Origin of the sequence: Photobacterium aquae, from assembly GCF_001029445.1 — a bacterium.
Taxonomy (GTDB): domain Bacteria; phylum Pseudomonadota; class Gammaproteobacteria; order Enterobacterales; family Vibrionaceae; genus Photobacterium; species Photobacterium aquae.
Map to the genome: position 1 here is coordinate 57672 of NZ_LDOT01000021.1, position 46566 is coordinate 104237.

Genomic DNA, 46566 nt, shown 5'->3' on the forward strand with positions numbered 1-46566 from the left:
ACCATATCGGTGAAGATGATGTGATTATCAATCCCAATCCACTAGGTGTCAGCCATGAGCAGATGCGCTGGTGGCCCATAGCTTGGGCAACACTGTGCGATCGCCTGTGTTGTGTGATAAGCAATGACCGCGTGGTGGAAGGGGCCAAGCCTTTGGTGCACTGGTCGGTAGCCGAACGAATTTACCGTGATTCTGATTATCGTCCCGAGTCACTAAAAGGAGTCACCCATGCCTTGTTGCATCAAGATGGTGAGCTGATACCCTGCACGGGTATTCGAGCTCATGTCGAGCTTCCCCAGCAAAACCTGTCGACCCTTGAGGTGAATGAAAGCAAGGTGGTTGCGGTATTTGCAGCGGAAAAATATAACCGTACAGGACTTTGGCTCCAAGCCGGGGCTATCTATACCTTTGCGGTTGAAGGGAAAGAAGTATGGTGGGATGCCGGTATTGAATGCAGTGCAGTTGGCTGGGACCGGGCTGGTGTGACATTAGGGCTCAAAGAGCTGGCTATTGCCACGGTGGAGCCCTTCCGTCGCGTTGCGGAGGCAAATTGGTTTGAGCTCTGTGCTTCTATCGGTAGTGAGGACAAAGAGGTGTTTCGAATTGGTAGGGAATCGACTTTCTCGCCGCGTTTTTCCGGGGAGTTTTGTCCGTTTGCCAATGATCTTGAACGCTTTTATGGGAATAACCGGGGCCGGATCCGTTGCAAGGTAACGCGTATTAAGTAACAGAAAAAGGGCGCTTCAGAATAAGTCTGAGGCGCTTGTTGCCATAAAAAGGCGGAATGGAATGGCTTGCTTTGTGTAGCAAGATAGTCGAGGGATAGGAACGAAAGATGTCATCGATACCCAGCAATAAGGCTGAATTGGAGAGTGCAATAGAAACAGCATTTGCCAAGCTGTTGTGTGATTACCAGTCGATACCGGTTTCACTGGCACGGGAAAAAGCATTGGAAGGCAATACCAAAGGAACCCAAATCAGTGTGTGCGATACGCTGGCCTATCTTATAGGTTGGGGGCAATTGGTACTGAAGTGGCATCACCGTCAATCGCAGGGTTTACCGGTCGATTTCCCCGAAACCGGATATAAGTGGAATCAGCTGGGGTCATTGGCTGCACATTTTCATCAGCAATATGAGCATTGGGATTATTCGGCCCTGCTTGATGCGTTTGAGCAGACTACTGCCGAGATCTTGCAGCTAATATCGGCGCTTGACGATAACGCCCTTTACGGTAGCCCTTGGTATGGGAAATGGACACTCGGCCGGATGATTCAATTCAATACTTCATCGCCGATGAAAACGATTCGTACCAAAGTTCGGCGTTTCAACAAGCAGCAAGTTGTTAAGCTCGGATAAAAAAAGACCAGTCATAGGCACAGATGGAAGTTTTTCTCCCATTGTCCCAACGCAGGCCACTGCGAGAGACTGGCTGTGAATGACTGGTTAAAGAGGTCGTGAGGACCCAATGCTTACCCGTTTACTTAGAACAATACCAACAACAATACAGTGGTTAACACCGTGCTGCTGACAAGGGATAGCAAACAGTCATTGTCACTTGGGTTGCCTGTTTGGCTGGCAAGAATAAGACTCGACATGTTGGCTCCTTGATATGCAGGGGTGTTATTGATCATGTAGTTAGATTATCCCGCCGTAGCGAGCAAGTGAAATTGTTAGGCCCTATAGAATTGATAGGTATTGCCGATGGCTTGTCTGTTGCCTATATACTGGGCAACCATGTTATGCCGTTTTTTCTTCTGGAAATGAATACTGCCAATACCCTACCGAGATCCACTGGCCGAATTTGAAGCCGACATCGGCAAACTCCCCGACTTTTCTAAACCCCAGCCGTTCGTGCAAAGCGACACTTGGCACGTTGGGCAGGGCGATTACCCCGATAATATTTTTGATAGTGGTTTGGGCGAGTTGTTCAATCAGTGCTTGGTAGAGCCGTTTGCCAATACCACGGCCGGTGGCATTCGGTGCAAGGTAGACGGATGGCTCGACGGTAAAGCGGAAGGCGCTGCGGACGTGGTAAGGGGCGGCATAGGCGTAGCCGAGGATCTCGCCATTGTGTTCGGCGACCAGCCAAGGCAGTGCGGCGTCGGTGACTTTTTGGATTCTGGCCGCTATTTCCGCGTTAGTGATTGGCGTTTCTTCGAAGGTAATAACGGTATCGCGGATATAGTGGTTGTAGATGTCGGTGATCTGATCTGCATCGTTTAGCGCGACAGCTCGAATGCGCATGTTTCCTCCCTGAGGCACTCAATTTTTTGTGTGCCTCAGTATTAGCACGGTTTCGTGCTGACGGAAATCGAAATCAGTTAGCGGCGGCTTTTGGTGGTTAGTTCAGCCCAAGGCGTCAGCTTCTTCTGCTTGGCGATGAATTTGACATACGCAGCCATGAGCAGGCCGTAGAGCAAGCCTGTTTGAGCCGCGTTGGCCAATCTCATTGTCTGGGTAATCTCGGGCATATCCTGCCAAGCGAAAAACCACATGAACAGAGCGTAGATAGGCGTGAAGGTAATGAAGTTGCACAGCACATTGGTTGCAAAGCTGCAGTAGTGGGTGGGCGGCAGCTCGATTCCCAGCTTGCGCAAAAGAGTATGACGGAAAAAACTGTCACTGTAAGGTTTCAGTCCTGCTTTGGTCGCCTCGTCAATGGCGAGTTGGATTTTCTCTTGTTTCGTCATAACCGCCCTGCTTGTTGAATATTGCTGTATCAAATTGCCGATCTATTGCTTGGACTGCCCCGGGGCCGATGGCCATTCTGGGCTGGGAGTGGCTAATGTAACCGCTCGTTGTTTTCTGACAAATTGAAGATTTTATCGTGATGGATTAAGACATTGATTGAGTATGTCTTCATTCATTCGATGTAAAACGCGCTTATGTATGGCAAGCGGGTGTCTGCTTGTATTGAGATAAGCGAATCCTTGCTTTTGGTGGATTTATATTATTGTTTTAAAGCGTATTTTCAAACTGTTTGGAGAGGATTTCTGTTACCGGGGTCGCAAAAGAGATATGAGTAGGATTGAGGTTTTGGGAGGGTGTTGAAACAAGGCTGAGGCCAGGTGGCATCAGCCTAGGGGAAGCGTTAGGTTATCGGGAGCGAGGTGTCTCGATGGCCTGCCGGGTAAAGCCGTGGTTTTGGTTGAGCAGGTTTTCCGCCGTCGTGGCATCGCTGCCAGTGAGGATCATGACAATCGCTGTTTTGCAGTGGTTGCCACATTGGTTAAGGGCTTGCTCGGCGCAGGCTCGGTCGCAGCCGGTCGCTTCCATTACGATGCGTTTTTGCCTTTCAACCAATTTGGCGTTGGTCGCCTCAACGTCCACCATCAAGTTGCCGTAGACTTTGCCGGTTTTGATCATCGCCCCGGTGGTGAGCATGTTCAGTATTAGTTTTTGCGCGGTCCCCGCCTTCATTCGTGACGAACCGGTGACGACTTCCGGGCCGACCACTGGGGTGATGGCAATTGCGGCCTGCTCTGTCATGGCACTATGTGGGTTGCAGCTGATACTCGCCACGACAGCGCCTTGCTGGGCCGCATAGGCCATTGCCCCCAAAACATAAGGGGTGCGGCCGCTGGCGGCGATGCCAACCAGCACATCACGGCTGCTGAAATCGATAGCTTTGAGGTCGTCTTGTCCGAGTTGGTAGTTGTCCTCGGCGTTTTCGACAGCTTTTAATATGGCCGGATGGCCACCTGCGATGAGCCCGACAACAAGATTTGGGTTAGTACCATAAGTAGGCGGACACTCACTGGCATCGAGGATGCCGAGTCTGCCAGATGTGCCCGCACCGACATAGATCAGGCGGCCATTGTTGCGAAAGGCATGGGCGATGGCATCTACGGCTTGGGCGATGGCGGGCAATACAGCCTCAACGGCAAGGGCAACTTTTTGATCTTCGCTGTTGATGACCTTGAGCATGTCGAGGGTTGTTAGGGTATCGATATCCCGGCTGGCCTCGTTACGGCTTTCCGTCACCAGCGTGGTTAAATCAATCATGCGTGGGTATCTGTCTATGAGTCGTGGGAGATGCCTTAGGATAATACAACAAGGTGGGGATGGATATGGGTGGATAGATATGGGTGGATAGATATGGGGTATGGATATCCCCGGGCCGTTTATGCCCGGGAATAGGGTGGCTGGTGGGCTGATGCCTATTCGGCAAGCCCCCCTCGGGTAAGGTTGGCAGGGTCAAGCAGGCGGGCGAGTGTTGCCCGATCTAGATCCGTTTCTTCCTCGGCGACATCGATGATTGCCCGGTTTTCTTTGTACGCTTTTTTGGCGATTTCAGCTGCCTTTAGGTAACCAATGACCGGGTTGAGCGCGGTGACCAGAATCGGGTTTTTCGCCAGTGCAATATCGAGCGTATCCTCACGAACCGTAAAAGTGGCAATGGCCTTGTCGGCCAGCGCGGTTGCGCTGTTGGCAAGCAGGCTAATGCTTTCCAGCAGATTGTGGGCAATAACAGGAAGCATCACGTTGAGTTGGAAATTTCCAGACTGGCCAGCAATGGTAATGGTGGTGTCGTTGCCGATCACTTGGGCGGCGGCCATTGCGGCTGCCTCTGGGATCACCGGATTGACCTTACCCGGCATGATTGACGAGCCCGGTTGGAGCCCCTGCAATTCGATTTCGCCAAGGCCGGCAAGTGGGCCTGAATTCATCCAGCGCAGGTCATTGCTGATTTTCATGATTGCCACGGCGGCTGTTTTGAGCTGCCCAGACAGCGAGACGACAGCATCTTGGCTGCTAAGGCTGAAGAAGAAGTTTTCGCTGCTGCCGAAGTGGATGTGGGTAGCTTGTGACAAGTTGTCGGCAAATGCAGTCGCAAAACGGGGATCAGCATTGATCCCGGTTCCCACGGCTGTACCTCCTTGGGCAAGCGCCTTGATGGCATGAAGGCTGTGCTCGATGCCTTGGCAGGCATGGTCGATTTGATATTGCCATCCGCCGAGCTCCTGCCCGAATGTGACGGGCATGGCATCCATCAGATGGGTCCGGCCAGTTTTTACTATGTTGCCAATATTTTCCCTTTTGCTGGTAAGACGTTGGCTCAGGTGGTGCAATGCCGGTAGTAATTGCTTTTCAACAGCAATGGCCGCACTGACCTGAATAGCGGTGGGGATCACATCATTGCTGCTCTGGCCCATATTGACGTGGTCGTTGGGGCTGACGATATTGCCGAGCTGTCGGCTGGCCAAAGTCGCAATCACTTCATTGGCGTTCATATTCGAGCTGGTGCCTGAACCCGTTTGGAAGACATCGATGGGGAACTGGTCGTTGTGCTGTCCGTCGATGACCTGTTGGGCGGCATCGACAATGGCTGCGGCTATGTCTCCTTCTTGCAGGCCCAGCTGGGCGTTGGTCAGGGCGGCAGCCTGTTTGATGTAGCCCAGTGCTTGAATGAATGCGATTGGCATCGAGTGGTGGCTGAATTGGAAGTTGTCGACGGCACGTTGGGTCTGGGCTTGGTACAGTGCCTGCTCAGGTACGTGTACGTCACCCATGCTGTCCGTCTCGATGCGAAATGTTGTTGTCATGGCCGTTCCTTTTGTTCTCGTTTGTTATTGGTCTGTCTATCTATCCCAGCGGGGTCTGAACGCGCTGCAACTGCTGCTGTAGCGAAGCGAAGTGCTGCGCGCCATAGTCGAATTGATCGTAGAAGCGCTTGAGGTAGATCAGAGGGGTATAGATGCTATCAAGGCTGACTCGGCGGAAGATCATGCTGCGGGTTGGGTCTTCGATTGCGTCCAGTAGGGCGAAGTAGACCTGACGCAAAAATAGTTCGCATAAGAGCCAATTTTCATGTTCGGCCTCCTGCTCATGGCTGGAGGCGAGATTGATGCCGCTATGGATGAAATCGTAGATGATATCCGGTTCGAAGCCGATGCTAGGGCCTCGGTATGCCAGGAAACGGTCTTTTGCTTTGAAGTAGCTATTGTAGAGCGCTGTGTTATCCGGGCTGGTCATCGTCTTCTTTGTCATTGTCGCCTTGGTTGTTAATGATAATTATTATCAAATGAAGCAAGAGTTAGCAATCATTGATTATCATTTATGTGCAGAAAGGAGGATGGGTACAACAGGCAAGAACACAGGAATTAAGCGAAGGAAAGCAAGGCTGAGGAGAATAAGGCAAGGTACTACCTTGCCTTGTTGTGTTATGTCTTGATGGAAAAATGGCGGTATTAGGGCGTTAAAATGGGATCACAGCTCAAATTCAGGCTCTTTTTTTCTGCTGTTATGTAAAGTGCCGATATACAGCAAGTTTTGCTGGCCGATGCCTCGCATGAAATACGATTGGCATACTGGGCATTGCAATTTTTCCTGTCCTGCGGTGGCGAGAGATTTTTCATGCCATAACCGTCTTACTCTTGTGAGTCCATCGGTGTTGCTGCATTCCGGGCAACGAATAGGTACTCGCATAACTGTCCTCCTGAGCGCACTTGATTTGTCTATAAATTAACCAGAAGTTCGATGGTAAAAAATTGATATGCGTCAGGGTTCGTAATTTATTAAATCCCTGATGGGAATGATTTGTGAAATGTGTGCGCTTGTACGGCTTATTGATGTTTGCAGTACATGTTTTGCGTAAATTAAACCGCCTTGATAACAAGGCGGTTTTGGGTGGTTTCCGTTAGGCCTTGGGATTCAAGATGAAGACCGTACGCTTGCTGTGTTCGCCAAACGTGTATTTGGCTTTCCTCTGCACATCTTGAAGGCTTATACCTTGTAGCGTGTCATCAATGTTCAAGAGCTTGTCAATGTCATAACCGTGGATAAGGTAGCGAGAATAGATCAAAGTACGCATGTTGGGATCATTGGTTGCCTTTTTTATATCGGCAAGTATTTGCTTGCTCGCGGTGTCGACTTCCTGTTGGGTGATAGTGTGGATCAAACCATCGGTGAGCTTACCAATCTGTGCGTCTATCTTGGCCACATCCGTCGGGGCCAATTGCGCTTCGATGCACCAGATTGCATCGTTTTCGCTGTCTTTCATGGCTGGGTATATGTTGGGTTGATAATCTAATCCAGCATCTTCGCGCACCAGTGATAAAATCCGTGCCGTGCTGATCCGCGAAAGGAGATCTTCGACAAAAATATCTTTCGTTGTGCGCTTTTGCGGCTGCAAGTTGGCAATGTACATGAGGTACAGGGAAGAGGATTCTTGGCTTTCATCGAGAACAAGCCGATTGGGAAGATCTTTTTTGTAGCGGGGGGAATACGTCGTGGTTGGAGTCTGCTCTAACTCGATAGACGCCACATACTTGCGTAATAACGGGATGATTTCGTGTGGTTCCAGATCTGCCACAATCACCATTTTCATACCGTGATTGTGTTTAAACAGTTGGTTATGCACGGCTAAGATCTGCTCTGGCGTGACACTCGCGACCTCAGATCCTGAGATAAGGCGATGGTAGCTGTCAGAGGTGTAGAGTTTTGCATTGGCAGATTGCGCTAGTTTTCCGAGCGGCGAGTGAAGAAATACCTCCCGATTTTGGATAAATTCGTCTTTTGCGGCTTCCAACTGACGTGGGTCAACCTTGATGTCGGTGACGGCGTTATACAGAACGGCGAGCGCATCGGCAAAGTGCTGCTTGTCGCTGACAATATGCAGGCCATTTTGGGTTAAGCCTAATAGTGGGGAAATCGCGATATTCCGCTGGCGTAGGTAGCTGTCAAGCTCGGTGCCCGATAGCTTGCCGAGCCCGCTGCGCATCGCTGTTGCAAAGGCAAGCTCTACTGCAGGGTAGAGTGACTGCGTCAGCGAGGCTTTGCCCCCTTCGCTGGCATAGCTGGCAAAGATACGTTTTCCGGCTGTTTTGTCTTGTTGAAACCAAACGTCGATGCCATTAGACAGGGTAAATACGATAAACCCACCGGCGTGTTTGCGGATATCAAGAATTTGGCCGTCCCCACTCGGCTTGATAAAGCCATCTGATGTTGCCGTTGTGGCCAGTATTTTTTCACCGTCTTGTGCGTAGGCCCGGTTTAGCGTGGTGAAGATGTCGGAAAACTGCTGTTTGGTTTCGTTGGGCCCCATGCCAATAACAAATGCTGGTTGAGCAGACAGTAGACTTTTCAAGTTTTTATTTGCAGTTTTCAGCGTGTTGTTCTTAATGAATTTAGCGAGGCTGGCGCGAAAATCCTCTTTCGACTGACTGACGCTGTTCTGCTCTAATTCGAAGACACGATGATCGACATAATTCATTGGGGTGCGCTGATCCCAATCGCTGTTGATATTATTCAGGTCATTTTCGAACCCCGCCATAATGGTGGCGAACTCGTCTTGTGTTACGCCATGATCGCGGAGCGAGGTAAGGGTTGAGATAAATAGCGCATGCATTTTCTCGCGTAGTTCTGGCGCGAACGATAAGTCAGCCGTAGAAAGACGGCTATAGTTTGAAAACAAAGGCTGCGCATAGCTGTATTGGAACGGCATGGCGCTATCTCTCAAGACAGAAACAAGTCGTTGTTGTATGAGTTGTGCGCTGAGGGTGTCGTGCCAGGCTTGGTGTTGCTGTTGGCGGGTTTGCTGGCTGATGAAACCCCTATCAATGGTGTAGTGCAGGCTGGGGGATTCGACCGAGCTGCTGGGCAATATTTCATTGCTTGAGTTGACGGCGAGATCGCGGTGTTTCACCAGTTTGGTTTCGTTATTGTTTTGCCAGTTGGCAAATTGTTTTTTGATGTTTTCGGAAAGTTGTTCTACATCGACGTCACCCGCAACGATGAGCTCGGCGTATTGGGGTTGATACCATTTTTGATAGAAGTTTTCCAAACCTACAGCCGTTGCGCCCTTAATGGATTCTGGCGTACCGAGCGGATCATGGTCGGCATAGCGAGTGCCCGCGATTGAGGCTTCGTAGGCGTTGAGGGAGAAAGGTGCGTCGTTTGGCCTTGTTCGTCGCCATTCACTCATGATCACACCCTTCTCGCTAGTGACTTGGCTTGGTTCGAACTTGATACCATCGCTGATATCACGCATCCAGGTCAGGGCTTGGTTCAGCATGTCGTCGTTGGGCAGATCCAGTTTATAGGTCGTTTGCTGGTAAGAGGTGAATGCGTTTATATCTGCACCGAAACTCCCCCCAGATTGCTCAAACATCTTAATAACATCATTGCCGGAAAAGTGTTGGCTGCCGTTGAAAGCCATATGCTCGATAAAGTGGGCATAGCCTTTCTGTGACGGATTTTCCTGAAACGAACCGACATTGACGACCAAGCGTACCGAAACTGCCTGATCGGCCGTTGGGTAGATATGATACTTCATTCCATTCGGGAGTTGGTCGACGTGCCAGTTGGGATCGGCCTTAAGGGGGAGGGAGGGGGATGTCAGGGAGCAGCCAGTGAGAGCCAATGCGCTCAACAATATAATTCGCATGATACATCTCTTTATGCGGACAAAAGAAGATTGAGTATGCGATATAGTTGATAATGAATCAATTATGCCTTTAAAATCAATAGCTAATGATGTTGATTCTTTGATGTATGCGGTTCCGGCCTATAAAGGCCGGATCGCTGTCTTACTATGATGGTCGACAAAGTGAGCCGCGATTATTGATAATCGTAGGAAATGCCTGCGTAGATACTGCGACTTTTCATTATGTAGTCATAACTTGTTGCTACATCATCACGCTCTTCATCCGTAAGATTGGTCATACCAAGTTTAAGTTTGAGGTTTTTTATTACTTCGTATTGCGCGCCTAGATCCAGTGTGTTGTAAGCGGCTGATTTTTTGTCTGTCCGAAGATACTGAGTGCCTGTGTATTGGTAGGCCAGGTAGGTAGACAATGTATCAATTGGCTGCCAACTTACTTGTATGTTTGCGGTATGCTTGGGGGTTAAGGTCAATGTTTTGTTGGTGGTTTCGTCTGTTGCATCGGTATACATATAGTTACCTGACAGGCTGAGTGAATCTGTGATATCAACCCATGCCATGGTTTCAATGCCGCGTACTTGTGCTTCGTCGACATTGAAGTAGGAGAGCTCGGTTGCGACGCGATCCCATCGTTCGGCTTGGATCATGTCTTTGATATCATTGTTAAACAGGGTGAGTGATCCGCCCCAGTAATCGGTTTGATAACTGGTGGCTAGCTCATAGCTAACGGCAGTTTCGGCTTTCAGATCAGGATTGCCCACAACGGTACAGGCACCTCGGCAGGCAAGCACTGCATAGTCTTTGCTGTATTGGTTCAAGCTAGGTGCTTTGAAGGCCTTGCCGATCCCCCCTTTGACCACCCAGTTGTCCGTTAGGCTGTATACCGTATAAATCCGAGGACTGAATTCACCACCATAGATTTCATGGTCGTCAAAGCGTCCTCCCAAGGTGATTGCCAATCCGCCGATTTCGAACTCATCTTGAATATACAGTGCCGAGCGGTTGTAGCTTACGTTACCATTGACGAGTGTTAGGTTATTATCTAGCTCTGTCACGCTGTATTCTGCGCCACCGGTTAAGAGGTGAGAGCCTAGATAGCCTGAGAGCTGGCCATCGACAATGTGGTTGGTTTGGCTAATATCGCCTACCGCCCCGTTTAATTCCGAATCATCCTCAAGGTCGGCATTTTCATAGCTATAGCGAAAGCGTGAATCGAACTGCGACCAGTAGCCATTGTGGATAAAAGCGGCATTGATACGGTCTAGTTTTTGAATGTTAGTGACAGCTCGCCCCCAGTTATTCCAATCCGCATCCCGGTCATCTTGGCTGTACAGCAATTCAATATCCATATCTTGCTGATCGGTGATGAGCCATTTCAGCGTGGTGAAGATATTTAACTTGTCGCGCTCTTCTAATATATCGGTCTCTGGATTGAGGCTTTTATCGGTGCGCCATGCATCACGCAGGCTCTGTTCAATGATCAAGTTGCCTTGCAATGTGTTAGGGATCAAAGACCCGCTCGCGTAGAGATCCCAGCGATGCGTATCGCCACCGCTACCCTCTGTTGGGCCATCATACTGATAGCCAATGTTTGCCTGTGTATTGTCAGAAGGCTGCCGAAGAATAACATTGACGACCCCGCCAAGGGCATCGGCCCCATAAAGTGACGACATCGGTCCTCTTATAATTTCGATACGGTCGATGGCAGACATAGGAATGCTGGATAGGTCGAAGTCGTTGCCGTAGGCGCTTGTCAGGGCATCACGAGAATTTATCCGGCGGCCGTTCACCAGTAGCAGGGTGTAGTCGGAATCCAAACCACGGATTTTTATTTCGTTGCGTCCGTAGGTTGTGCCGGGGTTGATGTTGATACCTGGCAGTGTGCGTACTGCTTCGGCGACATCACTGACCGCGAGTTTATCCAGTTCTTCTCGGGTGATATAAGAGACTGAGGCTGGTGCCGTGAGCTCGGGATGTTTGGTTTGACTCGCGGTGACAACCATGACTTCATCGGTTGCTGTGCCAGCCTGTACGGTAATTGAAGACATAAGGCTAACGGCGAGCATTCCGCAATAAAGAGAAATGTTGTTAGCACTTGGTTTTTTAGACATTTCCACGTTCCTTTGTGAATTGAATGCAAATGGTAATCGTTTGCAGTTAGATCATCAACGAAGGGGCGGGCAATATCACGGTAAAAATGAGATGTTACTCGTATTGTGCGAATGTTATGAAATGTGAGTGCATAAAGGCCCTTCATGGTGAAGGGCCTACTGAGTTAGGCGGGGGGATAGTACGTTATAGCTGTAAATGGATGTGATCATCATGGCGAACGGCACCACAGCCATGAAAGCGGATACGGGGGTGTGATAAGCCCAGTCGTGTTCGAAGATGCGGTTCGATGAATACTTTACCGATATTGGGATGGCTGACGATGACGCTAATCAGGTTGCGGTTGAGTACTTCGTCAAACTTCAGGTTGGGGTAAGGAACGCCCAGTGTCAGGTATTTGGGATAATCATACTGGAAGTACCCGTGTGCCTTGCAAAAGGCCGTGGTGTCTTTTTCATTGTTGTGTGGGTTTTCAAAAATACCGTAGCCGCTGCGTGAAGGTTTATGCGGTGTCGCTTTGCCGTCAGCCGTGAGATAGAAGAAGCTAAGATCGACCTTGCGTCCGTCATGGTGGCTCAGGTGGGGCAATAGTGGATAGTGCTTGATAAATGGAAATCCGGCGTCCAGAAAATTAACAACCGCGGTTGGATGGCGCTGCTGAAATTCGGTACTGATTTCCGCCAACACGGAATTGAGTTCCGGCGTGACATATTGGCGGTTAAGGCCGTATGTCAGCCAGTAATTGGTTGGTTTTAGCTGGGATGTGATAGCAATGGGCTCGCGGCCAAAGTAGGGGGCAACGTGCGGCACAATGGCAAAAGTGAGCAGGGTGTAAAGAGCAACGTTAAGCGTGAGTTGTACCGCAACTCCCTTGAATGGTAAGAATCGACACATAACGAGTGCGAGTAAGAAGCTGATAGCCCCAATTTGGGTTGTAACCGCCAGCACCAAAAAAATAATGATGCCGATTACCGTTTTAGCCATCTTGCCTATCATATGAAAAATTCCGTTGTCGTTAATTTGGGCTATGTTCTGTTTTTTGCCAATGCTACCAATTTAACGGAATTTATTCGTCATCTCTTTGAAAGTAATGCAGATTTAAAAGGGGGCGTAGGCAAATTTCCTGTGCATTGAACGAAACCCTGTAAAAAAGCCCCAGGAACGAAAGTTACCGAGGGCTTTTTAGTGAATATCTGATATATGTGTCGGATAAAATGCAGAAAAGGGAAGCAAAACATTCCCTTCTGGGTATTACCGGTACATTAACTGCTTAGCAGCTGGGTACTGGCAATACTGCGGGTTATTCACCGCAATCGGTGCAGCTTTGTAGGGCAATTTCATGTTCGAAAACAAGTTTGCCTTCAGCTGCCATAAGTTCTGCGATCTCTTCAGTGACTGCTTGCTCGTCATCAGCTTCAACTTCATTCTGAGCTAATTCTTCTTCTGAGTAGCCGTAGTAGTTCAGTAGCAGATATTCACGAGCATTTTCATCAGTGCAAGTTACGTTTACAGCGAAATCTGGTTCTACATCGCCTGCCGCCATTAGTGCAGATACTTGCTCAACGATTTCGTCTTTCATTTCAGCTGTCAGCCAGCCAAGATCCGTATCTACTTTGGTCTTTTTGCAGTTAAAACAAGGCAGTTTGTGGAAGTAGTATTGAAAATTTGCCATTGGTGTTGTTCCTAATCATGGTTTGAGCACCGATTATGCTGATTTTAGTGATAAATACTAGAGTAAAACTGAAAAGGAGTTACCTGTACGCTTTCTGCGAGTCTGGTGAGGAATGATAAGTTTTTAATATCAATTGGTTAAGCTGTTTGACTGGCTTGTTTTATCGGCGTATAAAAGGGAATAGTTGAGGGCCTTGTTTAGACCGAAACCGGGACTCGGGCTCACTTGGTGAGAAATCGCCCCGTACGCTGGCAAGGCCTTCAATCACTCTTAACGTTCATAATATGTAACCAATCAATCGGTTAAGCTGTTAGACTGGCTTGTTTTATCGGCGTATAAAAGGGAATGGTTGAAGACTTTGTGTAGATCGTAATCGGGATTCGGACTCACTTAGTGAGAAATCGCCCCGCACGCTGGCAAGGCCTTCAATCATTTCTAACGATCATAATCCGTTGTGTAACTGCTATGATTAAACATAAATTAATATTATTGCTTGTTCTCTTTCGTTACCTTTAAGGTTATATGATTATTTTATAGAACATAATGTTTTTTAATTACCTATTTTAGTTATTCTATTTTATCACCAGTAAGTTATTTTTTGGTTTTTTCCAAGCTATCTTTATAAACATCTATTAATTCCATTCTAATAGCTATATCTCATAATGTTTATTAATGCTTTTTGTTTTTGTTACAAAAATACCCTGTTTGTAATTGTTCCTGTTTTATTTATAATAATTTATAGCTCTATAAACATTATTTGTTTATCTACTATTCATCTTCAAAGACACATTTCAGAACCATTGGATTGGCCCATCCGATGGGATCAGTTGTGATGTATCTGCCAGTATTGGGGCTGTTGAGTAGCTCGATGGATGGACTTTGCCCAATATTAAATTTTACATCGGTTTCAGTTTTTTATATTGGTAAGAAGCTTTAGCCAAAAAGTCGACAAGACCATATTTATCTTCCCATGAATCTAACATAAATCTTGCATAGGAAGGCATATATTCCCGAGGATTTAAAGATACTAACATTTTTTCAATTTCTACTCTAATTTTTTGAAGCATAGGAATTGAAAGATCAGCGTCTTCTCCACGCTCATGTTTTTGAATAGCATTATCAATTTCATTTAAAGCCCTTCTGCAAAGAGCTTCAACTTTTATCGTATCTTTATTTGTCATCGATGTTTCCTATTTCCTTAAATATATTAGTTATTTGCCCTTCCATGGCTTGCAAGTAAATATCTGCCGGCTAATATAATGTGTTGATTTTTTTAAAATTGAGCTGCTGCTTTACCTCTCAAAATTGGTGTCCCCGGTTTTATTGGGAACTGTCTAAAATTAGTTATTTCATTCCAGTTAGGAGGTAATGCTAAATTTTCTCGATTGATTGTTGGGTCGAATGAACCATCTTTCGCTCTCTGGAACTGAATGGTTCCAGCCTCAAAATACTCTAAATATTCTATCCGTTTATCTCGTGGAACCTTCATACGGCGAAGATATTCTGAAGTCTCTCGAGTACCGTTATGAGGATGACTCAGTCTATTCACCGACATGCATACCCAATGATATAGTGTAGCTCCAGTGGGTCGACCCAGTCGTTGGGGTTTTGGTACATATTGGGTGTTATTGATTCCGCCGGCAAGCCCGATGGGGTCAGTTGTGATGTATCTTCCAGTATTAGGGCTGTAGTAGCGGTGGGTTGGTGATTTCCGCGTACTGGAGGCGGATTGTGTCGTAGGCATAATATGATACTGGGGGTGATGGTAGAGATCTGATACAGCTCGATCAATGGGCTATTGCACGGTAAAGAAGCGGCTAAGGGAAGTAATAAACGTGGACCTGCGTCGAAGCTGCAATAGCAGATTGAACAGGTAAGGCTATTGCCAAGAGCTAAGCCGCAATTTGTGATGGAAATGCTAGATACAGTGATCTAATAAGCCGTGCATTAAAAATGTCCACGAATGCGGGCTTGAAGTAAAAAATATTCAAATGATTTCTGAGTTTTCACTAAAAACGCTTAGTACAGGTAGATCACTCCATGCAGAGATAAATGAATACTCAATAAATTCATGCTCATCAGCCTCTACGATAGAACAAATTTTCCTTACTTTTTCAGATTCGGTCAATACTTTAATGTGGCACAAATCAACGCCTTCAGGCGAATACGACTCAACCCCAACTACACCTTTAAAAATAAGAGTATGAACTTCGTCTTGCCAATCTTTTAGAACAACCGTCACAACATCTGATTGAACAGAAAACTTTGTAACCTGCCCATCAGATACATTTAATTCAGAAATTATCATAATTAATACCCTGGAAAAATTTCTCTTGATAGAAAACCAGTACCACTTTCTGGGAGGGAGCCTTCTGGTTTTGACTTAAATATTTACCCTTGTTTTCTTGCTTGGCTCCAAGAAATAATATGTGGCTTGGTATCAATATGAAAATGCTCACCGTGATGACGAGGATTATAACCTGCTTTAATCATGAGGGTGACTTTCATGTCGTATTTTAGTGCTAGAGTGGGCATCCATGTGGTTCGCACTGTACCGTCAAGTGTTGTGCCTATCTTTTTAGGGGAGCCGATCAAAGAACTCATTTCATCGGCAATTTTAGGGAATGCTCCACTCTTTGTAACATTACTGCATACACTAACAAGCTATCGTAGTAGTAGAAGCCATCCTACGCTAAGAATGCGATAAACTTACTCCAAAACTCATCACCCAACACTGATTCACTATCTAAGTTCAAATATTCACCCAGTTCAATGCAGCTAGTTTTATCAACGTTTTTAGGTAAAACTCCTAGCTGTATCAGTTCAATAAACAAGCCTTCAAAGGCAATTTCTGGCTCGTTGTGTTCTATATAATGGACAATTTCACTAACTGCATCTTCACAAAGACTACCCAGGCACAAATCTAAAATCGCCTGAACTTTTTCTTTTGCAATACTAATGTCTATGAATTCATTCATGCTAAATCTCAACTTAAGGATTAACTGGTGTATTGGTTGGATATGCTATAGAAATCTTACCTGCATATTTTGAAATAGACGGATATAAATCAACAGTAACATCAATACCATCCCTTGTACCTTGAATCCGATCAGCTCCCCAACGATCAGGGGTAACCTTAGATTTCGGATCTAATCCTTCGATCTTGATCGTAAATTGTAATCCTGTTCCGTTTGAACCCGTACCTTGCGTCATGTGCTTCCTTTCTCTGGCCGTTCGCGAATGGTGTCTACTTTTGGTTTTGCGGACTTCATTAAATGCAATAATCAGGCCATATTTGATGATGCTTAAGTCATTGATATATTGATGTTTGAATAGGTGTTTAGTTGAGTTTGACGCGGGGTTTGACAATGTCGGGCAATATCTTGCTTGGCGCGGGCAATATCTTGCTTGCCGGGCAAAAAATTGCTCATGCTGGGTGGATAGATTTTGGGGGGAGAAGGTAGGATGACCGGATAACTTAGATACGGCAATCTAGAGACAAAAACGCCCTGCAATTGCAGGGCGATGGTTAGTGAGTTTTGGGGTATCTCTAGAGCAACAACAGTTTGGCTGTGCCTAGGAAAGCAAAGAAGCCGACCACGTCGGTGACGGTGGTGAGTACCACAGAGCCAGCAAGGGCCGGGTCGAGGTTGAATTTGTCCAGTGCAACCGGGATTAGTACCCCGAACAGGGCGGCGGTAATAATATTGATGACAATACCGACCGCGATAACGGCACCGATAATCGGATCTTGGAACCAAAGACCAGCCATCAGGCCTATTAGCACCGCCCAGAGCACCCCGTTCAGAAAACCGATACCGCATTCATTGCGTAGCAACGACCAGCGGTTACCGGCGGTGACCTGGTTGAGGGCCATGCCTCGGATCATTAAGGTGAGGGTTTGGCTACCGGCAATGCCGCCCATTGATGCGACGATTGGCATCAGGATGGCCAGTGCGACAACCTGGGCAATGACATCCTCGAACAGGCTGATGGTCATCGAGGCCAGCACTGCAGTGAGCAGGTTGATCCCGAGCCAGACGGCACGCTTCTTGGCACTTTTGGTGATGGGGGCGAATAGGTCATCCTCTTCGCTCATACCGGCGTTGGCCATCAGAGTGCTTTCGTAGTTTTCCCGCATTAGCTCAAGGGCCAGATGAAGGTCAATATCGCCGACAATCGCATGGTTTTCATCGACGATTGGCAGACTGAAGCGCTGGCTGTGTTCAATCGCCTCGACTGCCTCGGTCAACGAGGCATCGTCTTCTAGCACCGGGCAATCGGTATCGGCGAGGGAGCTCAGTTTGTCGAGCGGTTCGGCTTCCATCAATTGCTGGTAGTTGACGGCCCCGACGAACCGTTTGCTACGGGTAACCACATAAATCGGTGCCGGGTAGTGGTAGCCGTAGCGTTCGAGCAGGACCTTGGCTCGTTTTACAGAGATACCCTGCGGCAGTGAAATCACCTTGGGATTGGCATAACGGCCGATCTCTTCATCGCTGTATTGGTTGGCGCGATCAAATAGCTCGAGATCTTCTTTGCTGAGCATTTCGATAGCGCGGTCGATGATCTCCTCGGGCAATGAGTCGGCCCACTCGATCAGCGAAAGGTTGTCGATTTTTGCCAGTACCAGATTCAGCTCGGCTTCACTGAGTGATTGGATCACCCATTCTCGGGTGTCGGCGCGCATCGCTGTCAGGACATCGACGTGATCGTTGAGGGGAAGCTGGCGCCATAGTTCCATACGCTGGTCAAGCGGCAGGGCTTCGAGCAAGGTGGCGAACGAACCGGCTTCGAGTTGTTGTATTTCCGGTTCGTTGAAAATCAGTCGCTGTTCGTCAACGTCGGCTGACGATATACGTTCAATGAGAAGGCTTAAATCTAAAGTGTGGCTCATGCATGTATCCTTGTCGCCATCTGTTCCTGGCGGCCGAGCGGGTCTGTGCGTATTAATTTGTTATTGTGCGGTGGGCGATGATTGCCCGGCGCCTACCATACCATTTTGATAGGGTTTTTATGACTGTTTCTGAAGGTATTTCTTTGTCTTGGTTGGAATTTACCGTGGATATTCATATAAAGCACTTTACGAGCAGGGTGAAGCAGTTATCATGTCGGCGTGGGTGTATTTAGCCTTAAATTTTTATAAATCATTCGTTTACGGTATAAATCACCGCTGATTGATAAAGCAGGAAAGGAAAATGACAATGAAGTTAACCAAAGGTGTTTTGGTTTTGGCTGGTTTGGCGTTGCTGGCTGGATGTGAAGAAGAAGAAACAGAAGTGATTGAACCGGTAAATATCCGTGGCTATATCCAGAAGACGAATATCGACAAGGGTTTTGTTGAGGTCTACCCGGATCGCCAGCCTGCAGGGACAACGGTACGGTTTGATATTTCGTCAAAAATTCCTGTTTACTTTGTGAAAAACGGTGGGGGCGAGGTTCCTCTACCGATTAAAGATGGCGTCAGCCAGATGAAAGGCCTGTTAGGTGGGGTTTTCTCTGAGTTTACCGTGATTGATGACGATATCTCATATTTTCGGGATCCGGCCAAGCCGGGTAACCAGAATGACTGGCAACAGTCGAGCAAGCTGAACCAGTTCTATGCCAAACATGGTATCGAATATGGGTTGGTATTCGCCGAAGGGACGGCTTTTTGGGATCCTGAAATGGAAAGCGATCCTGAAAAAATGTGTGCCAATGCCTCTTCCGCACCTTATAACGGCGGCCTGTCCATTGAGATTGACCCGAATACCGGCTTGTTCAGCACCGATCATGTCGCTTGGGTAAATTTGGGCAATGGTCAGTGCGAGTGGGACTCCGATATTGTGATCCATGAGATGGCCCACAACCTCGGCCTGTTCAACCACTTTGAGCCCTACTACGGCAAATGGTCAACAGCGGCCGAGCAGGTGATTCGGAACCTTTACAGCAACCCGGCGGGCCTGACACCGGAAAATATGCTGATCGTCGAATAATCGCGTGAGGCAAATAGGGTAATAAAGAAACGGTGCAGTGATGCACCGTTTTTTGATCATGCTGGGATCCTTTTCGGGTACTCACTATTTATGTTTGGCTTCGTGGGGCTATTTTACGTAAAAATATCAAGAATAAATCGGTGTTGGCACCCAGTTGTGACGTTGTCACCTAAAATGATTGTATATCTCATATAAAACACCCCGCGTTAAGCGGGGTGCTGTTATTTGGCGGTGTTTTTTAGCCGAACATCAGGGTGTAGAGGTAACCCGCACCGATGGCCATGCCCAGAATCACGGCCAGGAAGGCGGCAATCATTTGGTTTTTGAAAATTGATTTCAGCAAAATCACCTCTGTCAGACTGGCTCCTGCGCTGCCGATGATCAGTGCCATTACCGATCCCATTGCCATTCCTTTCTTTACAAGTGCCGCACTTAGCGGGATCACTGCCTCTGCTCGGATATAGAGCGGAATACCGATAACCGCCGCAACAGGAATCGCATACCAGCTGGCGTTACCTGCGTATTTGGCAATCAGATCCGTTGGAATAAAGCCGTAGATGAACGAGCCGATTGCAATGCCCATTAGCAGGTAGGGCAAAACTTGTTTGAAGTCTTTCCACGTTGCCCGCCAGATCCGCAGCCAGCGGCTCTCCTCTTTTACATTGACGCTGCTTGTATCACAGCATGCCGTAGCTGCTGGGGCAGCTGTTGTGCAGCATGATACTGGTGATGCAGATGAGATGGTTGCCTGTGCCAACGCCATGTCAGGTTTTGGGCTGCAGCAGCTGCCAGTATCTACAGGGGCTTTGGTAACGGGTTTCTGCTTGCTATCACCACAGGTGCTACCGCAGCTTGAGGCCGAACCGGACTCATAGGCTTCCTTGCGGACGTAGCGTTCAAAGCCGAGTTTTTCGAGCACGAAACCAGCTGATACGGAAACCAACAGGGCAACCAGGAAATAGAATACGGCGACCTTAACGCCAAAGGTGATGACAAACAGGCCAATGATCACTGGGTTGAGCAGTGGGCTGGCAAATAAGAACACCAACATCGGGCCGAATCCAGCCCGGGCGCGCAACAAGCCTTTGAGGAAAGGGATGGTCGAGCACGAACAAAATGGTGTGATGGCACCGAGTAGGGCGGCAACAATATAGCCTTTGCCTTTTTTCGAACTCAGGATTGACTGGATTTTCTCGGGTGTCAGAAATTCCTGTAATACGCCAACCAGATAGCTGATGGCGAGGAAGAGAACGGTAAGCTCGGCCGCAAGAAACAGAAACATATCGGCTGCTTCTTTGAACATGGTAGTCATATCAGGGCTCATTGGGATTTCCTATAACTAATATTTCGATATGTGTCGAAATATAAGCCCGAGCTTCTTTGTCGTCAAATATTAATTTCGATAAAAATCGAAATGTCTGCCAATTTAAGAGTATCAATTTGAAATATAAGGCATTAAATTTTTACCCTGACAGCAGGGATGGGGGGCGTGGATCAAAGATAAAGTGATTGCGTGCAGAGTGTGGTTGAGCTGAGAAAAAGGCAAAAAAAACCTCACCCGGAGAGGGGTGAGGCGTGTGAAGCTACATGACTGGTGAAGGTAATCGGTACGTATACCCAATTTCATTTAGCATGCCGACAACAAAGATAGTGGAAATACAATAACCCCAAGGGGTTTAAGAGAGATTAGATCATCGTTAGGTCAGGCTCCCCGCCGAAAGCGGGGAGCAGTCGTCTTTACAGGGCAGACTCTTTGATACAAAGAACGTGGTATTTACCGCCTTCTTTCTCAGCCCCTTCGGTTTCGTGTTCGAAGCCAGGGAATTCGTCATCCCATGCTTCCAGTGCTTTCAGGTACTTGATCTGGGCACTGTTTTCGCTACCGAAGTTCTCACCGCCCATTAGCATTGGGATGCCTGGTGGGTAAGGGATCACAGAGTGCGCTGCAACGCGGCCTTCAAGCTTATCCGAGGCAACCATCTCTACGTCACCGGCAACAATGTGCTGGTAGGCTGTACGAGGTTTCAACTCGATTTCCGGTAGGCTTGAGTACGCTTCGTTCAATACCTGAGCAGGGTTGTGACGAACAAGGTATTGGAACATACGGTCACCAAGGTCACGCAGGCCTAGGCCTTTGTAAACTTCCGGAGCGCTCTCTACCAATTCAGGCAGGATGGTTTCCAAAGAAGCATTGGCATCGTAGTGACGCTTGAACGATAGCAGGGTGTTAACCAGTGTATCGCGCTTACCTTTGGTGATACCCATTGAGAACAGGAACATTACCTGGAAGTCAGTGGTACGGGTCGGAACGATACCGAAACGGCCAAGGTAGGCACTTACTAGCGCCGCAGGTACACCTTTGTCAAGGAACTGACCTTTGTCATCTAGGCCTGGAGTTAGCAGGCTGACTTTGATTGGGTCAAGCATACACCAGTTGTCGTCGACATGGTCGAAGCCGTGCCACTGGTCGCCAGGGTGTAGCTTCCAGTTGTCCTGTACGGTCATTAGCGATTCAACAGAGGCGTCTTCGAACTTCACTTTCTCGCCGTTGGTTTCGGTAACGATTTCCGCGTTCCACGGCTTGAAGAACCAGTCACCGTCGGTTGTGTAGTCGTTGAACAGCTTACGAACGTTTTGGCGGAAGATAACAGCCTCGCGGATCACTTCGCTGGTCAGGGACAGGCCGCTCTGGCCTTTCATCATATTGGCAGCTACGTCGTTAGATGCACAGATCGCATATAGCGGCGATGTTGAGGTGTGCATCATGTACGCTTGGTTGAAGCGGTCGAAGTCGATAGCGTCTTCACCGTTGCGCACGTGGATGTAAGATGCCTGAGACAGTGCGTTCAGGAGCTTGTGTGTTGAGTGCGTTGCAAATACGGTTGGGCCTTGGTGGTCAGAGGCGTCACCGCGCATTGCGAAGTGTCCTTTGTAAATCGGGTTGAAGCGAGCGTAACCGAACCATGCTTCATCCATGTGGATGCGGTTTGAGCTTTCGGAAAGCAGTGATTCTGCGTGTTCTGAGTTGTAGCACATACCGTCGTAGGTACAGTTGGTCACAACGGCGTAGCGAGGTGATTTGCCAGCAAAGTCTTTGGTCAGCTTGCCTTCGGCAATGCGCTGTTCGATAGACGCAGCTGCCATGGTTGATTTGCTGATTGGGCCGATAATGCCGTAGCAGTTGCGGCTTGGTGTCATGTAAACAGGGCGGGCACCGGTCAGGATCAGGCCTTGCTCGATTGATTTGTGGCAGTTACGGTCGATGATGGCGATATCATCGTCTTTCAGACACGCCTGCATGATAGTACGGTTAGAACCAGAGGTACCGACAATACCTGAGTATGACTGGTGAGCGCCGAAGATCTTGGCAGCTTCAGTTTCGCTGTCTTTGAATGCGCCGGTGTGGTCAAGCAGGGAGCCTAGCGAGGCACGTTCAATACCCATATCTGAGCGGAACAGATTTTCGCCGTAGAACTGGTAGAACTGGTTGCCTGCTGGTGTTTTGGTAAAACCGATACCGCCTTGGTGGCCAGGTGCTGACCATGAATATTCATGAACGTCGTTGTACTGCATCATGGCTTTCATTAGCGGCGGCAGAACTTGTTCGCGGTAGCGTTTCATCGCGGCAACAATACGGCCGGCAACGAAATCAGCGGTGTCTTCCAGTACGGAGTAACATTCGTCAACACGTTCCATCAGTTTGCGGTTGGCAAGGATGGATGTGCGCTCGCGTTCAGCTAGCAGGAATACAGGTACTTCTGGCTGGCGGTCTTGCAGGCTGGTTAGAAGATCGATTTCGTCATTGGACTGAAGGATTTGCTCTTCAGATTTGTCTAGGGTCAAAACCAGGCTGTCAATTTGAGTCGCCATAATCACAGCTTTTGCATCTTCGTATGACGTTGCTGAGATAATTTCAATTGAACGGTCAGTTAACTCATCGATAAGGGTACGTGTTGTACGACCGGCATAGCTGCTCGCATCGATGCTTTGCGGCTCTACAACCAGAGTGCGCATTTTGCTGAAGTTGTTGCTCATAATAATTACCTAATAAATCTTATGCAGGTTGTGCTAGGTTAATTTCAGCGTCAACTTGGATGGTCTTAATAATTACATTTAAGAGACCAGGCAGTGTGTTAACGTAATTTTGTTGCGGGTTATTTATTTTATTACCCTCAATAAATAACCCGACTTATTTTGTATAGGACTAAATAATAGTTTCTAGATTAACAAGAGATAATGTTGGCTAAATTTACTTATCAATTATGCTTCTGCTTCTTTGTTTACATCTCGTGCCGCAATAAAGCCATAGAAGATATAACCAAATAGAGTCAGGATAGTACCGCCGAATACTGCATCTGCACCACAGGCGTACACACCGTAAATACTGTAAACAACACCCAAAGTACCTACTGTTGCACCCAGTTTATATTGAGATGGGCTGACTTTATTTTTACGCAACATGACTTCAAGGCCAGTCATAGACAGAATATAAGGAACCATGTTCACGAATACCGCCAAGTTCAAGAGTGCGTTGAACTGATTAACCAAGTTAGGCGAGATAGTCATCATAGCCAGCAGTAGCTCGGCCACAAGCATAATGGCCATACCAGCAACGGGTGCGCCGTATTTGTTGGTTTTTGCAAAAATCTGAGGGAACAGATTTGATTCAGCAGCCGCTTTCGATACTTGTGAGTTAGTGAACTGCCAGCCTAATAGCGAACCAATACAAGCGATTACGGCTGCTAGTGTTACGATATTACCGACAGTTGGGTTGAACATGTGGCTGAACACTAGGCCAAATGGGGCGGTTGAGTTAGCCAGTTCGGCGTTAGGGATAATACCCTGAATTACAGTGGTAGACAGAATGTAAACCACGGCCGCGAAACCTGTGCCGAACAGTACGGCTAGCGGTACGTTGCGCTCTGGGTTTTCTACTGCATCGGAGTTAGCGCCAGCAGACTCAATTCCCAAAAATGCCCATAAAGTCAATGCGATGCCAGCTGATACTGAGTGCATTGTTGTATCGTGGTGCGGGTTCCATGCTGCCATGAAAGTTTGTGGATCGAACCACCACCAGCCAAGTACGGATAGGCCTAGAACGGGTAGGATAATACCCCATACCGTAACCGATGAGATCTGGCCGGTAATCTTAGGACCGCCGATGTTGGCAACCATCGTCAAGACAAGGATGGAAACAACACCGTAGAAGGTGTGCATCGGTGTATCAAGCCACGGAAAGAAAGGTTTGATATAACCAACAGCCGAAACGGCAATGGCTACACAGCTAATTACCAAACATACGTAGTATGTGTAAGAGGCAATGAAAAAGGATGATTTACCGTGAGCTTCTTCTGAATAAGCGGACATGCCGCCAGAGCGTTTACAAAAAGCACCGCATTTAGCAAAGGTATAAGCAATACACATTGCACCCAGCGCAGTTACGACCCATGATAATAATGATATTGTTCCGACTTGGGCCAAACTAGCGGGTAGCATAATAATACCCGAGCCCATCATGTTAACGGCAACCAAAACGGTTAAGCCGACTAATCCCATTTTTTTACTACTTGCATCGGAAGACATATATTTACCCTCAATTCAGATGCGAAAGAATAACTTCTTATTCAATTAAGAATATAAGTTTATTCTTAATTGAATAACCGGTTCCTTGGTGAACTGTCGATAAAGATCAGAATTTAAATATTATTTAGAAATCAATAATAGCTAATATGTTCTTGTGGCAGTTTATCCATTAACAAATAGTCATACGTTATTAAGACTCTATTCATTAATTATTTTTGATGTCGTTTGGAAAAGAAGTTCCGAAGCGATGGCGGCTATATTAATTCAAATTTGAAATGAAAAAACACTAAAAATGGAATCACTCATTGCACAAATCAGGGCGAATAGAGGAAAAATAAATAATCATTCCTTTTGTTATACAAATACCTTGTAGGTATAAATTGACCCTGTTTACTCCGTGTGATCTTGGTCACACATTTCATACTATCAAATACTTAGCGTGATAAAGTGGCGGTAAATGGGCTTGGCAAACCGTGAAGTGCAACGTTTTCGTGCTTGAATAATGCGAGATACTTATGCATTTATCTCGCAGATAAATGTCTAAATTTTTTTCACGATTTATGCGTTTTTTTTCGTGTGAGCGACGAAAAAATGGTTGCTGATAGAGGTTGTAGGCAAAAAAGTGCGTTGAATGGGCTTGTTTTTGCCTGTTTTTTAACCGCCAAAGGAAAGGTGTGCATAGAATTGTGCATAGTATTGGCGCTAATGGTCTGAATAGAAGGTGAGCATTTGCTGGGTGATATGTTCATTTTGGGCGATATAGGCACCGCGCATGCTCTTTAGGGATGTCGAGGTGGGCGTATGGTTTTGCCCGTTACGCCAGTAACGGGCACACCCTAGCCCTGGCCGCGAGTCTTGGTTCGCTTACTGGCGGCATTCTTCTCAATGAATTCGACAATCATGCCGGCAACATCTTTGCCGGTGGCGGTTTCTATGCCTTCAAGACCCGGCGAGGAGTTGACTTCCATGACCAGCGGTCCCCGTTCGGATCGCAGCAGGTCTACCCCTGCCACATTGAGCCCCATGATCTTCGATGCCGCGATGGCGGTACGCCTTTCTTGCGGGGATATTTTTACTAAAGAAGCACTGCCGCCTCGGTGCAAGTTGGAGCGAAATTCCCCCTCGGCCCCCTGGCGTTTCATGGCGGCAATGACCTTGTCGCCGATAACAAAGCAGCGTATATCGGCCCCGCCGGCTTCCTTGATGAACTCCTGAACCATGATGTTGGCTTTGAGCCCCATGAAGGCTTCAATCACACTTTCGGCCGCTTTCTGGGTTTCGGCCAGTACCACCCCGATCCCCTGTGTGCCTTCTAGCAATTTGATGACGACAGGAGCCCCGCCAACCATGTGCAGTAAGTCCTTGGTGTCTCCGGGCTTGCTGGCGAAACCGGTAATGGGCATGCCGACCCCTTTGCGCGAGAGTAGTTGCATCGAGCGGAGTTTGTCACGAGAGCGGGTGATGGCGACCGATTCGTTGACCGGATAAACCCCCATCATCTCGAACTGGCGCAGAACAGCTGTGCCGTAGAAGGTTACTGAGGCGCCGATACGGGGAATAATGGCATCGAAATCGGATAGCTCTTCCCCTTGGAAGTGGATTTGCGGCTTTTCCGAATTGATGTTCATATAGCAACGCAGCGCGTCGATCACCTTGACTTCATGCCCTCTGGCCTCGCTGGCTTCTATCAGCCGGCGGGTGGAATAAAGGTTGGCGTTACGTGACAGGATGCCTATTTTCATTATTCGCTTCCTTTGCTTGCGATTAAAAAAGATTGTTCGGGATCGACGATGATCCGCCCGTGCATGGCAGTACGGCCAAGAAGCATTCTATAAGCCATGTTGTCACGGTTGGCGATGGTGATTTCGATCGGCCAGGTTTGCCCGCCGATCGTCATGTCTGCCTTGATAACGTAGCGGGTCTCCGGAATACCGCCGGAGTTTTTCACCGCACGCCTATCGACGATCTCTGCTTCGCAGGTTTGGATGAAATCGGTATTGTCCTGCAGGGGATGCAGCCAAAAGCGCAGCCATGCTGTGTTGTTCTTACGAAACTCTTCATATTTGAATGCGTGCAGCGAGGAGGTGCGGGCACCGGTGTCAACTTTGGCATTGATGGTGTCGATGCCCAAGCTCGGCAAGCTGAGGGTTTCTCGCCAACCAACCACCATTTTGTTCGTCATTGTCATATACCTTTCTTGTTGAAATACCGGGTATGGATGAATGAGCAACCTGTATTGGTGTTGAGGAAATCGTTAGAAGTGAAAGTATAGCGTAAGATTTTTGGGTGATTAAAAAGTGGTACAAGATAGTCTGTGTCTTGGTACGGCAATGTATTGTTATTTTTTTAATGTAATTACAGACTCTTAGCTTTCTGAACGTTGTGTGGTTAGCGAGACTAATGGTTAGTGCGAATATTAGAGCTCATCACAAAAGCAGGAATGCCAGGCAACAGTGTCATTGCCTGGTCTGTTTTGGGGATTAGTCAGGCTGCGCAAGTACGGCTGGTGGTGTTGCTCTTCTCGAAGAAGGTTTGATGCAAGGCACGGATTGCGGCTTGGTAGCTTTCGTCGCTTACCACAAATTGTACATTGACGTTACGCATGGACGAATGGCAGGCAATCGGGGTAATACCGTTGTCCATCAGGGCCAGTACGCCTTGGCTCAGCGCCGAGTTGGTATTGAACAGGGCGCCAATCACTGAAATAAGCGCCACCATTCGGCCGGTAATGGTCGCCTTGGGGTAGGACTTCTCGGCTTTGTATAAAACCTTGTTGAGGTTGTCTGTCGAGCCACTGAGGTAATAGGTAATCGAGTTGGCGTTCATCTCTTTGCCGGTGAGTTTCACTCTGGCATCGGCAATGATTTCCATGATGTCGAAGCTGACGTTATCAACCTGCCCGACCATGGCCTGATCGAAGATATGCAGGGCAAATACCTTGCTCTTACCGGCGATAATTTCGATCTTCTCGTGTTCGGGCGCATAGTGCTGGGCGATCAAGGTACCGGGATGTTCCGGTTCGAAGGTATTTTTGATGCAGAGCTCTATGTTGTTTTCCCGTAGCCCTGAGGCGGCATTGGGGTGAATGGCCTCCATGCCGAGGTTGGCAAGCTGGTCCGCGACATCGAAATTGGTGGTGCCGATAGGCTTGACGTTGTCTGCGCCAACTAAGCGAGGATCGGCCGAGCTGAGGTGGAACTCTTTGTGGATAATGGCTTGGTCGGCCTTGGTTAGGCAGGCAACTCGGCTGAATGTCATTTCACTGTAGCCGCGATCATAGGTCTTCATTAGCCCTTCGTCGCAATAGGCGTAGCCAGTCACAATGGGGAGCTCTTTGCTGACATCAATATTGGCAAAAGCCTGCTGAATGACGGTATCCAGCGATCCGCTGGCTTGATTGTCCCAGCCGGAAAGATCAACAAAGGTCGCATTGATCCCGAGGGTTTTGAGTTTGAGCACGGTGTTGAAGGCGCTATGGGTTTCGCCGATCGCTGAGAGGAACTCGCGGATTTGCGGTAGGTAGTGACGCAGTGAGAACTGGCCGTAGCGGCAGGTTTCGAGGATATTTTGAATACATTCGGTGGCCCCGTCGATGCGGCCGCTGATAAATTTATCGGCGCGGCGACGGTTGAGCGGATCGGCAAACAAGGTTTCATTGATCAGGAGCAAGCGCTGCTTGAGCTCGGCCATTGCGGCTAGCCACTGTTCGTCACGCTTGGCGATAAACTGGTAGATACCGGGTTTGCCAGAGCGTTTGCATTCTAGCAGCTGGTCGGTAACGCCGCCGTAGGCTGAAACGATAAACGCCCGGTTGTAGGGATTTTCTGGGCGTAGCAGAATATTGTCCAATACGTCGTCAAACGCAGACATCGATGTGCCGCCGATTTTTTCAACGGTATAGGTCATGGGAAATCCTTTTTCTGTACGTGTCTACTTGCCTTATCCTGTGAGGCGAGTAGTTATGAGCCTTGGTTAAATTGCCCCGCGTGGTCACGGGGCAATGGGGGAATGACATGCAGGGTGGGATCAGTCTACTAGCGGGTAGACGCCATTTTCATCATGAACTTCCGCACCGGTGATGGGTGGGTTGAACACACAGGCCATCACCATATCTGCACCTTCGTAAGCGCGTAGGAAGTGCTCATCGTGTTTGTCGAGAATATAGAGGGTCCCCGGTTTGATGGGATAGGTTTTGCCATTTACGACTTCTATTTCACCTTCTCCCGACATGCAGTACACCGACTCCAAGTGGTTTTGGTAGTGAATATGGGTGTCGGTACCTTGATAAATCGTGGTGATATGGAAAGAAAATCCCATATTGTCGTCTTTGAGTAACATGCGGACACTTTCCCAGTTGTCCGATACCACGCGGCGTTCACTGTTTTTACATTCGTCGAATGTTCTTACGATCATCTTTTCGTCCTTAAGATGCTTTTTGGGTTACGGTTGCCGAGTAGGCCTCAACGGCATGCTCGAAGATATGCAGCCCCTGCTCGAGTTCTGATTCGCTGATGGTGAGCGGGCAGAAGAACTTGAGGATTTCATCGTTCGGGCCGGCCGTTTCGATGATCATGCCCCGCTCGAAGCAGAGTTTGGCAATCTCGCCTGCATCGTTGCTGTTTTTGCATTCGATGCCTTGCATCATGCCACGGCCTTTTCCTTGAACAAACAGCTCAGGATGCTGCTTAAGCAAGCGTTGGATGGTACGGCTGACTTGCAGGCTACGCGCTTGGATATGACGACTGAAGTCATCGTTGGCCCAGTATGCTTCAATGGCTTTGGCGGCGGTGACGAAAGCGTGGTTATTGCCCCGGAATGTACCGTTGTGCTCGCCGGGAAGCCATTTATCCAGCTCGGGTTTTAGTAGAACCAGTGCCATAGGCAAGCCATAGCCGCCGATGGATTTAGACAGTGTGACGATATCTGGCTGGATGCCCGATGGCTCGAAGCTGAAGAATGTGCCGGTACGCCCGCACCCCGCTTGGATATCATCGACAATCACCAGAATACCGTGTTTTTTACAGATTTTGCTCAGGCGCTGCAGCCATTCGTTAGAGGCGACATTCAGGCCGCCTTCGCCCTGGACTGTTTCGAGCAAGACCGCGGCAGGGTGGTCAAGGCCACTTGAATTGTCGACTAACATGGTTTCGAACAAAGCCAGCCCGTCGATATCGGCATAGCCTTCATACGGTAATCGCGATACACCTGCCAGTGGAATACCCGCACCACCGCGGTGATGCTGGTTGCCTGTTGCGGCAAGGGCGCCGAGCGTACAGCCGTGGAAGCCATTGGTAAATGTCACGATGTTGCTGCGGCCAGTGACTTTGCGTGCCAGTTTAATGGCGGCCTCCACGGCATTGGTGCCTGTTGGGCCGGTAAACTGCACTTTGTAGTCAAGCCTTCTAGGCTCGAGGATATGATTAGACAATACTGACAGGAAATGTGCCTTGGCGTCAGTGTGCATATCCAGGCCGTGGGTAATGCCATCTTGTGCAATATATTCAAGCAGTGCGTGTTTTAAGATCGGGTTGTTATGCCCGTAGTTCAGCGATCCTGCGCCAGCGAGGAAATCAATGTAGCGTTCGCCTTGGTCGGTCTCAAGCCAGCAGCCCTTGGCATGCCGGAATATTACGGGAAAGCTGTTGCAGTAAGAACGTACATTGGATTCTTGCTTCTTGAAAATACTCATGAGTATGCCATTAAGTTCCTAATTGGTTATTGCTCTGTATTGAGCGGAATACGGTACAAAAATTCGGTGTCGTGTTTTCCCTTAAAGTGTTGTTTTTCGTCAAGGAAAGTGGTGACAGCCCCTTTGCTACCGTTTTCCCTTGCGAGCTTCTTAAACAGACGCCATGAACCGTGGTTATTTTTTGTGATAGTTGTTTCTATGGTGGTGACATGATCCAGTCCCGGACGGCGCAATAGTGCCTGAAGCATGCTGTACGCTAGGCCCTTGCCTCGATATGCCGGACTGACGGCAACCTGCCAAATGAACAGTTCGCCATCACAGCCTGGTTTGAGGTAGCCAGAAATGAAACCCGCAATGGTGTCGTCACAGGTGGCCAAGATACAGGTTTCGTTAAAGTGGGAGGATTGCAGGAAGTTACAATAAGCAGAATTGGTATCGAGCGGTGGGCAACTTGCAATCAGTGCATGGATCTGATCGCCATCTGAAATAGTAGGGCTGCGAAACGCCCAGTTTTCATTGTCCTTGCCCAAGATCTCCGGGTATATCGCCCACGAAGCACTAGTCAGTAAAGTATCTCTCATAATCCCTTAGAACTCTAATCAATTTCCTTTTTTAGAATACATGACCCAGTCCAACTTTCAAGGCCATTCTGTGATCTTTGTTTCTTTCTATTTGATATTACGCACATCATTAACTGCACTATTACAGTTTTTGATAATCATATCGTTTAGAGTTGTAATCTTGTTGGCAGTGGTGTGAGTTGACTCTTTTCGTGAGGTGGAAAATTAAAATTTTCCATATTATTAGATATCTAAACAAATAATATTTTATTTGGTTTTATTTATTTTTCATTAAATTCAGTATCTTGCTTTTATTGCGCTGTTTGTTTTTATTGCTTTACTGTTGATTTGTTGTGGTTAATTGATTAGGGTTCTATTCGTTGTTTGATGTAACGAAAGTGTTGTTGTTTTGATGGCAGGGATGTTTCAAATGGCCACTATTTTAGAAGTACAGCACCTTTACAAAGTCTTCGGGGAAAAACCAGAACAGGCTTTTACGTTGATTGGCAAGGGTGTCGATAAGAAACAGATTTTTGAACAAACCGGTTTGACCGTCGGTGTGCATGATGTTTCGCTCTCGATTGAGGAGGGGGAAATTTTCGTGATCATGGGGCTATCCGGATCCGGCAAATCGACATTGGTTCGCTTGCTCAATCGCCTGATTGAGCCGACCAAGGGGAAGGTTTTGCTTAACGGTCGTGATATTGCCCATATCTCTGAGGAGGAGCTGCGGGATGTTCGCCGAAACAGCATTTCTATGGTGTTTCAGAACTTTGCGTTGATGCCGCATATGACTGTCATTGAAAATACGGCGTTTGGTTTGGAGCTGGCCGGTATTGAGCTTGATAAGCGTAACCTGCGAGCCTACCGTGCCCTTGAACGTGTCGGATTGGAGACCCACTGTGATTCTTACCCCGATGAACTATCAGGGGGGATGAAGCAACGTGTCGGCCTTGCCCGGGCATTGGCTTGTGATCCGGATATTTTGCTAATGGACGAAGCGTTTTCTGCTCTCGATCCCTTGATCCGCACTGAGATGCAAGACGAGCTTATTCGTTTGCAAAACGATGACAAGCGCACGGTTGTGTTTATCTCCCATGATTTGGATGAGGCGATGCGGATCGGCGATCGGATCGCCATTATGCAAGACGGTGCGGTGGTGCAGGTTGGCACCCCGGATCAAATTCTTCACCAACCGGCCAACGAATATGTCCGTTCCTTCTTCCGTGGCGTCAATGTCGCCACCGTGTTGAGTGCCAAAGATATAGCCCGTAAGAAACCCGTCGCCGTTTTCAAGAAGTCCGATCACGATGGCCCCGCTTCAGCATTGCAGTTGCTGATAGATAACGATCGCGAGTATGGGGTTGTCGTCGATAAGGCGAACAAGTATTCGGGCATCGTGTCGCTGGAGTCGTTGAAATGTGCCCATGAAGAGCATCGCTCGCTGGCGAGTGCGCAGTTGGCGGATACGATTTCGGTCGAACCCGATTTGCCGATTAGTGAATTGATAGGCCAAGTGGCCAGCGTTCCCTATGCCGTGCCTGTCGTGGATGGGGCGCTTAATTATCATGGGGTGATCACTAAATCACGTTTATTGCAAACTCTGGACAGGGAATAGTACATGTCGAAGGAAATGAGTGATCGTACCGATCCGTGGTCGCAGAGCAGTACACCTGCTTCTGACCCGTGGGCTACAGCATCGGACGCCCCCGCAGGCTCAGAATGGCTCAATGATGCTGAAATTGAAGCCCCGCCATTTGATTGGCTTGATCCGTTCAAGGATGCCGTTTTGCCTTTTGATCAGTGGGTTGAAACTGCATTGTCATGGCTGGTTGAGTACGGCAGACCTGTATTTCAGGCTATCAGGGTACCGGTTGACTTTATTCTGTCGACCTTTGAGGCCGCTTTGGTTTTGACTCCGGCCCCGTTGATGTTGGTGTTGATGTTCCTGCTGGTCTGGCAGTTTGCCGGTTTGACGTTGGGGGCAACAACACTGGTGTCATTGATAGTTATCGGCCTGATCGGTGCGTGGAGCCAAGCCATGACCACGCTTGCGCTGGTTATGACATCGGTTTTTTTCTGTTTGCTGATCGGGCTGCCGATGGGGATCTGGCTGGCGAGGAGTGACACCGCCGCCCGTATTGTCCGGCCGATGCTTGATGCGATGCAGACAACCCCAGCGTTTGTCTATCTTGTGCCTATCGTGATGCTGTTTGGTATTGGCAATGTACCGGGTGTGGTGGTGACAATTATCTTTGCCTTACCGCCCGTTGTGCGGTTAACGATTTTGGGTATTCAGCAGGTGCCGTCCGAGCTTATTGAGGCGGGCCATTCGTTTGGTGCTAATCCGAAGCAGATGCTCTACCGCATTCAGCTACCGTTGGCGATGCCAACCATTATGGCTGGCGTTAACCAGACCCTGATGCTGTCTCTTTCGATGGTGGTGATTGCCTCGATGATCGCTGTTGGTGGCTTGGGGCAGATGGTTTTGCGTGGTATTGGCCGGTTGGATATGGGGCTGGCGGCAGTTGGTGGTCTGGGTATCGTGATCTTGGCTATTTTGCTTGACCGTATTACCCAGACTATTGGCGAGAATGCCCGAAATACCCAACTGCGTTGGTACATGAGCGGACCTGTTGGCTTTTTTGTCCGCCGTCGAGTGCAAGGAAAGAAAACCAAGCCGTTTGCCGAGCAGGTGAAGAGTGACGGTTGAAAATGCAATGCACTGTGTAATGACTGAATCAATATCGAAGGAGAGCATCTATGCCTAATTCATGGAAGACCAACTTTGTGACTGCTGCTGCGGTATCTGCGGCGTTGTCAGGAGCAGCCTGGGCGCAAGCACTGCCGGGTAAGGACATCACGGTACAGCCGGTGCAGTCGACGGTGGCCGAAGAAACGTTCCAGACCCTGATCGTCAACAAAGCGATGGAAGCGCTGGGCTACAATGTCAAACCCACCAAGGAGGTGGACTACAACGTGGGTTATACCTCCATTGCCGAAGGTGATGCCACGTATCTGACTGTAGGCTGGTTTCCGCTTCATGCCGACAAGTACACTATGGCTGGCGGGGACGAGAAGTTTTACCGTAAGGGGAACTATATCTCAGGGGCTGCCCAGGGATATTTGATTGACAAGAAAACCGCCGAGCAATATGGCATCACCAATATCGGCCAGTTGAAGGATCCGAAGCTGGCCAAACTGTTTGATGCCGATGGTGATGGTAAAGCTGACTTGACGGGGTGCAACCCTGGCTGGGGGTGCGAGTTGGTTATCGAAGAGCAGCTATCGGCATTCAAGCTGCGCGATACGGTTGCGCACAATCAGGGTAATTATGCGGCCATCATTGCCGATACTATTTCCCGCTACAAAAAAGGCGATCCAATCTTGTATTACACGTGGACGCCATATTGGGTGAGTGGCGTGCTGGTTCCCGGTGATGATGTGGTTTGGCTGGAAGTGCCGTTCTCGGCTTTGCCCGGCGAGCGTAAGAGTGTCGATACGACGCTGCCGAACGGCAAGAATTACGGTTTTGAGATGAACTCGATGCGGATCATTGCCAACAAGGCGTTTGCCGAAGCCAACCCGGCGGCTGCCAAGCTGTTCGAGGTGATGACTCTCAACATTAATGATGTCAGTGCTCAGAATATGATGATGAGCAAGGGCAAGAATTCGTCGGCTGATATCGAAGCGCATGCCAATGCCTGGATCAAGGCCAATCAGAAGCAGTTCGATGCGTGGATTGCCGAAGCCAAGAAAGCGGCTTTGTAATCAATAAGCTATCGTTACGCTATTAGGCAGGTACATAGATGTTGCTGCCTATACCCAAGTTGCCTCGAGATGCAAGGTTCAGGCTGTGCTGAAGCGGTATCACGAAGTTGCTTGGGTATATTTTTACATATTGAGAGGGAACCTTGATTGGATACGCATGAAGAGGTGTTGGTCGCCATTCGCCAGATCATTCGGGCGATTGATCTGCATTCGAAAAAACTCAACAAAGAACTTGGCCTTACGGGCCCGCAGTTGATTATGTTAAGGGCGATCCGTGATTCTGGTGAGGTGACAATTAAGCAGTTGTCAGCCACGACGAATATCAGCCAGGCGACAGCAACCAGTGTTATCGATCGGTTGGTTGCCCGTCAATTGGTGGAACGGGTACGAAGTACCAAAGATCGGCGGATTGTTCACGCCGTATTGACAGAAAAGGGCAAGCAGACAGTCGAGACGGCCCCCTTGCCGTTGCAGGCGACGTTTATCGAATCGTTCAGCTCGCTTAATGAGTGGGAGCAAACACAAATTCTGGCGACTGTTCAGCGGGTCTCTATGATGATGAATGCCCATGGAATGGCTGAGCCGCCACTACTAGATGTTGATAACGGGGTCAATAACAAGTAATTTCATCGAAATAATAGTTAAAACAAAAAGATATCGATGAACGAATTTCAGAAGACAACTATTGTCACTTTTGATCGCACCCAAGAGTCAAGCATTGCCTCCGCCCTTATACGCTACCAGGATTTGCTCCGTACCCGTCAGGCATTCATAGATACGGGATGCTATATGCTGCAGTTCAATGTGGCATTTATGGATATTAGCGAAGGCGAATCCCGTTACCTCCAAATCACCGACAGTAAATATGCCGAGTTGATCGTTGACGCACTTAATCATACTCCCGACGGGGGATTTGACATCTCAGACGTGACCAGCGAGGCGCGAGATCTTTATATCTCCGAAGCGATTTTCTTCGCGATTGCGCTTGAATATGACGGGCTAAAGTCGGTTGTGCGCGATACGGCACAGGCGATGGTCGATTACTCCCGCTTTTATAATGACACCTCGGCGATGTGGGTCGATGATATGCGAGTATTCGGTGCCGAGGCTCTCTATATTATGGCCCGCCTCGATCCTAATGATGCCGTGTATTTGGCTCAGTTCTTTATTCCTTACTGGGACGATGAACATGCAACGGGGTACGAGTTGATGTTCTCTTCTTTGGTGGAAGAGCATGGCTGGTCAGATGCGATGATGAGGGCGTTTGTCTGGTGTGACAGTCCTGAATTTCGTTTCGCCTTCTATGGTATGAGTTTTGATAGACGTGAGTCGTCCTATCAGCCATTAGGGGATTTCTTGCAGCAGAATCCTGAGCGCTACCCGCGTTTCAAGGCGCTGGTTGCCGAGCGTTTTGCCGCACAACCAATGCTTGCCCGTTATGGCGAAGAAGATTCGCTTGAGGATATGCAGCCGGTTCGCTTTATCTATGAAACATTGTTTGCCGAATTGTGCCTGTGCCGGTACGAACCGCGCCACCGTGAAGGGTTACTAGCCCGCACATTCATTGTCGATTCGTTGGAAAATGAAGCTCTGGATTTAGAGCGGGAACTGCGTGCAAGTATAGAGACGCCGCTGGTTGCCTATGCGGGCAGTGTGTTTCAAAAGAATGCCCGACATGAAGCTTATGAGCAGAGACAGGCAGCCCTTTATCGCCATAATGGCGGGATCAATATGATCAACGAGTTCGTTGCCAGCCTGCCGTTTGGCACGGAAATGTCCGGGTATATCTACACTGGCCGTGCCAGCGATGTATTGGAGAAGCTTGGTGGGGTGAATATTTGGCAGCAGGCAAAGTCCCATGCGCTCACCTTGAATGATGTGCTGGATGAGGCCTGTTGGAACTACGGAAGCAATGATTGCCTGCGAGAAAACCTCCATGAGGTGCTGGAACATGTTGGTAGGAGCTTGCTGGTTGACGGCGAGGTGCAGGAAACCGAGTTGGCTGATGGTTTCGTCTCGCAGATCAGTGTGAGGGCCGAGGGTGAAGAAGAGCGTCGAGAGTATTATGATCAGGTGATGCTGCGGATTGTTGATATGTTCTATCATTTGCTTGGCAAGCAGCCATTGTCTGACGAAACGTGCGAATGTCTGATCGGCAATGATGAATACCGAGCGGTAATCTCGGAAGAGGCTTTCTGGGAGCGCTATGCACCGGACCAAGGAGAGTGCGACGGGCCATTGAACCAGCGTCAGCAGCGGCAGTTGGCGGCAGTGCTGGGTGAATTTTCCGATATGGATAAAAAGGTCGACCAGCGCCTGTTAAGGCAGGCTGATAAGCTGTCTGTTGAGCGTGCATGCTACGAGGTCTCGCGATGGGATAGTGCCCCCGATCTTGGTAGCTGCACCCTTGCGGCCTACCTGCTCCATGGTGATTATGTTGCCCGGGTGGGGGATGAGCAGACGATGGGGTTGGCGGCCTATATCAGTCAGGATCTTTTTGCCAAGGTGTGTCGGCTAATGCTGCGGCAGGCTGAGGTTGCGGATGAAAGTGACAGCCAAGGGTTGTCCGGTGCTGATGTGGCTGCGATTGAAGATTATTTTACCGCCCAGCAGACCACGCTATCGCAAGAAGAAGTATTGGATTTGCTCAATCGGCATTTGCACCGTGATGATGTTCATTGTCGAACAACGTTGAGTTTCCCTGCAATCAGTGAAAAGCAGCACTGTTATCGTTTTTTCAGCTATTGTGCCAATGAGTTTCAGCGGGTAGTGCTGTGTTGTTATTGGCTCAAGCAGTTGTCGCTGCCGATAGCAACGCAGGCAAAACGATTGTGGGAGTTGCTGGTGGCAATGGCGCCGGTCAAGGTTATTTGTCAAATAAGCCAGGTCTATCCCCATGAAGGACGCGGGCTGAAATTTGCAAATCGGCTGGAGGAAATTGAGTTTTACGAAATGCTCAATAAATACCACGGTATTGCCGAGTCCTACACGCTGGCCAGCGAGCTGCAGCAGTGCCGTACTCTCTATAGCAAAGAGCGGCAATACCATGCTTTGGTTGAGCTAGTCGATGATCTTCATTCAACCAGTACCAGTATGTTCGCCCAAGCTGATAAACGCAGGGCGCAGGCCTTGATTGATGGACTGGATTCTATTTACGAGTGCCACAAGGTTAACTATCACTTCCACGCGTCGCTCTATAACCCTGATTACGTCTTCGAGCTTGGGGATGATTTTGCCCGCGCGATGCAAATTTTTATTTCGCTTAACGCCAATTCGTGGGAGGAGGTATTGGCCCAGCGCTGGGGCAAAGCGTGTTTGTTCAAAGGGTTTGTGGAGGATCTGCCAAAGCAGTATCACTTGGATATCAATTATCACCCTGAGGTTGATAAACTCGGTAGGTCACGCTGTGACGGATATGACTGGGTGCCGGTGACGGTCATGCAGCGGCAGGGAAATCGTAATGTTGTTATCAAGACGGATCGAGACTTGATAACAACAACCGAGGATATCCGTCTGTCAGGGGTTCTAGTATTGCTAGACGAAAGTATTGACCACCAAGAGATTATTGATGCGATTGGGCGTTTGCCTACCCAGCCTGAACGGGAGGCGCAGTTGCATCAGGCGGTGTTCGGCTATTTATCCGGCGAAATGAGCTATGACTCAGTTGGGCCGTTGTTCAATACGTACCTTACTGATAACTTGATGGCTGGGCTCGACAACTACGGCTACAACTACAGCATTGGCCACTTTTTGTGGTGTATTGACGAGGAGCGTCGTCAGCGCTTACTTACACTGCTGGGCAATCACAGCTACCGTGGCTACAAGGTGATCGCCGAATATGCGACGTGTGGTTACATGGCGGAGCTGGTCCGAAGCGGTGAATGGACCTTGATGGATTATCTCGAAGCCAATGAGCGGGATCACCGCTCGGCGGTAAGCGGGTGGTTAGTGGAGAAAATGCTAGCCTTACCGGTAGAACGCAAGTTTCTCGTGCTCTGGGCGATTATTCATTACCGCGACAGTTTGGGGCCGTTCTTTGTTCAGTTGGCAGCCAATGGCGAGTTGCGGGAATGCCTGTCGTTTCTTTATCCCGAGCGGCGGGAGGTGCTGGTTGATATCTTGGCCGCCCAGCCAAATGGCAAAGAGCTATTGGCTATTTTTGACGGGGAGAGTTCACGACCTGTCAGAGATAAGTTGGCGGTGTTCTTGCCATAAGAGCTTACTAGAATGTTGATAAAAAGCGCTGAGAGATCGGCGCTTTTTTTATTTGTTCTGGTGTGAAGTCGTGCCGTTACGTAAAGAGCTCTCACTTGTCAGAAACAAGATTTTCCCTGGCCACTAATGTTTGGAATAGACCCAAGAAAATAGAGGTTACTTGGAGAGAGTCCAATAGGGCTTTGCGGTGGAAAATATAAAAATCGAGTTCCTGATAACAGGGGCACACCGCCATAAATAACCACAAACAAATACAATCATTGGCTAGGTTGGAGTGTTTGATGAGTAGTTCTAGATACTGGCTGGCAATTGCCTTGCTGGCAACGCTAAGTGCCTGCCGTGAAGATGCGGCTGAAGAAACCGATGTATTGTCAGGCGAGTCCAGCGAAAGTGAAATCGTTGCCCCGCCCAATACTGATACGGAGGAGGGATCTGGTGAAGAGCCGCAAGTCCCATCGCCTTCCCCTACACCTCCTCCCGAATCGTCTGAACCTCCCGCCGAAGAGCCTGTTGACCCTCCGCCGCCCCCAAAACCTGTGGTGGATATTGACGGTTTGCCTTTGCCTGATCTTGAAACCAAACATGACTATGTCGCTTATTTGGCTGCTCGTCCCCAGTATTACACTCGAGTGAGTGCCCCATTTGGTAACGTTGACCGTCAAGACAATACGCCATCAGATAATAAAGTAACCAATGCGGGTGCTAATCTGGGGCGGATACTGTTCTATGATGTCAGGCTCTCGGCAAACAATAGTCTGGCATGTGCATCTTGCCATGGTCAGCAGCATGGGTTTACTGATCCGAACACATTCAGTGACGGTTTCGATGGCGGGAAGACTGGACGTCATTCAATGAGTCTGACCAACGCGACCTACTATGAAAATGGCCGTTTTTTTTGGGACGAGCGTGCCCGTACCCTTGAAGAGCAAGTACTGATGCCGATTCAGGATCAGGTTGAGATGGGGATGAACTTATTTGATCTTGAGGTGAAGTTGGCACAAACCAGCTTCTATGGGCCGTTGTTTACGGAAGTATTCGGAGATGAGGCGATCACCAGTGACCGTATTTCGCGGGCGTTGGCGCAGTTCATCCGAACGATGGTGAGCTATGAGTCCAAGTTTGATCAGGCTTTTGTTGCAGGGGAGTGGGATGAACCGAATTTTTCTGCCGTATTTACCGAACAGGAGATGCTGGGATTACAGCTATTTACCGGCTTCCCCGGAAGGGAAAGCCAATCGCTAGGGTGCATTGCTTGTCATCAGACAACGGCTTTTTCTATGGATCAAGCACATGTCAATGGATTGGATGGGACCAATGCGGAAGATCAGGGCAGCGGTAATGGATTCTTCAAATCCCCTTCGCTAAGGAATATTGAGGTCGGGGCTCCCTATATGCATGACGGTAGGTTGGCAACGCTGATGGATGTCGTGGAGTTTTACAATAGTGGTATTCAGCGTCATCGGATCCTGAGCCCTGATTTGACTCGCGATGGTCGTGTCGGCGGGGCGCCTGTTCGTATGAATCTCTCACAGCAGGAAAAAGAGGCGCTGGTTGCATTTCTGGAAACGTTGACCGACGAGAAGTTTTTGGTGAACCCAATATTCTCAGATCCCTTTGCCCAGGGAACTACACTGTCGGAGCCTCCTTCATCATCAGAGCCGCCTGCGTCAGCGGGGACAGTATCTTCTGAGTAGTCGTTTTGCTTTGATGGGCAAAAAAAACCTGCGGCAAGGGATTTGCGCAGGTGATGTCAAAGGAACAAACATTGACGAGATATGAACTTGTCATTGTTATTAACGAGGGCGTTTGCTTCTTGGATCACATGACGTTATATAAAAAAGCCGCATACCAGTAAGTAATTGGTATGCGGCTTTTTATATGTTGGAATTGAAAGGTGATTAACCGCCCCAACCCCAGCTACTGCTCTTACTGCTTGAAGAAGAGCGGCTCCAGCTTGATTTGGCTGATACCGTAGAGCCAAAACCACCACGTGAGATGGTCTTGTTCACGGTTGCCTTGGGTTTCATGTGGTCATCGCTGATAGTGACCGTGGTCTTCTTGTAGGTATTGCCGTAGTTGTAGCCATCGGCAGATGTCCAGTCGTTATAGAAGACACTACCGCGTTGGTACGAGGTAAACATTGGCTGCGAGCGGTAGCCGTAGCCGCCAGAGTGCTTATCGTACATGTGGTAGAACATGAAGCCGGCCATAGCTGGCATAAACCAGCTTTTGCCTTCTTGCTGAATGCAGGCGTTGTTGCCGAATTCCGTTTCGCAGGCATAGCGGGAGTCGTATTTCGGCGCTGTACGTGCGGCCTCTGTTAGTGCTTTTTTATAGGCAGTAGTACATTCTTGGCTCATGCCTGGGTTGTCATCGATGCAATCGGTAAGCGTCTGATAGATTGTCGCTTTACGATCGTTATCGCTGCACCCTGTGATGGCAACCGTTGCCACGGCAACGGTAATTGGCGTCATGGCAGCAGGGCGCCAGCATTTGCGCATGCTGGCGAATACGACCTGTTTACTGCGTTTCATGGCGGCTCCTTAGTATGTCATACAGGCGGCGTTGAGCAGCCCGACAGAAACCGAAACCGCAGCCATCATAATACCCGCAGGAACTTCACCGGCTTCAATGCGCTCGACAATTTTCGGCATAAAGCCAAAACGCATAATGGCAAAGGCAAGGAGCTGTGCGATAAGCGCCACGACACCCCAAATTGCAAAATCGATAATATTGACAGAGTTGCTTGCCGCTCCAGCAATCGCGAGGCAGTAGCCGATGATTGAGCCTGATAGGCCGATAGCCGCAGCTATGTTCTTGTCCTCTTTAACCAGTTTCCACTCGTCGTGCGGTGTGAAGCGGACGTAGACAAATTTGAACAAGAGCAAAAAGGCAATTGAAAGCGAAAAATAAAGCAAAAAGGCACCAAGGCCAGCCAGTGAGTGAGTAATTACTTCCATGCGTTATCCATGTTGTGTTGTTAGCCAATGAGTTTAAAGTCGGTTGATGACAGGTCGAAGCCGGTACTGATCGCCAAACAGCGTTCAGGGCGTTGCTCTATGAACTTCTCTTCACCGGCAATGAGCAGAGATTCCATCTGGCCTTCACCACAGTCGCGGTCGTAGACCATCACAAACTGGTCGGTTTCGCTGATCGTACCGTCTTGGAACCAGGTTTTCTCTGTCATCGCGACGGGTTTGATATTGTCCCATACTTTTTCGAAGCGATGCTCTTCCAGTGTCCAGAATGGCTGGACGATGTCGTGGTCGAGGATCTTTTTCCATTGGGTTTCGGTATCAATGGGACGTGATTCATAGAAATAGTAAAGCTTGACTTCGCTGATGTCCGCTTCGCTGCTGCCGTGAATCAAAACTTGGATAAAGCCATCATCATCGGTGTAAAAACGTAACAGGCGAGTCTGGTGGTCGAGGTGAACCTCGCCAACGGCTTTGATCAGCTGGGTTTCGGCTGCCCCTTCGATAATTAACTGGGGTTCGATGAGTCTAAGTTTCAGGCTATCAAGCTCGAAAGCGCCGCCTAATCGCAGGCCTAGAATCTCAGGGCTGCTTGGTGGCGGTGGTGTTTTGTCTTTTTTCTTGAACCAGCTAAACATATTGGCTCCGGTAGTTAACTTGCTGTAGTTGTCGTGGTCAAACGCGGCCAGTCAAAATGGTCGATTCTCTCGTCAGAGATATAGAAGATCTTGGTGCCGGGAGGAACATCGCGGTTAAGGCTTGGGTTTAGTTCAACGCCATTGCCACAGTCGATGGCAATGAGAATGGCCTCATGGTGCTGTTTGAATAGCGGGAATAATGCACCGACAGTCGTCGGCAATGCCGTATGTGGGTATTGCACGGCATACTGGGTCATTCCTTTGTGGGTGCTGAGCAGCTCATGATGCAGTTCGCTCGAGCCCGGATCGATAGCCGCCTTGGCTAGCATCTCGACGGCAACTGAAGGAATACATTCTGCGTTGGGGCAGTGAAGTTTGAGAATACTGCTGAGGGTTTCATCGGTGAAATAGGCCAGCAGATGGGCATTGGGGTTACGGTGGGCACAGAAGAGTGCCGCAGATAGACTGATATCGTCTTCTGGGTTGTCGATCAGAATACAGCTCGCGGTATCGACGCCAGCCCTAGCCATGCTTTCGCTATCGGTGAAGGTGTTGACCTGTACGAATTCGATTTCGCCCGGTAGCGGGTTGTTCATCTCTGGGCGAACGCAAAGAACAATATCCCGGCGTCCTTTTTCTTCGTATTGCAGCATTTTGATCAGGTGCAAGGTGCGCGGTCCGTTCCAGCCCAGCACGAGGATATGGTTTTTCACTGAAAGCGTCCTTTTTCCGATTAAGCCTTGTTTCCAGTAATCGATAAGTACGCTGGCAACACGGCCAACAGTTATGGCAAACAGGCCAAGCCCACCAGGTATCACAAACAGCATGATTGCCCACTTTCCCGCTGCTGTCGTTGGCGACATATCGCCATAGCCAACCGTGGAAGCGCTGACAACAAGGTAGTAGAGAAAATCTGTCGGCGTATTGGTGAGTGCCTGCTCGCCGGTAGCCAGCAACAAGATGTAGCTGACTACCGTATAACCGATTACTAGCAGTAGGAGGTTACGTCCGCTTAGGGAATGGAACTGCGATGCAGCCCAGCGGCGTAATAACATCCATAAGGTCATTGTCGCTCCTTGTTTTACTGCTTGTAACGGAGGATTACTGGCCTAGAATGCGCTTAAGCTCGTCTTCGGCAGAAGATGGACGTGGAGAAGAAATACCAGCTTCAGCCAGTTTCTTGTCTAGGCTTGAGCCTGATTTTTCTTCGGCCATTTCTTCAGCAGCTTCTAGCTCGGCGGATTTTTCTGCCTGACGCTGTTTGATACGCTCTAGCGATTCTACCGCTGTGTGCATTTTGGTATTGGCACCTAGATTGGTGGTAGATACCGCAGCTTGTGCTTTTTGCACGGCTTCGTTGGCCTTAACAACATCTACTTGCTGCTCAAGCTGGCGTAGCTTGTCTTTAGCCTGGCTGATGTTGGTACGCATGCGCTCTTCAGAAGTGACAAACTGGTCGAGGTAGTTCTGCTCGGCCTGCTGCTCGTTGCGTAGGTTTGCGACTTTCTGGGCACACTCAAGAGCAAGCTCCTGTTGGCCTTGTTCCATTGCCTTGCGGGCATGGCTTTCATAGTCAGAAATACCAGATTCGAAACCGTTCACTTTTTGTTGTGACAGCTTACGCTTGGCAACGATGCTCACTAGGGCTTCGTCAGAGCGGCGCAGTTCGTCTTTGGCTTCGCGAATTTCCTGATCGAGGATACGCAACGCTTGGCTGTCAGCTACAGCTTCTGCTGTTTCGTTAACTCCACCTTTAAGGGCAGTAAACAGTTTTTTCCAGACGCTCATTATGCGTTCTCCTGCAGATGGTCTTGGTATAGGTCAATAAAGGCTTCGACATTGCGGAATAGAGTCGCAACTTCGATAACGATACTTTCTGCTTTTGACTGTGATGACAGTGAACCGAAGGCAACGTAGTAGCTGCTGTCTTCGATTTCGTTGATGCCGATAGTCGAAAGCGGGAAGATTTTGTGAGTGCGTAGGATGAAGGCATTAAGCGCGGTAGGGTCGATCACTTGCTGCTCGCTGAACAGTAGAACTTCGACCACAATTTGCTCACCAGCTACGGCAAGAAAAGCCTCGATGTTATCTTCATTGATAATGCGAAGGGCCTGGCCGTTAATTTCTACGTCCCAGCCTTCGTGTTCGCTTAGCAGTGATGCTAGCTCGGGTAGTTGCCAACTCATACCTGTTTCCTTTTAATAAAAAAGCAATCTAAGCCTTAGTAGCAGGTAAGTATATTATGGTTGCAACTTCTTGAAAAGATATAGTTTATAGCGATATGTCCAATTGGTGTAAATAGCAGTCTCTGTAAATGATATAGCAAGTGCTTATATAAGCCTTTAATCAGTGAAAAATTGATAAATAACATCTAAATAGGTTTGAAACTAAAATATAAAATAAGAATGACGATGCTTATTAACTGAAGGACATATATGATTATTTTAATTTATTCCATACAAGAATAATCTTGGTTTGCGATGTCTGTCTGAAATTGGATAGTGAACAGGTTTTAATGATTGCAATATCCCCGTTTTGCTGAGGCATTAATATAATGGAACTTGTGTTGATATGGCGATGAACTATCCCAAATCTATTATTATTGCTGGAATATGAACTGGTTTATCCCCTTGCCTAGCAGGCGAGGAAGAACATCTTCTTTGGTTTGCTTTCCCAGCTGACTTTCGATGTGATGTTCAAGCTGATGCCAGCCGAGTTGTGCTTGTTGCTTGGCATAATGCTGGGAGTTATTGCTGATCAGTAACTGAATGATAGCCTTGAAACGTGGTTGTTGTATGGCTCTGCCAAATGATGCTGCTAGCCTTTCGCTGCTTGTCAGATCAAGGGGGGCAATTAAAGAGGCGAATATCTCCTGACCGAGATCGAGTGTGGTGAGGAAATGATCTTTTTTGTGGAAGTGGTTAAGGATCCCACCGCGTGACAGGCCGGTCATATGTTGTAGCCGTGTATAGGTCATTTTTTCGAAACCGATGTGCGGGTCGAGTAAACAGTGAATAACTGCTTGGGTTATACGGTGTCTGGTTTTGGCCGATTCTTCCGCTGTTACTTTTGCCACGTGGTGAATCCCTATTGTAAATTGTGGTATGTGCAATTTTAAGTACAGCGTACGCTATATGGATTGTAGAATCAACCGGATGGAATTTAGGGATTAATAGGGCCATATCAACTGATTTTATAATTGACCGTGTGTACCTAATATAGTTGTTGGGTAACTTGTTAATTACTCAAGTTTTATATGATGATGATTATATAAAAGGCGTGTTTTTCATTTTCTAGTTGTGCTAGCTGTTAACAAAGGTTGCCATAATAAAATCAGCGCTGTAACGACGTGGAGGGCTTGTTGGTGGTCAAACGTTGCTTAGTTATCTGAATAAATATAGTTAATGGTTCGATAGGTTAGGTTTTGTTATATATGGGGTAACAGTATCCCTATGCTTTTGATTTATTGTCCTAAATTGTATCAAGGCATTAATTATGGCTAGCATAATCGCACTCGCTTGCTGCTAGAAACAACAAAGCCAGACGATATGTCTGGCTTTGGTTTTTATAGGCTGCAAATAGCGCTTAGGGGATTAATTAGCCCAGAAGCTCTTTAGCCGTTGCCACTGCATTTTCAGTGGTGAAGCCGAACATCTTGAACAGCTCATCGGCAGGTGCTGACTCACCGAAGGTGTTCATGCCGATGATGCGGCCGTCGAAACCAACGTACTTGTACCAGAAGTCTGCGATACCCGCTTCGATAGCAACACGCGCAGTCACGTCAGATGGCAGTACAGCTTCGCGGTAGGCTGCATCTTGCTTGTCGAATACATCAGTTGCAGGCATAGAAACAACGCGAACCTGACGGCCTTCAGCGGTCAGCTGTGCTGCTGCTTCTACGGCTAGCTCAACTTCAGAACCTGTCGCGATAAAGATAAGCTCAGGCTTGCCAGCACAATCTTTCAGGATGTAACCACCCTTGGCGATATCAGC

At 48.5% G+C, this 46566-nt stretch carries 42 protein-coding genes and 1 pseudogene (1 of these 43 cut by a window edge); 9 read left to right on the forward strand and 34 right to left on the reverse strand.

Going from position 1 to position 46566, the window contains the following annotated elements; translation table 11 throughout:
- Together ABT56_RS14335 and ABT56_RS14340 are read left to right on the forward strand one after the other, a co-directional pair.
- Nucleotides 1-728, forward strand: the 3' end of a protein-coding gene (locus ABT56_RS14335; protein WP_053062503.1) for a phospholipase effector Tle1 domain-containing protein. The gene continues 790 nt to the left of window position 1, outside the view; 728 of the gene's 1518 nt are visible here — the last part of the coding sequence; the start codon falls outside the window, past its left edge; it ends in the stop codon at nucleotides 726-728.
- Nucleotides 729-835: 107 nt separating this feature from the next.
- On the forward strand, nucleotides 836-1357 hold the full coding sequence (locus tag ABT56_RS14340; protein ID WP_047879573.1) for a ClbS/DfsB family four-helix bundle protein: 522 nt from the start codon (nucleotides 836-838) through the stop codon (nucleotides 1355-1357).
- A 381-nt stretch (nucleotides 1358-1738) separates the two neighbouring features.
- On the opposite strand, the gene ABT56_RS14345 is transcribed toward ABT56_RS14340, so the two are convergent.
- The 17 genes and pseudogenes from ABT56_RS14345 to ABT56_RS14405 form a co-directional block, all read right to left on the reverse strand.
- Nucleotides 1739-2245, reverse strand: a complete 507-nt coding sequence (locus ABT56_RS14345) for a GNAT family N-acetyltransferase (RefSeq protein WP_047879574.1) — start codon at nucleotides 2243-2245, stop codon at nucleotides 1739-1741.
- A gap of 77 nt (nucleotides 2246-2322) precedes the next feature.
- Nucleotides 2323-2691, reverse strand: a complete 369-nt coding sequence (locus ABT56_RS14350) for a DUF6404 family protein (RefSeq protein WP_053062504.1) — start codon at nucleotides 2689-2691, stop codon at nucleotides 2323-2325.
- A gap of 406 nt (nucleotides 2692-3097) precedes the next feature.
- Nucleotides 3098-4006: an N-acetylmuramic acid 6-phosphate etherase gene (murQ, locus tag ABT56_RS14355; protein ID WP_047879575.1), complete on the reverse strand. Its 909-nt coding sequence runs from the start codon at nucleotides 4004-4006 to the stop codon at nucleotides 3098-3100.
- Between the two features lie 155 nt (nucleotides 4007-4161).
- Nucleotides 4162-5547, reverse strand: coding sequence for a class II fumarate hydratase (locus ABT56_RS14360; protein ID WP_047879576.1), 1386 nt, complete (start codon nucleotides 5545-5547; stop codon nucleotides 4162-4164).
- A gap of 40 nt (nucleotides 5548-5587) precedes the next feature.
- Nucleotides 5588-5992 carry a hypothetical protein gene (locus ABT56_RS14365; protein WP_240478321.1) on the reverse strand — a complete coding sequence of 135 codons (405 nt, stop codon included), beginning with the start codon at nucleotides 5990-5992 and terminating at the stop codon, nucleotides 5588-5590.
- A 219-nt stretch (nucleotides 5993-6211) separates the two neighbouring features.
- Nucleotides 6212-6430 carry a hypothetical protein gene (locus tag ABT56_RS23975; protein WP_157037860.1) on the reverse strand — a complete coding sequence of 73 codons (219 nt, stop codon included), beginning with the start codon at nucleotides 6428-6430 and terminating at the stop codon, nucleotides 6212-6214.
- Between the two features lie 211 nt (nucleotides 6431-6641).
- Nucleotides 6642-9392, reverse strand: a complete 2751-nt coding sequence (locus tag ABT56_RS14370) for a M16 family metallopeptidase (protein WP_157037861.1) — start codon at nucleotides 9390-9392, stop codon at nucleotides 6642-6644.
- A gap of 170 nt (nucleotides 9393-9562) precedes the next feature.
- On the reverse strand, nucleotides 9563-11497 hold the full coding sequence (locus ABT56_RS14375) for a TonB-dependent receptor domain-containing protein (protein WP_047879579.1): 1935 nt from the start codon (nucleotides 11495-11497) through the stop codon (nucleotides 9563-9565).
- Nucleotides 11498-11681: 184 nt separating this feature from the next.
- Nucleotides 11682-12479, reverse strand: coding sequence for a hypothetical protein (locus ABT56_RS14380; RefSeq protein ID WP_047879615.1), 798 nt, complete (start codon nucleotides 12477-12479; stop codon nucleotides 11682-11684).
- 316 nt (nucleotides 12480-12795) lie between these two features.
- Nucleotides 12796-13167, reverse strand: a complete 372-nt coding sequence (locus ABT56_RS14385) for a hypothetical protein (protein ID WP_047879580.1) — start codon at nucleotides 13165-13167, stop codon at nucleotides 12796-12798.
- Nucleotides 13168-14063: 896 nt separating this feature from the next.
- Nucleotides 14064-14348, reverse strand: coding sequence for a hypothetical protein (locus ABT56_RS14390; protein ID WP_047879581.1), 285 nt, complete (start codon nucleotides 14346-14348; stop codon nucleotides 14064-14066).
- A gap of 92 nt (nucleotides 14349-14440) precedes the next feature.
- On the reverse strand, nucleotides 14441-14716 hold the full coding sequence (locus ABT56_RS24510; protein ID WP_169753923.1) for a hypothetical protein: 276 nt from the start codon (nucleotides 14714-14716) through the stop codon (nucleotides 14441-14443).
- Between the two features lie 87 nt (nucleotides 14717-14803).
- Nucleotides 14804-14911: pseudogene (locus ABT56_RS24515) on the reverse strand (hypothetical protein); the annotation flags it as partial.
- A gap of 243 nt (nucleotides 14912-15154) precedes the next feature.
- Nucleotides 15155-15475, reverse strand: a complete 321-nt coding sequence (locus ABT56_RS14395; RefSeq protein ID WP_047879582.1) for a hypothetical protein — start codon at nucleotides 15473-15475, stop codon at nucleotides 15155-15157.
- Between the two features lie 379 nt (nucleotides 15476-15854).
- Nucleotides 15855-16145, reverse strand: coding sequence for a hypothetical protein (locus ABT56_RS14400; RefSeq protein ID WP_047879583.1), 291 nt, complete (start codon nucleotides 16143-16145; stop codon nucleotides 15855-15857).
- Nucleotides 16146-16158: 13 nt separating this feature from the next.
- On the reverse strand, nucleotides 16159-16380 hold the full coding sequence (locus ABT56_RS23980) for a hypothetical protein (RefSeq protein ID WP_157037862.1): 222 nt from the start codon (nucleotides 16378-16380) through the stop codon (nucleotides 16159-16161).
- Nucleotides 16381-16717: 337 nt separating this feature from the next.
- Complete coding sequence (locus tag ABT56_RS14405) at nucleotides 16718-18064, reverse strand: magnesium transporter (RefSeq protein ID WP_047879584.1); 1347 nt, start codon at nucleotides 18062-18064, stop codon at nucleotides 16718-16720.
- A 307-nt stretch (nucleotides 18065-18371) separates the two neighbouring features.
- Between ABT56_RS14405 and ABT56_RS23300 the strand changes: the two genes are divergently transcribed.
- Entirely contained in the window at nucleotides 18372-19142 is a 771-nt protein-coding gene (locus ABT56_RS23300; protein ID WP_053062505.1) for a hypothetical protein, read from the forward strand.
- Between the two features lie 238 nt (nucleotides 19143-19380).
- Here the strand turns inward: ABT56_RS23300 and ABT56_RS14415 are convergent, their stop codons facing one another.
- The 9 genes from ABT56_RS14415 to ectA all read right to left on the reverse strand — a co-directional run bounded on the left by ABT56_RS14415 (nucleotide 19381) and on the right by ectA (nucleotide 30995).
- On the reverse strand, nucleotides 19381-20466 hold the full coding sequence (locus tag ABT56_RS14415) for a permease (protein WP_047879585.1): 1086 nt from the start codon (nucleotides 20464-20466) through the stop codon (nucleotides 19381-19383).
- A 413-nt stretch (nucleotides 20467-20879) separates the two neighbouring features.
- Complete coding sequence (gene adiA, locus ABT56_RS14420; RefSeq protein WP_047879586.1) at nucleotides 20880-23177, reverse strand: arginine decarboxylase; 2298 nt, start codon at nucleotides 23175-23177, stop codon at nucleotides 20880-20882.
- Nucleotides 23178-23402: 225 nt separating this feature from the next.
- Nucleotides 23403-24725, reverse strand: coding sequence for a putrescine-ornithine antiporter (gene potE, locus ABT56_RS14425; RefSeq protein ID WP_047879587.1), 1323 nt, complete (start codon nucleotides 24723-24725; stop codon nucleotides 23403-23405).
- A gap of 836 nt (nucleotides 24726-25561) precedes the next feature.
- Nucleotides 25562-26467: a 30S ribosomal protein S6--L-glutamate ligase gene (gene rimK, locus ABT56_RS14430; RefSeq protein ID WP_047879588.1), complete on the reverse strand. Its 906-nt coding sequence runs from the start codon at nucleotides 26465-26467 to the stop codon at nucleotides 25562-25564.
- Nucleotides 26467-26907 carry an ATP-dependent zinc protease family protein gene (locus ABT56_RS14435; protein WP_047879617.1) on the reverse strand — a complete coding sequence of 147 codons (441 nt, stop codon included), beginning with the start codon at nucleotides 26905-26907 and terminating at the stop codon, nucleotides 26467-26469. The genes rimK and ABT56_RS14435 overlap by 1 nt, the downstream gene beginning before the upstream one ends.
- 302 nt (nucleotides 26908-27209) lie before the next feature.
- Nucleotides 27210-28631: an aspartate kinase gene (locus ABT56_RS14440; protein ID WP_047879589.1), complete on the reverse strand. Its 1422-nt coding sequence runs from the start codon at nucleotides 28629-28631 to the stop codon at nucleotides 27210-27212.
- A gap of 120 nt (nucleotides 28632-28751) precedes the next feature.
- Complete coding sequence (locus ABT56_RS14445; protein WP_047879590.1) at nucleotides 28752-29138, reverse strand: ectoine synthase; 387 nt, start codon at nucleotides 29136-29138, stop codon at nucleotides 28752-28754.
- Between the two features lie 10 nt (nucleotides 29139-29148).
- Nucleotides 29149-30414 (reverse strand): diaminobutyrate--2-oxoglutarate transaminase, encoded by a 1266-nt coding sequence (gene ectB / locus ABT56_RS14450; protein WP_047879591.1) that lies wholly within the window; start codon nucleotides 30412-30414, stop codon nucleotides 29149-29151.
- A gap of 26 nt (nucleotides 30415-30440) precedes the next feature.
- The gene (gene ectA, locus ABT56_RS14455) at nucleotides 30441-30995 is read right to left on the reverse strand and encodes a diaminobutyrate acetyltransferase (RefSeq protein ID WP_047879592.1); all 555 of its coding nucleotides are present in this window, start codon (nucleotides 30993-30995) and stop codon (nucleotides 30441-30443) included.
- A gap of 409 nt (nucleotides 30996-31404) precedes the next feature.
- On the opposite strand from ectA, the gene proV reads away from it, so the two are divergent.
- The 6 genes from proV to ABT56_RS14485 all read left to right on the forward strand — a co-directional run bounded on the left by proV (nucleotide 31405) and on the right by ABT56_RS14485 (nucleotide 40654).
- On the forward strand, nucleotides 31405-32592 hold the full coding sequence (gene proV / locus ABT56_RS14460; RefSeq protein ID WP_047879618.1) for a glycine betaine/L-proline ABC transporter ATP-binding protein ProV: 1188 nt from the start codon (nucleotides 31405-31407) through the stop codon (nucleotides 32590-32592).
- Nucleotides 32593-32595: 3 nt separating this feature from the next.
- On the forward strand, nucleotides 32596-33687 hold the full coding sequence (gene proW, locus ABT56_RS14465) for a glycine betaine/L-proline ABC transporter permease ProW (protein ID WP_047879593.1): 1092 nt from the start codon (nucleotides 32596-32598) through the stop codon (nucleotides 33685-33687).
- A gap of 50 nt (nucleotides 33688-33737) precedes the next feature.
- Nucleotides 33738-34745, forward strand: a complete 1008-nt coding sequence (gene proX, locus ABT56_RS14470) for a glycine betaine/L-proline ABC transporter substrate-binding protein ProX (RefSeq protein WP_047879594.1) — start codon at nucleotides 33738-33740, stop codon at nucleotides 34743-34745.
- Nucleotides 34746-34892: 147 nt separating this feature from the next.
- Nucleotides 34893-35369 carry a MarR family winged helix-turn-helix transcriptional regulator gene (locus ABT56_RS14475; RefSeq protein ID WP_047879595.1) on the forward strand — a complete coding sequence of 159 codons (477 nt, stop codon included), beginning with the start codon at nucleotides 34893-34895 and terminating at the stop codon, nucleotides 35367-35369.
- 36 nt (nucleotides 35370-35405) lie between these two features.
- Nucleotides 35406-38960 (forward strand): hypothetical protein, encoded by a 3555-nt coding sequence (locus tag ABT56_RS14480; protein WP_047879596.1) that lies wholly within the window; start codon nucleotides 35406-35408, stop codon nucleotides 38958-38960.
- Between the two features lie 281 nt (nucleotides 38961-39241).
- Nucleotides 39242-40654: a cytochrome-c peroxidase gene (locus tag ABT56_RS14485; protein ID WP_084722298.1), complete on the forward strand. Its 1413-nt coding sequence runs from the start codon at nucleotides 39242-39244 to the stop codon at nucleotides 40652-40654.
- A gap of 204 nt (nucleotides 40655-40858) precedes the next feature.
- On the opposite strand, the gene ABT56_RS14490 is transcribed toward ABT56_RS14485, so the two are convergent.
- From ABT56_RS14490 to ABT56_RS14525, 8 genes are all read right to left on the reverse strand, one after another.
- On the reverse strand, nucleotides 40859-41494 hold the full coding sequence (locus ABT56_RS14490) for a DUF1190 family protein (RefSeq protein WP_047879597.1): 636 nt from the start codon (nucleotides 41492-41494) through the stop codon (nucleotides 40859-40861).
- A gap of 9 nt (nucleotides 41495-41503) precedes the next feature.
- Nucleotides 41504-41920, reverse strand: a complete 417-nt coding sequence (locus ABT56_RS14495; protein ID WP_047879598.1) for a DUF350 domain-containing protein — start codon at nucleotides 41918-41920, stop codon at nucleotides 41504-41506.
- A gap of 20 nt (nucleotides 41921-41940) precedes the next feature.
- Complete coding sequence (locus ABT56_RS14500; RefSeq protein WP_047879599.1) at nucleotides 41941-42573, reverse strand: YjfK family protein; 633 nt, start codon at nucleotides 42571-42573, stop codon at nucleotides 41941-41943.
- Between the two features lie 14 nt (nucleotides 42574-42587).
- Complete coding sequence (locus ABT56_RS14505; protein ID WP_047879600.1) at nucleotides 42588-43640, reverse strand: potassium channel family protein; 1053 nt, start codon at nucleotides 43638-43640, stop codon at nucleotides 42588-42590.
- Between the two features lie 34 nt (nucleotides 43641-43674).
- The gene (locus ABT56_RS14510) at nucleotides 43675-44361 is read right to left on the reverse strand and encodes a PspA/IM30 family protein (RefSeq protein ID WP_047879601.1); all 687 of its coding nucleotides are present in this window, start codon (nucleotides 44359-44361) and stop codon (nucleotides 43675-43677) included.
- Complete coding sequence (locus ABT56_RS14515) at nucleotides 44361-44759, reverse strand: DUF2170 family protein (protein WP_047879602.1); 399 nt, start codon at nucleotides 44757-44759, stop codon at nucleotides 44361-44363. The genes ABT56_RS14510 and ABT56_RS14515 overlap by 1 nt, the downstream gene beginning before the upstream one ends.
- Nucleotides 44760-45172: 413 nt before the next feature.
- Nucleotides 45173-45649: a TetR/AcrR family transcriptional regulator gene (locus ABT56_RS14520; protein ID WP_047879603.1), complete on the reverse strand. Its 477-nt coding sequence runs from the start codon at nucleotides 45647-45649 to the stop codon at nucleotides 45173-45175.
- 521 nt (nucleotides 45650-46170) lie between these two features.
- Nucleotides 46171-46566 (reverse strand): transketolase-like TK C-terminal-containing protein (locus ABT56_RS14525; protein WP_047879604.1); only part of this gene is annotated, 396 nt, incomplete at its 5' end.

Excerpts from the sequence above, each read along its gene's own strand:
- ABT56_RS14340 (WP_047879573.1), top strand. The coding sequence starts at position 836 with ATGTCATCGATACCCAGCAATAAGGCTGAATTGGAGAGTGCAATAGAA.
- ABT56_RS14345 (WP_047879574.1), bottom strand. The coding sequence starts at position 2,245 with ATGCGCATTCGAGCTGTCGCGCTAAACGATGCAGATCAGATCACCGAC.
- ABT56_RS14350 (WP_053062504.1), bottom strand. The coding sequence starts at position 2,691 with ATGACGAAACAAGAGAAAATCCAACTCGCCATTGACGAGGCGACCAAA.
- murQ (WP_047879575.1), bottom strand. The coding sequence starts at position 4,006 with ATGATTGATTTAACCACGCTGGTGACGGAAAGCCGTAACGAGGCCAGC.
- ABT56_RS14360 (WP_047879576.1), bottom strand. The coding sequence starts at position 5,547 with ATGACAACAACATTTCGCATCGAGACGGACAGCATGGGTGACGTACAC.
- ABT56_RS14365 (WP_240478321.1), bottom strand. The coding sequence starts at position 5,992 with ATGACAAAGAAGACGATGACCAGCCCGGATAACACAGCGCTCTACAAT.
- ABT56_RS23975 (WP_157037860.1), bottom strand. The coding sequence starts at position 6,430 with ATGCGAGTACCTATTCGTTGCCCGGAATGCAGCAACACCGATGGACTC.
- ABT56_RS14375 (WP_047879579.1), bottom strand. The coding sequence starts at position 11,497 with ATGTCTAAAAAACCAAGTGCTAACAACATTTCTCTTTATTGCGGAATG.
- ABT56_RS14380 (WP_047879615.1), bottom strand. The coding sequence starts at position 12,479 with ATGGCTAAAACGGTAATCGGCATCATTATTTTTTTGGTGCTGGCGGTT.
- ABT56_RS14385 (WP_047879580.1), bottom strand. The coding sequence starts at position 13,167 with ATGGCAAATTTTCAATACTACTTCCACAAACTGCCTTGTTTTAACTGC.
- ABT56_RS14390 (WP_047879581.1), bottom strand. The coding sequence starts at position 14,348 with ATGACAAATAAAGATACGATAAAAGTTGAAGCTCTTTGCAGAAGGGCT.
- ABT56_RS14395 (WP_047879582.1), bottom strand. The coding sequence starts at position 15,475 with ATGATAATTTCTGAATTAAATGTATCTGATGGGCAGGTTACAAAGTTT.
- ABT56_RS14400 (WP_047879583.1), bottom strand. The coding sequence starts at position 16,145 with ATGAATGAATTCATAGACATTAGTATTGCAAAAGAAAAAGTTCAGGCG.
- ABT56_RS23980 (WP_157037862.1), bottom strand. The coding sequence starts at position 16,380 with ATGACGCAAGGTACGGGTTCAAACGGAACAGGATTACAATTTACGATC.
- ABT56_RS14405 (WP_047879584.1), bottom strand. The coding sequence starts at position 18,064 with ATGAGCCACACTTTAGATTTAAGCCTTCTCATTGAACGTATATCGTCA.
- ABT56_RS23300 (WP_053062505.1), top strand. The coding sequence starts at position 18,372 with ATGAAGTTAACCAAAGGTGTTTTGGTTTTGGCTGGTTTGGCGTTGCTG.
- ABT56_RS14415 (WP_047879585.1), bottom strand. The coding sequence starts at position 20,466 with ATGAGCCCTGATATGACTACCATGTTCAAAGAAGCAGCCGATATGTTT.
- adiA (WP_047879586.1), bottom strand. The coding sequence starts at position 23,177 with ATGAGCAACAACTTCAGCAAAATGCGCACTCTGGTTGTAGAGCCGCAA.
- potE (WP_047879587.1), bottom strand. The coding sequence starts at position 24,725 with ATGTCTTCCGATGCAAGTAGTAAAAAAATGGGATTAGTCGGCTTAACC.
- rimK (WP_047879588.1), bottom strand. The coding sequence starts at position 26,467 with ATGAAAATAGGCATCCTGTCACGTAACGCCAACCTTTATTCCACCCGC.
- ABT56_RS14435 (WP_047879617.1), bottom strand. The coding sequence starts at position 26,907 with ATGACGAACAAAATGGTGGTTGGTTGGCGAGAAACCCTCAGCTTGCCG.
- ABT56_RS14440 (WP_047879589.1), bottom strand. The coding sequence starts at position 28,631 with ATGACCTATACCGTTGAAAAAATCGGCGGCACATCGATGTCTGCGTTT.
- ABT56_RS14445 (WP_047879590.1), bottom strand. The coding sequence starts at position 29,138 with ATGATCGTAAGAACATTCGACGAATGTAAAAACAGTGAACGCCGCGTG.
- ectB (WP_047879591.1), bottom strand. The coding sequence starts at position 30,414 with ATGAGTATTTTCAAGAAGCAAGAATCCAATGTACGTTCTTACTGCAAC.
- ectA (WP_047879592.1), bottom strand. The coding sequence starts at position 30,995 with ATGAGAGATACTTTACTGACTAGTGCTTCGTGGGCGATATACCCGGAG.
- proV (WP_047879618.1), top strand. The coding sequence starts at position 31,405 with ATGGCCACTATTTTAGAAGTACAGCACCTTTACAAAGTCTTCGGGGAA.
- proW (WP_047879593.1), top strand. The coding sequence starts at position 32,596 with ATGTCGAAGGAAATGAGTGATCGTACCGATCCGTGGTCGCAGAGCAGT.
- proX (WP_047879594.1), top strand. The coding sequence starts at position 33,738 with ATGCCTAATTCATGGAAGACCAACTTTGTGACTGCTGCTGCGGTATCT.
- ABT56_RS14480 (WP_047879596.1), top strand. The coding sequence starts at position 35,406 with ATGAACGAATTTCAGAAGACAACTATTGTCACTTTTGATCGCACCCAA.
- ABT56_RS14485 (WP_084722298.1), top strand. The coding sequence starts at position 39,242 with ATGAGTAGTTCTAGATACTGGCTGGCAATTGCCTTGCTGGCAACGCTA.
- ABT56_RS14490 (WP_047879597.1), bottom strand. The coding sequence starts at position 41,494 with ATGAAACGCAGTAAACAGGTCGTATTCGCCAGCATGCGCAAATGCTGG.
- ABT56_RS14495 (WP_047879598.1), bottom strand. The coding sequence starts at position 41,920 with ATGGAAGTAATTACTCACTCACTGGCTGGCCTTGGTGCCTTTTTGCTT.
- ABT56_RS14500 (WP_047879599.1), bottom strand. The coding sequence starts at position 42,573 with ATGTTTAGCTGGTTCAAGAAAAAAGACAAAACACCACCGCCACCAAGC.
- ABT56_RS14505 (WP_047879600.1), bottom strand. The coding sequence starts at position 43,640 with ATGACCTTATGGATGTTATTACGCCGCTGGGCTGCATCGCAGTTCCAT.
- ABT56_RS14510 (WP_047879601.1), bottom strand. The coding sequence starts at position 44,361 with ATGAGCGTCTGGAAAAAACTGTTTACTGCCCTTAAAGGTGGAGTTAAC.
- ABT56_RS14515 (WP_047879602.1), bottom strand. The coding sequence starts at position 44,759 with ATGAGTTGGCAACTACCCGAGCTAGCATCACTGCTAAGCGAACACGAA.